Genomic DNA, 56,655 nt, shown 5'->3' with positions numbered 1-56,655 from the left:
CTTAGCCGAACAGAGGAAAGCGATTCAGGTTGGACCGCTTTTCCCATGAAGAAACTACCTGCGCGCACCGAAGGTCTGATGGGTGTGGTCGAACTGGACGGCACGGGCACACCTTGGCTTGCGCCGGTCGATAAACGGGTGCGCAATTCGGCCAAGATTGTGGATTTGGGCGGCGCCGAAGAAGGCCAGTTGGTAATCGCTGAAAAGGCAGGCCGATCGGATCGCGCCGGTGTCAAAGTGGTAGAGGTCGTAGGCGATCCGCTTGCGCCCAAAAGCTTTAGCCTTATCGCTATCGCTAAACACGGTATTCCCCACGTTTTTCCCGATGGCGTTCACGAAAGTGCAGAGCGGGCCGCTACCTTGGCTCTTTCGGATAAAGCCCGTGAAGACTTGCGTCATGTCCCCATCGTCGCAATCGATCCAGCAGACGCACGCGATCACGATGATGCCATTTGGGCAGAGCCCGATGGTATGGGCGGGTATAACGCTCTCATCGCGATTGCGGATGTCAGCTTTTATGTACGCCCTGGCTCTGCGCTCGACAAAGAGGCGCGAAAGCGCGGCAATTCGGTTTACTTTCCTGACCGCGTGGTGCCGATGCTGCCGGAAGTGCTTTCTGCGGACGTATGCTCTTTACGAGAGGGCGAAGACCGCGCCGCGATGGTCTGTCATGTCCATATCGATGCCTCAGGTCAGGTGAAAACTCAGCGGTTCACACGGGCAATTGTGCGCATCCACCACAATATCGCGTACGAAGATGCGCAGACCCAAGTGGATACCGGCACCCCGCCGGAATATCTCGCCAATCTTTGGGACGCTTGGAAGCTCCTAGCTGCGGCCCGTAAAAAGCGTGATCCACTAGAACTTGAGATACCCGAACGCCGCGTCATGTTGAATGATGAAGGGCAAATTGCGGAGATCGCTGTTCGAGAACGGCTGGATGCACACCGGGTGGTCGAAGACTTTATGATCGCTGCCAATGTGGCCGCGGCCAAAGCGCTTGAAGCGAAGAATGCGCCTGTCGTTTATCGCAATCATGAAGTTCCCGCGCGCGAGAAAATGATCGCCCTTCGGGACTATATGGCGACGCTGGATAAGAAGCTCTCGTTAGGCCAAGTTATTACGCCGTCTTTGTTCAATCGCTTGCTTGCTGACATTACGGATGAAAGTGAGAAGGCGCAATTGATGGAAGCGGTGCTGCGCAGCCAGACACAGGCCTATTACGGCCCTGCGAACACCGGACACTTTGGGCTTGCGCTTGGTTCCTATGCGCATTTCACTTCGCCCATTCGTCGGTATTCCGACCTTTTGGTGCACCGGGCCTTGGTCGACGCGTACAAGTTGGAACAACCCAAACCTCCCGGTTCTTTGCCAGATAGCAGCGGCCTTTCTGACAAGGACCGTGCGAATATCAAAGAGATCTGCGACACCATCAGCCAATCGGAACGCCGCGCAATGGCAGCCGAGCGCGATACGGTCGACCGCTACGTCGCAGCATGGCTATCAAGCCGAGTTGGCGAGCAGTTCGATACACGCATCACCGGAGTTCAGAACTTTGGCTTCTTCGCAACTATTGAAGGTCTTGGCGGCGATGGTTTGGTCCCTGTTTCAACCTTAGGCAGCGAGCATTTCCGCTATGAAGAAGCCGGGCAAGCTCTGATCGGCGAAGACAGCGGAACCACTTACAAGTCTGGGGACAGACTGAAACTTCAATTGGCCGAGGCCAACGCGCTCACTGGCGCGCTAAAGTTCGCAACGCTCGACGCCGATGGTAATGTGATCGAGCCGCGAGGGAAAAGGCCAGCGCCGCGTTACAAACGTCCCGGCAATGGCCCTAAGAAGGGCAAATACATCAATGGCAAGCGCGGGAGGCCCGGCAACATCCGGAACCAAGGCCGCCGCAAATAGCGGGCACAGTCGCTTGTTTGAGTTCGATGCCTTAGGCTTCGTGGTCGCTTCGCTTTTCATCATACTGCGCAGGTACAACGTATAGAGGACAGGGCAGGGTCCCTGCATGCGCGGCGAAGTGGGTGACCAATGGTCCCGGTGCGCTGCCTTTAGCTGCGCCAAGGACGAGTGCTGCGACCTCTTTGTGATTGTCCAGAAACTCGGTCACAATCTTTGGGCCATTGCCAATCTTGACCGAAATAGTGGGCATCACCCCGCTTTCCGCGAGCAAATTGCCGGCAACACCGTGCGCCAACATTTCTGCTCTGTCGCGGGCTTCCTGTTCGATTGTCGCCTGAACCCCGCCAAAGGCGCTTACGCTTTGCTGTGCGACAAAGGCGAGTAAATGCACAGCACCGCCCACCTGAACCGCTCTACGCGCTGCATACCGCAATGCTGCGCGTGCTTCGTCGCTTTCATCAATGATGACCAGAAATGTGCGCATCAATGCCCCTTAGGCCCGCCCGATAATGACGTGATATCCAGCCAAACGCCCGGTTTTGCAAGGCATGGCGGATAAGAAACGGTGAAGTCGTATGCAAACACTTGCCCCCGATGGGACCAAGCCGTAACGGAAAGAAAGACGGTCAAACAAAAGATAGGGATCATCAAAGCCGATGGCGATTGAACTGAAAATGCCTGCTCTCTCTCCGACAATGGAAGAGGGGACGCTCGCCCGCTGGCTTGTGAAAGTAGGCGATGAGATCACTTCGGGTGATATCATGGCTGAGATTGAGACCGATAAGGCTACGATGGAATTCGAAGCAGTGGACGAAGGTGTTCTTGCCGCGATTTTGATCGAAGAAGGCGCTGAGAATGTGGCGGTGGGAACGGTTATCGCCATGCTTGCCGAAGAAGGCGAGGATATCGGCGATGTAAGCGTGCCCTCTGCCACGACGCCCGCTCCCACCACATCCACAGCGGCCACTCCAGCGCCAGCGCCAGAAACGGCGTCAGAATCTGCACCAACTTCCAATTCCGGTGGTACGCCAAAATCAAGCCCGCTTGCCCGCCGCATTGCCGAGCATGAAGGTGTGGACCTTAATTCGGTCACAGGTTCGGGTCCGAAAGGGCGGATCATCAAGGCCGATGTCGAGGCCGCAGTAGGCGGCGGCTCTGTGGTTGCTACTGCGGGCGCAGGCGACCGCGTGATCGCTTCACCGCTGGCGAAAAAGCTTGCAGGTCACAAAGGGATTGATCTTGGAACGGTTACAGGAACGGGCCCAGGCGGCCGCATCGTAAAGGCCGATATCGACAATTACGTGCCTGCTGCTGCCGGTGTTGAAGCGCCGAAACAGGAACAGGGCGGGGCGACGAAGGTGGCCTCTGCAAATGATCTTGACGCGCCATATGAAGAGCAAAAGCTCAACAATGTGCGCAAGGTTATCGCGCGCCGTTTGACCGAAGCGAAGCAAACCGTCCCGCATATCTACCTCACCGTGGATATTCGTCTCGACCCGCTTCTCGCCATGCGCAAGCAATTGAACGAAGCGCTTGAAGCGGACGGCGTGAAGCTGTCGGTCAACGATCTTATCATCAAAGCGCTCGCCCGCGCTCTTACCCGCGAACCGCAATGCAACGTGTCTTTCCAAGGCGATGTGATGCACCAATACTCACGCGCCGATATTTCGGTTGCGGTTGCGGCGCCATCGGGCCTTATCACTCCGATCATCCGTGATGCTGGGCGCAAGAGTCTGTCCGAAATCTCTGCGGAGATGAAAGAACTTGCGGGCAAAGCGCGCGAAGGCAAATTGAAACCCCACGAATACCAAGGCGGCACCGCCTCGCTTTCCAACCTTGGTATGTTCGGGACCAAGCAATTCGATGCCGTTATCAACCCGCCGCAAGGTATGATCTTGGCCGTGGGTGCAGGCGAGCAACGCCCACATGTGATTGACGGCGAGTTGACCGTTGCCACCGTGATGAGCGCCACGGGCAGTTTTGATCACCGCGCGATTGACGGCGTGGACGGGGCGAAATTAATGGATCAGCTTCGGACTTTGATTGAGAACCCAATGGGGCTGGTTGTTTGAGCCTAACAGTGCTCATCAAAGCAGCACTAGTTGCAATCTGTGCGGCTTTGATAGCCGGTGTTCCCATGTCAGTCTTACTCACTCTCGATGTGGATTCTGGGTTCAAACTGGAGGCAGCAAGTAAGCTAATCGGCTTTGCTCTTATGGGGAGTGTTCTCGTTGGTCTGCCAATAGCACTTTTAACCTATTTCCTTGCTGCGCAACGGTTAAGTGAGAGCATTTCCATTGTCTTGCTTGCTGCGAATTTGGCGGGAGCAATGATGGTCTTGGCATGTGTGGCCTTGGGTGGAGCCTTCGCTGCCCTGTTTCTTGGACTACCCAGTGTCCTTGCCGCTAACGCCTATGCAGTTCTCGGATGGTTCTGGATTTTAAAGCCGATGGCAGCGGCGAGAGAAAGTGTTGTTTAAAGGCTGTCCTACAGCCGTGAGATCATGCGAGGGCAGGGGCGATGATATTGCTCCAAATCCCCTCAAAAAGAAGTGAGATTGGCACACTTTTTGGGCAAGAGAATTTTCTTCCCTTGGACTGTGTGTCAAGTGTGTCAAAAACAGAAGGTAATTAAGCAATGTCAGACGCTTACGACGTTATCGTATTGGGATCGGGACCGGGCGGTTATGTTGCGGCTATCACAGCTTCGCAACTGGGCCTTAAAACCGCGATTGTTGAGCGTGAATTGCTCGGCGGTATCTGTCTCAACTGGGGCTGTATCCCGACCAAAGCGATGCTGCGTTCAGCGGAAGTCTTTCATCAGATGCAGCACGCGTCGGACTATGGACTTGTGGCCAAAGAGATCGAGGCTGATCTTGCCGCGATTGTGAAACGCAGTCGGGGCGTTGCCAAGCAGCTTAATCAGGGCGTCACGCATCTGATGAAGAAGAACAAAATCACCGTCCATATGGGCGAGGGTACACTGACCGGCCCAACCTCGTTGACGGTGACTGGCGATAAGGGCGAAGAAAGCCTTAGTGCCAAGCACATCATCGTGGCGACTGGGGCAAGGGCGCGTGATTTGCCGTTTGCGCCTGCCGATGGAAAGCGGGTTTGGACATACCGTCACGCAATGACCCCGCCGGAGAAACCGACCAAGCTCTTGGTCATTGGTTCAGGCGCAATTGGGATCGAATTTGCGAGTTTCTACAACGATATCGGCGTCGATGTAACTGTTGTGGAGATGCTCGACAGGGTGGTGCCGGTTGAAGATGCGGATGTGTCAACCTTTCTGGAGAAGAGCCTGAAAAAGCAAGGCATCTCCATCATGACCGGTGCAGGTGTTGAAGATCTCAAAGTCAGCGACAAAGCTGTGACTGCGACGATCAAGGATAAGGCTGGCAAGGTAGAAACCACTGAGTTTAGCCATGTTATCACCGCGATTGGCATCGTGCCGAATACGGAAGGCATCGGGCTCGACGCGCTTGCCGAGATGGACCGCGGGTTCATTCAAATTGACGACTTTGGGCGCACCAAATCTGCCGGGCTTTGGGCCATTGGCGATTGCACGCCGGGGCCGTGGCTCGCCCACAAAGCCAGCCACGAAGGCGTCACCGCAGCCGAAGCGATTGCGAAAGAGCTTGGAAATAAAGAGGTTCACCCTCACACTCTGGATCGCTCCAACATTCCGGGCTGTACCTATTGCCATCCGCAAGTGGCCAGTGTCGGCATGACGGAGGCGGCCGCCAAAGAGGCGGGCTACGAATTGAAGGTCGGCAACTTCCCCTTCATCGGCAACGGGAAAGCCATCGCGCTTGGCGAAGCCGAGGGCTTTATCAAGACCGTATTCGATGCGAAAACTGGCGAGCTTCTCGGTGCGCATATGGTGGGCACCGAAGTCACCGAGCTTATCCAAGGCTATACCGTGGGCAAAACTCTGGAGACAACCGAAGCGGAGCTGATGCAAACCGTCTTTGCACACCCGACCCTATCAGAGATGATGCACGAAAGCGTTCTCGATGCCTATGGGAAGGCGCTTCATATTTAGATGGTGGAGTAAGTGGCGGACAGTCAGGGATTCGAACCCTGGAAGGGCTTGCACCCTTGCTGGTTTTCAAGACCAGTGCATTCGACCACTCTGCCAACTGTCCGCTTGGGGCAGCGAGCTAGCGATGTAGTTTGATTCTGTCACCCCACTTTTTGAAAATTTGGAGATAAATCCCTCACTAACGGCAAACACAGCTCTCAAACAGATCGGCACATCGATCAGATATTGATAAATGAGAGGGTGCCACTTGTGCGGCGCATTGGTGTTGAACAAGATGGAATTGCGGTGAGGACTATGCGTTTATCGTCAAACATGCGATCACCACGGATTACGAAAACACCCAACTTTGACGCGCTCATTCTCAGTTCAACTTGGATTTAAGAAACAGCACAAATGAACTTTAGCAAATCTGCATCGCTCGGCCTCCTTTCAGCCGCAACATTGGCTTTAGTGGCCTTCACACAGGTCGCCCCAACTGAACCCGCGAACGCGCAAGTTGCGGCGCGCGATGGGATCGCATTTGATGCCTATTTGGAGTTGATTAAGGCCCGAGCACGCGCACAAGGTGTTTCCGAAGCCACACTGCAACGCATGACGTCGGGCCTGACGCCCAACCCGCGCGTTATTCGTTTGGATCAAGGTCAACCCGGCCGGCCAACGCGCCGCGGCTATCCTGCCATGGCGCCCTATATCGCGACCCACGTCAATGCGACACGGATCAATAGCGGTCGCCGCGAATTCCAGAACAATCGCAGCATGTTACGCGCAGTGGAGCAGCAATACGGTGTGCCCGGCCAAATTGTCATTGCCATCTTTGGTCATGAGACAAGCTATGGCCGTATTCGCGGGGATTTCGACCTATCACGAAGCCTTGCAACCCTTGCATGGGAAGGCCGCCGCAGGGAGCTTTTCGAAGGCGAATGGATCGCGTTGATGAAAGTTGCTGACAAGGGGTTTTCACGTCAACAACTGGTTGGGAGTTATGCCGGCGCTTTTGGCAATCCGCAGTTCCTGCCGTCGGTATATTTACGTCTTGCCACCGATGGCGATGGCGATGGGCGCGCCAACATTTTCAACAACCGCGCAGATACTTTTGCCTCGATTGCAAACTATTTTCGTGATGCAGGGTGGCGGACAGGACAGCCATGGGGCGTGCGGGCATCTGTGCCCACCGGCTTTGATGTGGATGCGTATAAAAACAAGCTCGTTTCGCCGGTGTGTTCGCGCGTTCACGAACGCCATAGCCAATGGAAAACGGTCGCAGAATGGCGTGCGCTTGGGGTTCAGCCTCAGCGTCCTTTGCCAGACGATACGCTGACTTCCCTGTTCCAGCCCGATGGTCCGGGGAAACCCGCCTATCTTCTAACGGGCAATTACCGTGTGATCCTCGAATACAATTGCTCAAACTATTACGCGATGAGCGTTGGGCTTTTGGCTGATGAAATCGTGAACTAAGGGAGCGGGCACTCTCGCTTCCGGGCTAGACAGGGCGTATGATCAAACGCGTGACAGGTCTTGCGAATCCTCAACGCATCGTTTTGCGACTTCTTGGCGTTTTGACCATGATGGAGCTGGGCCTTGCGCCGTCTAGCAGCGCTTTGGCACAAACCCCTGCAACGATCGCGTCGCCAGAGGATGTGCCCATTGCGCTTCTGGTGGATGTTACGAGCGATCAAGTGCTATTTTCGCGCGAGGCAGACCGCCGTTTCGTCCCTGCATCCATCACCAAAGTCATGACGTTGTTCCATGCATTTGAGCTGATCGAAGAGGGCAATCTGGACCCGCGTCAACGGTTTCAGATGAATGAAGAGACATGGTCCCTGTGGCACCGCAAGGGTTCAACCATGTTTATCGGCGCAGACGACCAAGTGCTGGTGGATGATCTTTTGATGGGGATTGCCAATATCTCTGCCAACGATGGTTCGATGGCGCTTGCGGAAGGTCAAGCCGCGAGCGTTGATGCATGGCTGGACGGCATGAACGAACGGGCAAGAGCCCTTGGAATGACCAATAGCCACTTCGGGACCCCTAACGGTTGGCCTGACGAAGGCAGAACTTTCACCAATGCCTCTGATCTGGTCAAACTGGCCAAAGCCTTGATTAGCCGTCACCCGCAGAAATACGCGCGCTATGTCGGGCAGGAGGGCTTTCGGTACAACAACATTGCGCAAAGCAACCGGGACCCAATGATTGGGCGCGTTGAAGGCGCCGATGGTATCAAAACGGGATACACCAATGAATCTGGCCTCGGTTACCTCGGCTCTGCCAAACGCGGGCGGCAAAGGTTGGTTCTAGTTGTTGCAGGGACAAACCGTCAGGATGTCCGAGCTGCCGCGGCAAGCGGATTGATCGAATGGGGCTTTAGTGCATTCGACCGTGTCCAAGTCGCGCGGAAAGACGAAGTGTTTGGATCAGCGCGCGTGCAAAATGGGGACCGCACCAGTGTCAATTTGGCTACCGTGAGGCCAGTCTTCGTCAACCTTCCCAGCGGAAGCGAAACAGATGTCAAACTTTCTATTGCCTATGATGGCCCGCTCCATGCGCCGATTGTCGCGGGGTCTGAGGTGGCCACATTGGTCGTCCAAGTACCGGGAGCTCAGCCCGCAAATATTCCACTTGTGGCGCAGGACGATGTCGCGGAGGCTGGGTTTGTGATGCGCATCTGGAATGGCATTGCGGGGTGGTTTTCATGAACGGCATTACCGCGACCGGCAAATTCATCGCGCTCGAAGGCGGCGAGGGGACCGGAAAGTCGACACAGGGCCGGATGCTCGCCGAAACTTTGCGTTCAACATACGGCCTAGATGTTACGGTCACGCGCGAACCCGGCGGGACGCCAGGTGCAGAAGCCATTCGCGCACTGCTCCTTGATCCCCCAGGCGAGGGCTGGAATCCTCAGGCTGAGGCGTTGTTGTTTGCCGCTGCCCGGGCCGATCACGTTGACCGCCTGATCCGGCCGCGCGTTGCAGAAGGCGCTTGGGTAATCAGCGACCGCTTCGTCGATTCAAGCCGGGCCTACCAAGGCGGCGCAGGGGGCCTTGGCGATGACGCCATCACCGCGCTCCACAAATTTGGAAGTCACGGCATGCGACCTGATTGCACCATCTTGCTCGAAGTTGATGATGCAGTGCGCCGGGAGCGTTTGGCAGCGCGCGACGGCGACAACAGTGATGCCATCGGGGGGAGAAGTGCCGAATATCATGATGCGGTGGCGCAAAGTTTCCGTGAATTAGCGAAAAGCGACCCTGCAGGTTTCAAGTTCGTAGATGGCACTGGCTCTCCGGACGAAGTTCATCGACAATTGATATTGGCGCTTTCTGTTCTTCTAGAGGAGCTGCCTCGATGACCAATTGGCCCAATCACGATGAGGCATGGCGCGAATGGCGAAGCGCGATGGCCGGTGCGCGGATGCATCATGGTTGGATACTTGCCGGCAAAAAAGGGCTGGGCAAGAACGACTTTGCCTCTGCCGCAGCACGTGAGTTGGTCGTAGAGGAGGGTATCCCGCAACCGAGCGGTGATCATCCCGACATTATGTCCGTGACATATGGTCCCAAGGACAAAAAGGCGCAGTCAGCCCAAGAGGCAGGTAAGCCATTTGAACTCGCGCGCAGCATTCGTATCGGCCAGATCCGCGACATGCAGCGTCGTTTGAATGTACGGCCAACTTTGGGCTCTCGGCGGGTGGTTATCATCAACCCTGCCGACGATATGGAACGAGCCACCTCAAATGCGCTCCTGAAGAGCTTAGAAGAGCCTCCTGTTGGCACATTCTTTGTGTTGGTTACGCACCGCCCTGCGCGCCTTTTGCCCACCATTCGGTCTCGCTGCCGTGTTCTTCGTTTCCCGGTCCTAGACGAAGGGCAGATGCAAAGGATGCTGAATGACGCAGGGGTTCACGGCAACCGGCAGGCTGCCATTGGAGCGGCAGAAGGGTCGTTTGGCGCAGCGCTTGAATTTGCCGAGCAAGAGCTGGAACCGGTTGCTGACCATATATCACGACTCTTAAAGGAACCCGACGCGGATATGACAGGCCGCGGCGAACTTTCGCGGCTTATTGGCCCACGTGCCGATCGAGAGCGTCTGGCGGCAATCTTTGAGCTGGCACAATCAATCGTTGCAAAGCGGGCACGGACCTCTGAGAGTTCGGCTGAACGTGCTGCATTGGTCGAAACCCACGCCCAGTTGGTAACACTCGCAGGGCAAATGCCGAGCTATAATTTTGACACTGGATTGCTAACACTTGAAATCGGTACCTTGCTCTGCCGCGCCCATGTCTCTAGCGAGCAAGCCCATGCCAGAAGCTGACAACACACCTTACTATATCACCACAGCTATCAATTACCCGAACGGGCGTCCGCATATCGGGCACGCTTATGAGGGGATTGCTGCGGATGTCATCGCGCGTTTCCAACGCCTTCAGGGGCGCGATGTGCGGTTTCAAACCGGCACGGATGAACATGGCCTCAAAATGGCTCGTAAAGCCGAGGAACAAGGCCGCACAGCGCGTGAGCTGGCCGATGAAATGTCCGGCTATTTCAGAGAGATGGATGATGCTCTCAACATAAGCTTCGACCGATTTATTCGAACGGTTGAACCCGACCACCACCGCGCAAGTCAAGCCATTTGGAAGCGGATGGAGGAAGCAGGCGACCTTTATCTGGACCGCTATGAGGGTTGGTATTCGGTCCGCGACGAAGCCTATTACGACGAAACCGAGCTTAAAGAAGGCGAGGGCGGTGAAAAGCTCTCCCCGCAAGATACGCCAGTCGAATGGACAGTAGAGGAAAGCTGGTTCTTCCGGCTCTCGAAATATCAAGGACCAATTCTTGAGCTACTGAAAACACCGGGTTTTCTTGAACCTGCAAGCCGCCGCAATGAGATGATCGCCTTCGTCGAAGGCGGGCTTCGCGATCTATCCGTAAGCCGAACCAGTTTTGACTGGGGGGTGAAGGTTCCGGGTTCTGACAACCACGTCATGTATGTCTGGGTCGATGCGCTCACCAACTATTTGACCGGTCTTGGTTTTCCCGAAGAGACCGAGAATATGGCGAAGTTTTGGCCCGCAAGCCTGCACCTAATCGGTAAGGATATTGTCCGCTTTCACACGATTTATTGGCCTGCCTTTTTGATGAGCGCCAAATTGCCTGTGCCAAAGAAGGTGTTTGGGCATGGTTTCTTGCTTGCCCGTGGCGGTGAGAAGATGAGCAAGAGCCTGGGCAATGTCATCGATCCGCTTGAATTGGCTGAGACTTTTGGCGTCGATACCCTGCGTTACTTCCTCATGCGCGAAGTCGCCTTCGGGAAAGATGGCACCTACTCACCCGAGGCAATTGTCGAGCGTTCGAATGGCGAGCTTGGCAATGCATTTGGTAATCTCGCTCAGCGCACGCTTGGCTTTATGGCCAAGAACCTCGGCGGAAATCTCCCGGCTATTCACGGTCATACTGATGCGGATAACGCTCTGTTCCAGACGGTGGACACAGCCATTGCCAAGGATATCCCCCAGGCCTTTGAAGAGCTGGCCCTACAACAGGCAGTCGAGCTTTGGTTGCAGGCTGTCTTTGCGTGCAATGCCTACATCGATGCAGAAGCCCCTTGGGCACTGCGCAAAACCGATCCAGAGCGCATGGAAACTGTCCTTGCAACGCTCTACATCTGCATTGCGCAATTGGCAGTCGCGATCCAACCCGTCATTCCCGAAAGCGCCGGTAAACTTCTGGATATGCTTGGGGTTTCTGATGCTCTCCGCACCTATCAGGGCATCCGCTCGCACTGGTATTCGCCTCTGGCCGAAGGCGGTTTCCAGATAGAAAAGCCGAGCCCTCTATTCCCGCGTCTCGAACTCCCAGAGGAAGACGAGGAGGGCGCTTAATGCTCATCGATAGCCATTGTCACCTTGAGTATAAGGGGCTTGTCGAGGACCAAGCAGAGGTTCTGACCCGTGCACGCGGCGCGGGGGTAGGGGCATTTCTCAATATCTCGACCAAAAAGTCAGAGTGGGCGCAAGTTGTCGCAACGGCGCACCGGGAGCCGGACGTTTTTGCGAGCGTTGGCATTCACCCTCATGCGGCCGATGATCACAAAGATCTCGAGCGTGCAGCGTTGTTGAAAGCGACAACAGATCCGCGGGTGATCGCAATTGGTGAGACCGGGCTCGACTATTTTTACGAGTTTTCTGACCGGAAGGTGCAAGCCGACCTCTTCCGAATGCATATTGATGTTGCACGAGAAACGCAGCTGCCAGTCGTCATTCACACCCGTGATGCCGAGGATGATACGCATGAAATTCTGGCTGAAGAGATGGAGAAGGGCGCATTTCCCGCTTTGATCCACTGCTTCACTGCGTCGGCGGAATTTGGGCGTAAGGTGCTCGATCTTGGGCTGACTATTTCGCTTTCTGGCATTGTGACTTTCAAGAATGCCAAAGACTTACAGGCTGTAGCTCAAAAAGTTCCTGACGATCGGCTTCTCGTCGAAACAGACAGCCCGTTTCTTGCTCCAGTCCCACATCGCGGCAAATCATGCGAGCCTGCGTTTGTGGCAGACACAGCCCGCTTTGTTGCCGAATTGCGCGGTGTTCAGCCGCAAGAACTGGCTGAGCAAACGACGCGCAACTTCACCAAGCTTTTTGCAAAGGCTGGCTTGTGAAAGTCATCATGCTCGGCTCGGGCACATCCACCGGCGTTCCGCGCGTTGGCGGCGAGGATGGTACAGGCGATTGGGGCGCATGTGATCCAAGCGAACCGCGCAATCGGCGATCGAGGGTTTCCATCGCAATCGAAAGCGATAGCGGATCACGGATATTGATCGACACAAGTTCAGACTGCCGTGCGCAGCTTCTTTCAAATAAAATCAACCATTTAGATGCAGTATTTTGGACGCATGATCATGCCGATCATTGCCACGGAATTGATGATCTTCGCGTCCTTCGATACGGGCGCGGTGGACCAATTCCAGGCTATGCGCATACGGAAACTGTCCGGCGACTTCGGCAGCGATTTGGCTATGTTTTTGCAGGCCAAGAAGGTTATCCGACCATGTGCACGATCGACACGTTAGATCGGTTGCGAATGGTTGCAGGGTTTGGCGTCGAATGGTGCCAAATGGAGCATGGGCCGGGCGAAACCACAGGATACCGATTTGATGCAGATGGCAAGTCGATTGCCTATACCACTGATTTTTCGTGTATTTCCGATGATATGGTGGATTTGTGCGGTGATGTAGATGTTCTGGTGAGCGACTGCCTGAGACGCGAACCGCATCCTACTCATGCTCATTTGGCGATGGCAATTGAGTTGGCAGAGCGGTCTTCAGCGAAGAAGCTTGTGCTTAGCCATCTCGACAAGAGCATGGATTATCAGACATTGTGCGACGAAGTGCCGGACTTTGTGACGGTCGGCTATGACGGATTGGAGATGACAGCATGAACGAAGGGATGATTATCTCGATTGTGGCAATGCTCGGTTGGTTGATCCTTGCCGGCAGCGCGCTTGCAAGCTTCAAGCTTGGTTGGAACAAGATGGCCCAGTTGGCGCTTGTATGGCTTGCGATTTTTGCTGGATTGTTTGTGATCGCGGAATTGCTTGGGGCGAGGTTGCCTAGCTAACCCTTAAGGTTACTTTGTTTTGATTTAACATAATATATATTATCAACCTGATATACAAGCCTAGGAGCAGTCCCGCGTGACCCAACCCCTTGAGACTCCTCAGATCGATCGTCTGCTCAAGATTATGGCCCGTTTGCGCGATCCCAAGGATGGCTGCGAATGGGATACCGCGCAAAACTTCAAAACAATCGCACCATATACAATCGAAGAAGCCTATGAAGTGGCAGATGCAATCGAACGCAATGATATGAGCGATCTCAAATCAGAACTCGGCGATTTGCTCCTCCAGGTCGTGTTTCACTCCCAAATGGCAAATGAAGCCAATGAATTCAGTTTTGAAGACGTCGCACGGACCATCAGTGAGAAGATGGAGAGCCGCCATCCTCACATCTTTGGCTCCGAAGGCGACACAATGACGAATGCGCGCTGGGAAGATATAAAAGCAAGTGAACGCGCTTCAGCGGGAAATTCCAGCGCTCTTGACGGTGTAGCGAACACTCTTCCTGCACTAATGCGCTCAGATAAATTGCAAAAACGCGCCGCTCGTGTTGGCTTTGAATGGCATGATATCAAAGGGCCGCTCGCTAAACTTGAGGAAGAACTTGAGGAATTGGAAGCCGCGAATGGTGATGACAAGCTGATGGAGGCAGGCGACGTCCTGTTTGTCGCCGTCAATATTGTTCGTAGATATGGCATCGAGCCGGAGGCCGCATTGAGAGCTTCAAACCATAAGTTTGAAACACGCTTTCATGCTATGGAAAGTTTAGCCAGCGCCGATGGATTGGAATTCGCCGAACTATCGCTCGATCAACAAGAATCCTATTGGCAGAAGGTAAAGGCCAAGGAAAAAAGTGCCTGAATTCAGTGTCAAAGCGTTGTGTATTGACCCATTTCCTTTGGGTTCAAGCGGACGATCATTCGGCGCAACGGGCCCTTCTCCCCCTCCCCAGCATCTTCATCGGCAATCACTTCACCATGAGCGTGAAGCCAGGCAATTCGTCGCCCGTCTGCAACGGGAAGGGTTACGGTGACCTCACTCGCTTTTTCGGTCAGGATTTCCGCAATACGCGATTCAAACTGTTCTAAGCCGCCGCCACTTAGGGCCGAAACAACCACGGCATCTTGTCCTACGGCTGCTTCCAGGAGTTCCGCTGCGCGATCATCATCTAGGAGATCGGCCTTATTCCAAATCTCCAAGATCGGAATGTCGCTATGACCGGTCTCGGCATCGACCACGCCAAGTTCTGCCAATATCTCCACAACCTGTTTCTTTTGCGCCGCGTGCGCCGGATTTGCCATATCGCGTACGTGACAGATAATGTCCGCCCCCGTCACCTCTTCGAGAGTGGCGCGAAAAGCGGCGACGAGCTGGGTTGGAAGATCTGAGATAAAGCCAACGGTGTCGGACAGGATTGCCTTTTCAACTCCGGGCAGGCTGACCGCTCGCATGGTGGGATCAAGCGTTGCGAAAAGCAGGTCTTCTGCCATCACATCTGCGCCGGTCAAATAATTGAAAAGTGTGGATTTTCCTGCATTGGTATAACCTACGAGTGCGATCACTGGCCAAGGTGCCCTTCCCCGCCTTGCGCGGTGAAGTTGGCGGGTCTTGCGCACCTGTTCAAGTTCACGGCGCAACCGGCCCATACGTTGCCGTATCATCCGTCGGTCGGCTTCGATTTGGGTTTCCCCTGGGCCGCCTAGAAATCCGAAACCACCGCGTTGTCTTTCAAGGTGTGTCCATGACCGAACGAGGCGGCTTTGCTGGTAATCAAGGTGTGCAAGTTCAACTTGTAGCCTACCTTCGGCAGTCGCTGCACGCTCCCCAAAGATTTCCAGAATTAGTCCGGTACGGTCAATGACTTTGCGTTTGAGCCTGTCCTCGAGGTTACGCTGTTGAATGGGTGATAGAGCGCCGTCGACAATGACCAATTCACACTCATGCTGTTCGCACAAGGTCGCAATATTGGTCACCTGACCGGAACCAAACAAAGTGTTTGGCTGCATCTGGCGCACAGGCAAGATGGTGCTGTGCGCGATGATTACACCGATCGCCAGCGCTAGCCCTTCAGCCTCAGCCAGACGATCCTTAGCATCAAGATCGTAGGATAAGGTTCTGATATCTGGGTACAAGACAAGGCACCGCGCACCGCGCGTTACCTCATCCATCAAGGTTTCGTCAAAACTCAGTAGTCGTCCTCATAGCCGTCGTCTTCGTCAGCATCGCTCTCCGCATAATCGGGATCATCGGACAGATCGACGGGGCTTGCCGGCTGAATGGTTGAGACAGCATGTTTGTAAGCCAGTTGAACAGCGCCATCACGCTCTAACAACATACAGAACAGGTCAAACGAGGCAATGCGGCCTTGTAGCATGACCCCGTTAACAAGGAACATCGTCACTTCTACGCCAGATTCGCTGACGCGGCTGAGGAACACATCCTGAAGCAGACGCTGTTTTCCAGAACCGCTGCGATTGCTGAATTGCTCTGCATCGACGCTCGCGCCCGGCATAATGGTGGAGATCGCATGCTTATACACAAGCTGCGATTGACCATCACGGCGCAGAAGAATTGAGAAATTGTCAAACCAAGTGACAATGCCCTGAAGTTTGACGCCTTTCACAAGGAACATTGTGACAGGTGTCTTGTTCTTGCGCAGAAGGTTCAGGAACGCGTCCTGCAAATTGCCTTGTTGTTTCCCGCCGCCGCCTGATTGCTTCGCTGGCGCTTCGGCGGTTACTGAACGGGGGCGTGGAGAGAGAGTTCGCCCACTGGACATAATATGCTCCTATTATTGGCAGCCGTCTTTACGGTCCGCATTTTCATCACCCCCTCATTATTTTCAGGAGCAATTCGCCTCTATAATGGGGCTTGCATATCAAAGCCGCAATGGCTGATTTGCTAAACAATTATATGGTGCGGCCTCGTTGATTCAACTGTTCGTGTTTACTTGCGTTCAACATCCCGCCGGTCGGCCATGCCTAAAATCTTGAGTTTGCGGTGTAATGCAGACCGTTCCATTCCTATGAAGGTGGCCGTTTTTGAAATGTTTCCCGAAAACCGCCGGATCTGAATTGTTAAATATTCCCGCTCAAAACTCTCACGTGCTTCGCGCAATGGCACACCCATCATTGCGGTTAAACCCTCGCCCGAGTTCACCATTCTGCCGCCCGTCACTTCAGCGGGTAGCATATCGGTTTCAACACTCGTCAACCGTTCACGCGGTGTCATGATAATCGTGCGTTCCACAACATTGCGCAATTGACGAACATTTCCGGGCCAGTCGTATGCCTGAAGCGCCGCCATTGCTTCTTCGCTGATAACGGGCGGCGGAATTCCTTGATCACTGGAATAGCGAGTAAAGAAGTGATCCGCGAGCGCAGGAATATCGTCGCGCCGCTCAGCAAGAGACGGGATCGCGACGGGAACTACATTGAGCCGGTAAAAAAGGTCTTCACGAAAACGCTTTTCTTCCATTTCGAGCGTCAGATCGCGTGACGTCGAGGATACCACTCGAACGTCAACGCCGATTTGGCGGCTCCCTCCAACGCGCAGGAAGCTTTGTTCCGTCAGAACCCTTAATATCCGCGCTTGAGTAGAAAGCGGCATGTCCGCGACTTCGTCGAGGTATAAAGTGCCACCGTCGGCCAGCTCGAGGAGTCCGGGTTTAACCTGTCTTCCATCAGCCTCCTCGCCGAAAAGCTCTTGTTCAAAACGCTCTGGGGTGATCCGCGCTGAATTCACCAAAACAAACGCCGCATCGGCCCGATTGCTCCATGCATGAAGCATACGGGCGGCGACTTCTTTACCAGCGCCTGCTGGCCCCGTGATCATCACGCGGCTGCCTGTGTTGGCGACCCGTTTCAGGGTGGCGCGAACCGTATTGATAGCGGGGGAATTGCCAGTGAAGTCAGGATCACTCCAATTGGATTCTCGCAGCTGCGTATTTTCGCGCCGCAACCGCTCTGTCTCGGTCGCGCGCTCTACAAGGAGGATAAGACGTTCGGCTTCGAACGGCTTTTCAATAAAGTCCATCGCGCCGCGCTGCACCGCAGAAACCGCAGTGTCTATGTTCCCATGCCCAGAGAAAACGATGACCGGCAAATCTGGCTCTCGCGCCTTAATTGCATCTAGCGTTTCCAGCCCGTCCATCTCGCTGCCATGGAGCCATACATCGAGCAGCACCAAGCTCGGACGTCGTTCATCGACCGCGGCAAGCGCGCTTGTGGACTCAGCGGCAGTGCGACATTCGTAGCCTTCGTCTCCGAGAACGCCGGCGACAAGCTCGCGAATATCGCGTTCATCATCAACAATCAGGATATCAAGCGCCATGCGCATCTCCATAAGAAGAGGTGTAATTTGGAATGAGGTTCAACAACTTATCTGCCAATTGAAAACGTGTTTTCATGATAGTTCGCCCTCCCCGTTGGATTCGGGCGCGCGGGCAAATCGCAAGGTGACACGCGTCCCTCCATTGCTGGCGCTTGCAAAACTCATGTCCCCGCCGTGTTCATCAACGATCTTATTCACGATAGCGAGACCTAACCCGGTCCCCTTTGCACGCGTGGTAACATACGGTTCAAGGATGCGTTCACGGTCGGTGGGAAGGCCAATGCCATTGTCTTCGACCATGATGGAGATACGGTCCCCGTCATCGCCCATAGTAACCGTGATTTGGCCGCGATAGTCAGGTTCCGCTTCATTCGCACGCGCTTCAACAGCTTCGACCGCGTTTTTGACAACATTGGTCATCGCCTGGCCTAATTGGTGTCGGTCGCAAGCAATTTCACGTTCTGAAAGATCGTCGGCTTTAACATCAAACGTAACGTTAGAATGCGCCACTTCTTGAAGGAAGACCGCCTGACGAACCAGATCAAGCGAGTCTTCTCGCCGAAAAACGGGTTTGGGCAGCCGTGCAAACGATGAAAACTCATCGACCATCTTACGAAGGCCTCCAACCTGACGAACGATCGTGCTTGTCAGCTCATCAAACAACTCACCCTCTTCATCTGCCACCTGTTTGCGATAACGTCTTTTGAGGCGTTCGGTTGCAAGTTGAATTGGGGTGAGCGGGTTCTTGATCTCATGCGCGATACGCCGTGCGACATCCGACCAGGCCGCTTGCCGTTGATCGAGCAACTGCCGCGTTATGTCCTCAAAAGTGATCACATAACCGCTGATCCCAGGGGCCATTGTAACAGCCAAGGTAAACAACTCGCCTTTGTTGGCATGACTGATGATTGAGCGTGCTTTGCCTTCGCGGATCATCTGTACGATCTCAGGCGAAAGCTCACCTAATGATTGCCCTTCGGGATTGGCGATTTCATCTTCACAAAAGAGCCGCTGTGCCGTGCCATTCATAAGAAGGACGCGCATATCATCATCAACCGAGATAACCCCCGCAGTGACCGTCTGAAGTACGGCCTCCATAAAGGCTCGGCGTTCGTCGATTTGGTGGTTTGCGCTTACCAAAGCATCGGTTTGCTTTTCGAGCTGTGATGTCATGCGGTTAAATGCGCGGTTAAGGAGGCCTATCTCATCGGCTCCAGTGCGGCCCTCCACACGCAGAGAGAAATTGCCCCGCCCTACCTTGTTAGCAGCGCCGATAAGCTCGGTCAGTGGCTGAACCTGTCTGTCGGCAAACCTCAATGCGAACCAAACGGCAAGTCCCACCAAAAGAAGGCTCATTGCAACAAGTGCGATATTGAAGCGCAGTTGAAGCGTTCTCGCCTCGCTTGTCAGGGTTTCGTATGCTGTCCCGATGGCCTGGGCCCGCTCCCAATCGTTGAACATCCTCTCTTCGGTGGTGCGTGCGTTATAGAGATATATCCCACTTTCGCGATCGATTGGCGCGATAGCAGCAATGCGTTCCTCGCTGCCTTCGACGACAACAAAGTCGCCCTTATCAAGTTGGGGAAGGGCCGCAGTGCTAAACGCTAATGGGCTGTTGTCCTCCATCAGGTTCAAAATGGCTGCTGTGCGCAAGGTTCCATCTTCAAGGCGCTGAAGAATGGCGCTTTCACTGATTTCCCGTCCTTGAGCCTGAAAGGCGTAAAAGTCAGGAAAATCGGGGTCGCTAATGGGCAAGCGCCGCAATATTTCACCCATATCGACAGCCATCGTGATGGTGTGCTCCTGCACATCACGTTGGTTCGCATCGTAATAACTTTGAGCAAGTCCGTTTGCGTTCTCAAGCAGCCCCCGAGATTCATCGGAAAACCAGAAAGCAACACCTGTCTGAAACAAAAACGCTGCGAAGCCCGCGACCAACAATGTCGGAACTGCGGCCACCATTGAGAAGAAGAACACCAATCGCACGTGCAGCCGAGCCGTGCTGCCTGCCGCTCTCTCAAGCGCGACGCGCCGGCCAATAAAGACCAGTATTGCCATTGCAGGCACAAGGATCGACACAAGCAGGATCGAAACTTGCAATGCCGGTAGAGCGCCAGCATCCTCGGGCGTATTCATGTAGGCAAGGTAATTGGCCGCACCGGCCAAAATCAGAGCGGCTAAAGAAAGCCACTCAAACGCACGGAACGCGTTTGTCCGCCTTAAAAATACGTTGAGTTCGCGCCACCAACGCGGCGATTGGCGGGCGCCCCGCATTGCTGGGGCGCTGCCATCACTGCGCGCGCCTTGCAGTCCGATTGCTGTTTCACCGTCCATTGACGCTGTGTTACAACTACACTGTTGCATTTGCGCAAGCTAAAAGTGACATTTTTGCCGCAAACTGCGCTAGAGCGGTCTTGTATAGCGATCAGGTTCTATCAAAAGCTCGGTAATGCGTTTGCGCAATGTGTTGCGATTGATCCCAAGCAATTTGGCTGCTCGCAATTGATTGCCACCCGTCTGGCGAAGCGCATATTCAATAAGCGGTTTCTCAAAGGCCGAAAGTGCACTGCCATAAACTGTCCCATGGGGCGGGTCTTGGCGCAGAAGCCATTTCTCCAACGATGCGGCTATGCCTGCATCTGGGTGGCCGCCGTCATCGTCAGGAGTGAAGATCGTACGCTCTTCACCAAGGTGACTGATCAATATCTCATCATCAATTTCATCTTTGCGGCTCATGACAGCAAGGCGATAAACCGCGTTACGCAGTTCGCGCACATTGCCGCGCCAATGCCGCTGGGCAAGCGTTTGAAATCCCTCTGGAGTGAATGTTCTGGCTGGCAGCCCCTCTTCTGCGGCTTGTGCAAGGAAATGGCGGGCCAATACCTCGATATCTTCGCGTCGCTCGCGCAAGGGCGGCAATTCGATGGGAACGACATTTAAGCGGTAGAACAAATCCTCACGGAAACGACCCGCTTCGATCAGCGGTAAGAGATCGCGGTTTGTTGCAGCGATAATTCGCACATCAACCGCGATTTCCTGTCGTCCCCCTACCCTGCGCACGCGGCCCGATTGAAGAGCGCGAAGCAAGCGCGTTTGCGCCTCAGGCGGCATATCCCCGATTTCATCGAGGAACAAAGTACCGCCATTGGCTTGCTCAAACTTACCAATCGCTTGTGTGATCGCGCCGGTAAAGGCGCCCTTTTCATGACCAAACAGCTCGCTTTCGACGAGGTCTTGTGGGATCGCCGCGGTGTTGACCGCGACAAAAGGCCCCGTTCTGCGGCTCCCCAATTGGTGAATGGCCTCAGCGACAAGTTCTTTACCGGTCCCGCTTTCTCCGGTGACAAGCACGGTGAGATCATTGCGCAAGACACGGGCGATCATCCTGTAAACGCCTTGCATCGCAGGGCTGCGACCAACCAGAGGCATCCCGTCACCATCGCTATCTGGTGCAAGCGCGCTCAGGCTTTCCTTACGGCTGTCGGCCGCTTGTCGGACTGCACGCACAAGTTCATCCAGATCGAACGGTTTTGGGAAGTACTCAAAGGCATCTTTGTCGCTGGCACGCACAGCCGTATCGAGCGTGTTTTGCGCAGATAATACAATGACCGGCATGTCGGGCGCAGCACTACGGACATCGTCTAAGCTTTTCAGGCCATCGCCGTCTTCCAACATGACGTCGGTAAGCATCACCCCAAATTCCCGAGCCTTCAAATGCTCATCGCGCTTTGCAATCGATGAACAATGCGAGATTTCAAAGCCTTCATCTTCAAGCGCAGCAGTGATCACCGTCGCAATCGCGCTGTCATCTTCGACTAGGAGAATTGATCGTGCCATCGTGCCCTTAGCCTTCTGACTTAGCGTGACTTATTGCTGGCCATTGGAAGGTGGACGCGAAACCGCGTCAGCCCCCGTTTGACGTCGCGTTCATGGTTAACTGAACCGTTCATATCGTGCACCAGCTTTCGCACGAGCGAGAGGCCAAGCCCTTGCCCTGATTTCTTGGAGGAAACAAAGGGTTCAAAAATATGGTCGCGCATGGCCCGGTCCACACCGGGGCCGTTGTCACTGATTGTGATCTCAATCGGCAGCCGCACCGCTCTGCCAAAGCGAATGGCGCTAAAAGCAAGGCCGCTGACGAACCTCGTACGCACGGTCACCTGCCCTTGGCCGGTGCTGCTAACCGCGTCGCGTGCATTTGAAATAAGGTTGATGAGGACCTGCTCCAAAGCATCCCGATTGGCGATCACATGAGGCAAAGAGGGATCGAATTCCTCAATAATCTCTACCTTTGCTTTGTTCGCTGCTCTGACGGTCGCAATGGCTGAGCGGATGGCCTCGTGCGGGTTACATGGTTCCCCTGTTTCCGCACTGCGTGCACCCAATTGTTGCATTCGATCAATCAGGCGGACGATGCGGTCAACCTCGTCGGTGATCATATTCGCAAGCTTTATGTCTGCTCCGGAAAGCTTGCGTGCGGCCAATTGCGCTGCCCCTCGGATGGCCGCCAAAGGATTTTTGATCTCATGAGCAAGGATCGAAGGTGCACCCATAGAGGAGGCTATTTCTTCGTCATTGCCTGTTTCATCGTGTCCGACTTCCGAAAGGGTGATGACACGCCATCCAGCGTGACTGACGAGCGGAGACACGGTTAGATTCACGCGTTTCTCTGTCTCTCCGGTGGAGATCAGGACTTCTCGCGCAACAAGCGCGGCATCAGCTGTGCTCAGACGATGTTCAACACGCGGGTCGATCGGTCCGATCACTTCAAGGAAGTTCTGCCCAAGCAGCCGCTTTGCACCTCTACCAAGCATGGTTTCGGCGGCTTGGTTCACTTCGGCAATCTGCAAAGAAGGATCGACCAGCAAGAGAGCAAACAACAGACCAGCAATCTGCTCTGCGCTTGCCGGTCTGGCCGGATCAAAATTGGACAGATCAGAAGGCTGCGCCATGGGCCGGGCTGCTCTTATCAAGCAGCTTTGGCTGTGCGGCCAAGAAACGGCTCATAAAACCGCTCAATTTCGCCCAGAACTTCATCGGGATTATCGATAAAATTGGCTTTGTTTCTAAAGTCGGCGGAACCGTGCATGCCCTTGGTATACCAACCTAAATGCTTGCGGGCGATCTTGGTCCCGACATCGCGGCCATAGTGATCAAGCATCCGGTGATAATGCTCTACCAGAACGGAATATTGTTCATCAAAATTGGGTGTTGGAATGACTTCACCCGTGCGCCACCAACGCATAATTTGACCCAAAAGCCATGGTTTTCCATAGGCCCCCCGCCCGATCATAAGGCCATCCGCCCCGGATTGTTCAAGCGCCTGAGCCGCATCATCAATCGTGCAAATATCGCCGTTCACAATCACCGGAATGGAAACGGCGTCTTTGACCTTTTGGACGAACGACCAATCCGCGTTGCCTTTGTACATTTGGTTTCGTGTGCGGCCATGGACGGTTATCATTTTGACACCCAAATCCTCAGCAATGCGCGCCATTTCCGGTGCGTTGAGGCTTTGATGATCCCATCCCATACGCATCTTCACAGTGACAGGTACATTGACGGCTTTTACCGTTTCTTCCATCAGTTTGGTTGCTGTGGGCACCTCGCGCATCAGCGCAGAGCCAGCGAGTTGGCCTACGACTTTGCGCACGGGGCATCCAAAATTGATGTCGATAATCGCTGCACCATTGCCCTCTTGCAGCTTAGCGGCCTCACCCATGGAAGCCGGGTCACAGCCAACCAGCTGCATCGAGACGGGTTCTTCGGTCTTATCCCATTCCGTTTTCTGCAGCGATTGACGCGTTTCGCGGATCGCGGCTTCACTCGCAACCATCTCCGTTACATTTAGCCCTGATCCATAACGCCGGACCAAGGTTCGAAACGGCATGTCCGTGACGCCTGTCATTGGCGCCAGCAGAACGGGTTCATCAATCGTCACTGGACCGATCTGAATCGGCTTTTGCGGAAGTGGGGCGGGAATGTGTGACATGATTGTAAGGTGCGCTGCCTAATGTAGGGCTCAAAAGAGGTGCTTAAATTTTGTGCAGCGCATAGTGGATTGCTAAAGAGGCGTCCAGACCTTAAGCGCTGTCCCCTATATGGTTCGCACCTCACCCCTACCCCCATTTGGCGCATTGATAGTTGCAGCTGGCCGAGGGGAAAGAGCGGGCGGGACCACTCCCAAACAATATCGTGATTTTCGCGGCATCCCCGTTATCCGTCACTCGGTCCAAACCTTGCTTGAAGCTGGTGCACAACCCTTGATCGTGGTGATTGCTGCGGGGGCAAAGGCCCATGCAATGACCGCATTGTCCGGGCTTGAAGGATACAAACTCGTCGAAGGCGGGGCGAGCAGGCAGGCCTCTGTTCGTGCGGGACTTGAGGCGATGAAAACCATGGATGATGCCCCAGAGCGCGTTTTAATACATGACGCCGCACGGCCTGATTTGCCCCGCTCTGTAATCAATCGGCTGCTCGATGCTCTCGACCGCCATCCTGGCGCAATCCCCACCCTGCCAGTTGTCGATAGTCTGGCAATTGCGAGCAGTAATGACACGATGGCCGGTTCCGCCGCGCGCGAAACTTTGCGCCGCGTCCAGACTCCGCAAGCATTCAGATTTGCCGACATATTTTTGGCGCACACGAACTGGGATGGTGCCAGCGATGCAGGCGATGATGCGCAGGTGCTTTGCACGATGGCAAAAGACAGCAGCGGTTCAGTCGCGCTCGTCCAAGGGGATGAGCGGTTGAAGAAAATTACATTTGCGGAAGATCTAATGAACGCATCGATCATGTCGCCCATGCGAGTAGGCCAAGGTTACGATGTTCATCGCCTTCAAGAAGGAGAGGAACTGTGGCTTGGTGGGATCAAGATTGAGCACACTCACGGCCTCGCCGGGCATTCTGATGCTGATGTTGCGCTTCACGCAATTACAGATGCGGTCCTAGGCGGTATTAGTGGGGGCGATATCGGCACGCACTTCCCCCCAAGCGACCTGCAATGGAAGGGTGCACGATCCGGCCAATTCTTAGAGCATGCCGTGAAGCTAGCGCGGCAAAAGGGGTATGCGCTTGGCAATATCGATCTCACAATTATTTGCGAGGCTCCGAAGATTGGGCCGCACCGGGCGGCGATGCGCGCGCAAGTTGGGCGCCTAACAGGACTTGACCAAAACGAAGTTAGTATCAAAGCCACCACGACCGAAAAGCTCGGGTTTACTGGTCGCGGCGAAGGGATTGCTGCGCAGGCTATCGTGTCACTATTCCTACAGGAGACCTTGCTATGAAGACAAAGATCGCCAGCGTTGCCTTAGCCCTGACCGCGCTTACCTCCGGACAGACGGTCTCGGCGCAGCAAGCCTGCGTCGAAGCGGCCGACTTGGGCGACGCCATCACCTATGCAATGCCTATGCTATATGAAACGATTCAGGGTCCGTGCTCGTCGATCTTTGCCGAAAGCGCGTTCATGACCAATGAAGCGGACGCGTTTCTCGATCAATTTCGTGAGCAGCAAGATGCATCATGGCCAGGTACCCTGCGCCTGCTGAAGGTGTTTATGGCAGCCCAAGACAGTGAAAGCACTGGCGAAGACGCCTTTGTCGCCGCAATTGCGCAGATGCCCGAAGAATCGCTTCGCCCCCTTGTTGATGTGATTATCGGGCAAATGTTGAACGAACGTATAGCAAGCAGGATCAAGGTCAGCACATGCTCCGACATTGCCGAAGCGATGCAACTGGTCGCGCCTTTGCCGCGCGAGAACATCACCGGCCTTGCGACGTTCATTGCCAAGCGGGCGGACCTTAAGAATCCTACGATTTGCGGCGTAGCGAATAATGGGAATGAAGCGTTGCAGACCTCCTCCCCGCTCCCACCAGTTGTAAAATGAGCAACCCATGAGCAATTACCTGCTTGAAGACGAAATTGGCGAACTTGCCGCACGCGTGGTGCAAGAAAATACCAAGGCGGCTCGCACGGTCGCCACCGCAGAAAGCTGCACTGGCGGCCTTGTGGCTGGTGCAATCACCGAAATAGCAGGCTCATCAGCGGTGCTCGACCGGGGGTTTGTGACCTATTCCAACGAAGCCAAAATGGAAATGTTGGGTGTTGCGCAAGACATCATAGAAACGTTCGGCGCAGTCTCAATCGCCTGTGTTTGGTCCATGGCCCAAGGCGCGTTGGAGCGTTCCAATGCGGACGTTGCAGTGGCGATAAGCGGTGTTGCAGGGCCAGGAGGCGGAACCCAGCTTAAACCTGTTGGTACCGTCGTATTCGCACGGGCATACCGCAACCAAGATGGTGAACCCGAAGGTGAACTGAAGGTTTTTGAAGGCGGCGAGGGACCAGATGGACGAGCCGCTGTTAGGCGTCAGGCGACGTTATGTGCGCTGGAATTGTTACTGCCGTAAAGTTCGCCCGCCCGGGTTTCGAATGCCGCGACCATTTTTCGGAATGCTCGATCAAAGTATTGCCCAGCAAGCGCTTGAAACACGCGGTTCTTAAACTCAAAATCGACCGCAAAGTCGATCTCGCAATTGGTTTCGTCAATGGCGCGAAAAGTCCACACATTGTCGAGGTCCGATAAGGGACCGTCCACATAATGCACCGCAATTTCCAAAGGCCGGCGCTTTAATACTCGCGAGGTAAACGTCTCGCGTATTGACTTAAAACCAACCACCATATCCGCCAGCATCTCTTTCTCGTTATCAGAGCGAACGCGAGTCGCGATGACCCAAGGCAGAAACTCGCGGTAGCGCGCAACGTCCGCGACAAGGTCGAACATCTGTTCTGCGCTGTACGGCAGCTTTCGGGTTTCTCGAATCCCAACCATTAAAGTGTGATACGGTCTGGCTTGCGAGATTTCTGTAATTTCTCTTCGCGGGCCTTTTTCATCACTGCAAAGTCTTCGCCTGCGTGATAGCTGGAGCGGGTGAGCGGGCTGGATGCAACCTGCAAAAAGCCTTTGGCTCGGCCGATTGTTCCGTAGGCCTTGAATGCTTTGGGCGTCACAAACTCTTCAACCTTGGCGTGCTTTGGCGTTGGTTGAAGATATTGCCCCATAGTCATGAAATCGACTTCGGCAGAACGCATATCATCCATCACTTGGTGCACTTCCAAGCGCTCCTCGCCAAGGCCCAGCATAATGCCCGATTTGGTGAAGATCAGAGGGTTATGCGCCTTAACTTCTTCAAGTAGGCGCAGAGACGCATAATACCGCGCGCCGGGCCGGATCGTTGGGTAAAGGCGCGGCACGGTTTCCAGATTGTGATTGTATACGTCTGGACCCGCTTCGCAGATCGCCTCAACAGCTGCGCGCATTTTGCCGCGGAAATCGGGGGTGAGTATCTCAATCGTTGTGGAGGGCGTATTGCGGCGCAGCGCCTCGATCACTTTTACAAACTGCCCTGCCCCGCCATCTGGCAAATCATCGCGATCAACGCTGGTGATGACAATGTGTTCAAGACCCATTTTCGCAGCAGCAACGGCCGTGTTCTCCGGTTCCATCGGATCAACCGCACGCGGCATGCCCGTTTTCACATTACAAAATGCGCATGCCCTTGTGCAAACATCACCCAAGATCATGACTGTTGCATGCTTTTTGGACCAGCACTCACCAATATTAGGGCACGCTGCCTCTTCACAAACTGTGTTGAGGTTAAGTTCACGCATCAACTTGCGTGTCTCGTGATAGCCCTTGCTCACTGGTGCGCGTACGCGAATCCAATCAGGTTTGCGTTGACGCAGGGGCCGTTCGCCTTCTGGAGCGTTTGAAAGGTCGTTCATGGTCGCCCATTTAGGCGCCTAACCCAAACCCTGCAAGCCGCCTCGACCATAGGCCGCGTAACCTAGACGATATTTTTGAAGCACTAAGTCATGACAAGCATTCGTATAGCCGCACCAATCGGGTATCGAGGCCGTTAATGTGATCGAATCAGCAATCCAGACTTTCACCTCTCCGGTGGTCTTTTTCTTCATGCTAGGGCTGTTTGCCGCTCTCGTGCGATCTGACCTTGCGATCTCCGAACGCATTGCAAAGGCAGGGTCACAGTATGGACGACCCCTCCCGTTAGCAGCGCAAAGGACGCGAAGGCGTGTGGCGCGATGAGAGCGTGTTGCGGACTGATAAGGTTTTGTCCGCACAATCGCTGCGAAAGAAACGGCACAGGCCCTTGCCCAAGAGCTTGCATCTATGCTTACAAATTTTGGCTTTCTCCTGAACATGTGGGATGTTCAGCTTGTCCGCGGTGAGAGGTTCGATTAAACTTCGCCACCTGCATATCGAAGGAATGGGACGTGCCGGAATATACCAAGCTGCTTGATGGCTATCGCCGGTTTCGCGAGGATACATATCCTCGGCAAAAAGCGCGGTTTGATAAAACCGTGGCCGAAGGTCAGCGTCCAAAGCTGATGATTATTGGGTGCTCAGACAGCCGAGTGGACCCTGCACAGATATTTGACGTTGACCCTGGTGACATCTTTGTTGTGCGTAATGTTGCTGCACTTGTCCCACCATTTGAGATGTCTCCAGGCCAACACGGTGTGTCTGCCGCCGTCGAATTTGCGGTCCAAATGCTAGAAGTGCGCCAGGTATTGGTATTGGGCCACGGCAAATGCGGCGGATGCCACGCAGCTCTAACGCAGTCGCTAAACAAAGCAGATCCTGGCGAGGGTGCGTTTGTCGCCAATTGGGTCGACCTTCTTAGCGAAGCGCGCGAACCCGTGGCTCGCAAATACGGGACAACCGGCCGCAAAGCAGAGTTGGCGATGGAATTTGCGGCGATCCGGGCCAGTCTCAAGAACCTTCGGACATTTCCGTGGGTGGCTGAAAAGGAGGCCTCTGGCCTGCTCAAGCTACGCGGCGCGCACTTTTCCATAGCCGAAGGTATGCTCTATTCCCTGGATGAAGAAACCGGAGAGTTTCTGCCCGAGGATTAACATACGGCCAAACTTGACCACTCACGAAAAAGGGGGCGCTTGGAATGAAAACCAAGCGCCTCCTCTTACTATATAGGTCTGGGTTGCGACTATTCAGTCGTACCTGCGGTTGCAGGAGCCGGGGCCGGCACGGCTGTCGCAGTGGTCGGTGTTTGCGCAATCAGTTGATCCGTGTAAGCGCTCCAAAGCATCGCAATCGGACTACGGGTTCCCGTGACACGGCCAAATGTTGCGCGCGCAGCGGTGTAGTCGCCCATCCCGACTTGGGAGATCGCAAGGCGGGTGAGCACTGTATTGGTCTCGACTCCCGGTGTATTCAGAGCACGCTCATAGAAACGGGCAGCTTTCCCATATTGGTCGTAGCTTAGGAAAGCATCGCCAGCGGCAACAACAGTGCGAAGTCCAGCGCTCGTCGCCATCGCGTCGCGCTCAAGAGCGGGCAGATCCGACCGATCTGCAGCGATACGGCGATCGGCAATCTCTAAGGATTCCGAGATGAAAAGATTGCTCTCTCTGATAACACCGGATGCCTTACCCTCGCCAATCACCGCCTTTACTTCATTTGGCAAACGCCGTGCGTCTGCAACGTCGACGTAATAGTCGTAGTCAGCTTCATCGATAAGCGCACCTGCGCGCCGCGAAAGGCGGAACAAGTCCAAGATTTCTGCAGGCTGGAAATCACTCAAGTTACGCGCAATATTCGCCGCGTCGCGCCAGTTTGTAGCGCTTGGATAATCATTCAGCCACATTCCCGCGAGTTGATACACTGCTGGCGAAATTTCGTTTTCATAAGCCACCGTGAGCCCGCGACGATACCAACTTTCATCCACGGCGAGGCCTTGACCCTTTTGGGTCGCGACGGCCTGGCGCAAGTATTCAAAGCCAGCATCATACTCACCGGCGCTAAAGAAGCTCTCCATCATCGTAACACGAAGTCCCGACGCAGTGATTCCTTCAGTCGTAAAGTTCTTTTCGATCGCGATTTGTAGATAAGTGCGCGCCTTTGGCAATTGGCCCAATTGGTCCGCGAGTTGATAGGCAATAAAGTTATATCTGCCCTGGTTTTCAGCCGGAAGCTGCCCGCTCGAAATCATAAACTCCATGCCGCTCAGCTGAAGCGCTTTATCTTGCAGCGTTGTGCCGGTATTATAGATCATTTGCCCGCCAGCGAGCTTCTCATCACTTGTGTTCAGCACGCCAGAAAGGCCCTCAAGCCTAGCTTCTACACCCGTAAGATCTGGGTTTTCGCTCTTCAAAAGTTCCTCAAGAGGCAAATATATCTCGCGGAATTCGGTAGAATAGCCGCCACCGTCATTTTCATCTTTTTCCTTATCCCGATCGCGGCGCTGTGCGCCTGCTTCGGCAGGGAAGACTGCTGTCGCAACAACTGCGCCGCCGGTTGCCAATGCAATGGCAAGAGCAAGCGAAGAGGTGCGTTTGCGTGAGAGAAGTGTGATCATTCTTATTGCACTCCAACAAAGTGATTGGTCCGCCCGCAAAATTGCAATGAGTTGCGAACTGGAAATGTCTCAGCGTGTAAATCGCTCTGCACTGGCCAATGGACGAGCGCGAGCATTATTGCAATTTTGAACTAGCAAAAATGGGCTGAATGGCATTTGAATAGAGGCACCTTGAGCCCTTCACTACAGGCAAATTTTACCCATTGTTACACCTCTTGGGGCGCCATTCCAAAAATTGATGACCATGCTCCACGAACCAATTGACAAACCAAGTGTGGAAAAAGCCAGAATGTCACGGCAATGGATGGTTTCGTGTGTGGCGGAAGAGCCAATGAACGCCTAGGTTGGCAGCCTCAAGAATTTCCGAATTTTAGCAACAAAAGGCTCACATGTTTTGAGCGACGACAACGATACTCTCGAACCCCAAGCTCCCGTCCCGGCGAACGAATATGAACGCATCGATATCGTCGATGAGATGAAGACGAGCTATCTCGATTACGCGATGAGCGTGATCGTTAGCCGCGCCCTTCCCGACGTTCGCGATGGTTTGAAGCCTGTTCACCGCCGGATATTATACGCCTCCAAAGTCGGGAACTTTGTCGCTGGGCGTCCATATGTGAAGTCGGCGAAGATCGTTGGCGATGTGATGGGTGATTTTCACCCACACGGCGATAGCGCAATTTATGATGCCCTCGCCCGTTTGACACAGCCATGGTCGATGCGCGTTCCCTTGATCGATGGTCAAGGTAACTTTGGTTCGATGGACCCTGATCCGCCCGCATCGATGCGGTACACAGAAGCGCGGCTTGCTCGGGTAACGGATACGCTGCTTGATGACCTCGATAAGGACACAATCGATTTCGTCGACAATTATGATGGCCGTAAGAAAGAGCCATCGGTCCTTCCTGCCCGTTTCCCGAACCTGCTCGTCAATGGCGCAGGCGGTATTGCGGTGGGTATGGCGACCAATGTGCCGCCGCATAACCTTGGTGAGGTTATCGACGGTTGTTTTGCCTTTATGGACAATCCGGCGATCACTTCGGAAGAGTTGATCGAATATATCCCGGGCCCAGATTTCCCTACTGCTCCTTTGATCCTTGGGACCAGCGGCGCGAAAGCAGCCTACACCACCGGCCGCGGTTCGATCCTGATGCGTTGCCGTCACGAGATCGAGACGCGCAAGGGCGACCGGGAAAGCATCGTCTTCACCTCGATCCCCTATCAGGTTGGTAAAGCGGGTCTGGTTGAGAAGATCGCCGACGCTGCGAAAGAAAAGCGGATCGAAGGCATTTCCGACATTCGCGACGAAAGTTCGCGAAACGGTGTGCGCGTTGTCATCGACCTTAAGCGGGATGCGACGGCTGAGGTGGTGTTGAACCAAATTTGGCGTCACACCCCTGCACAATCCAGCTTCCCTGCGAACATGCTGGCAATCCGCGGTGGGCGTCCTGAAACGCTTATGCTGCGCGACTTCATCCAAGCCTTTATTGCTTTTCGTGAAGAAGTCATCACCCGCCGCACCAAGTTTGAGCTAAACCGTGCCCGCGAACGCGCGCATATCTTGCTCGGCCTTGTGGTTGCGGTTTCGAACCTTGATGAGATCGTGGCGATTATTCGCGGTGCGCCTAATCCGGCGACTGCGCGTGAGCGCTTGCTCGTTAAAGAATGGCCGATTGGCGATATTGCGCAATATATCCGCCTAGTTGAAGCGATTGAACCGAGCGCCGACCAAGAAGGCGGAACCTATCGCCTATCGGTACGTCAGGTAAAAGCGATCCTTGATCTGCGCCTCCACCGCCTCACTGCATTGGGCCGTGATGAAATAGGTGATGAGCTTAAAGAGCTTGCCGATAGGATCGAAGAATATCTCGCTATCCTTGCAGACCGTGTGAAGCTTTATGAGGTGATGCGCGAGGAGCTCGAGGAAATTCGCGCGACCTATGCAACGCCGCGCGTCTCGGAGATTGCGCCTGCATGGGATGGTCTTGATGATGAAGACCTGATTGAGCGCGACGATATGGTCGTGACGGTCACACTTGATGGCTATATCAAACGCACGCCTCTCTCGACTTTCCGCGCGCAAAATCGCGGCGGTAAAGGGCGCGCTGGCATGTCCACCAAGGACGAGGATGCCATCGCCGAAATGTTCGTGACTTCCACGCACAATCCGGTGTTGTTCTTCTCAACCGCAGGCAAAGTGTACCGGATCAAAGTGTGGAAGCTGCCCGAAGGCGGCCCGACCACCCGCGGCCGCCCGATTATCAACCTGCTTCCCGCATTGGATGATGGTGAGACAATCCAAACCGTGCTTCCCCTTCCCGAAGATGAGGAAACATGGGGCGCGCTTTCCGTGGTCTTTGCCACGGCCAAGGGGAACGTGCGCCGCAACTCCATGGATGCGTTCAGCAATATTCCATCGAACGGTAAGTTTGCCATGCGGTTCGACCCCAATAGTGACGGGAGCGAAAGCGATGATCACCTGATCGGTGTCCGCCTTGTCGAAACGGGCGATGATGTCATGCTTGCCTCCAAAACCGGCAAGGCCATTCGCTTTGCCGCTGAAGATGTGCGCGAGTTCACCTCTCGCACCTCGACCGGTGTGCGCGGGATGAAGCTTGCTGAGGGCAATCAAGTCGTCTCGCTCTCCACCTTGGGTGCCACGGGCACCACTGCGGAAGAGCGTGAGCAATACCTCAAATTCGCGCCATATAAGGGCGATAAAGAGGGCGCACCTGAGATGACGCCAGAGCGTTTCGCCGAGCTTGAAGAGATGGAGCAATTCATCCTCACCGTGTGCGCCAATGGCTATGGTAAGGTTTCAAGCTCCTACGAATATCGCAAGACGGGCCGCGGCGGTCAGGGTGTTGTCAACATCGACAATATCGAACGTAACGGACCAGTGGTGGCGAGTTTTGTTGTGGGCAAAGGCGATCAGCTGATGCTTGTCACCGATCAGGCAAAGCTTATCCGCATGGGTCTCGACAGCTTGCGCATTCTTGGCCGCAACACAGCGGGCGTTTGCCTGTTCAATGTTGGCAAGAATGAGCATGTCGTCTCTGCCGTGAAGATTGATGAGACTGAGGAACCGGAAAACGAGGGTGAAGAAGCCGTCGTTGAGGAGATGGTTGAACGTCGCGGCGGCGGGGACGAAACCTCTCCTGAAGGCCCCGCCGAAGCAGAGTGACCTTGCGCTAAATGCACCCTCCCCCTAGCCTCTGATGCCAAGGGAGAGGACACATGATCATCGAACCATCGGGTCAAGCCTGCGGGGCGACGGTGCGCGGCGCCGATTTGGCGGGTGAGCTTTCGCCCTCATTCATGGCCGACATTCAATCGGCATGGCTTGAGCACAAAGTGCTAGCCTTTGCGGATCAGCGGATGGATGATGATGCGCTCGAACGGTTCAGCCTTGCCATGGGCGAGTTCGGCGATGACCCCTTCTTCGATCCGATAGAGGGCCGCAAAAACATCGCCGCGATTCAGCGAGAGGCGGGCGAGAAATCGCCGCTGTTTGCCGAACAATGGCACTCGGACTGGAGCTTTATGGAAAAGCCTCCCAAAGCCACATGCCTGATGGCCGTGGAAATTCCGCCCATCGGCGGCGACACGATGTTCTGCGATCAGGCGGCGGCCTTTGCGGCAATGCCCGAGGCGCGCAAAGAGGAACTAAGGCAAATCAAAGCGGTGCATTCCGCACGCCGCGGCTATGCGCCCGATGGTCTATATGGCGAGGGTGACAAAGACCGCAGCATGGCGATCCGCCCCGGCGAAGCAGCCATGGCCACCTACACCCACCCCCTCATCAAACCGCACCCTGAAACCGGAGAGGACGTGCTGTTCTGCTCGATCAGCTACACCATCGGTTTTGAAGGCATGGATGAGGCGGCGGCAACGGTGCTGTTGTTAGAGCTTCACCAATGGTGTGAGCAGGAGCAATTCCATTACCGCCACAAATGGGAGCCGGGTATGTTGGTGATGTGGGACAATCGGTCCCTCAATCACAAGGCGACGGGCGGGTATGAAGGCCACCGGCGCGAACTGCACCGGACCACGATTGCCGCTTAACCGACAGGCTTTTCACCGCGCAAGGTTTGAACAACGCCGGTTGCAATCATCAATTGCCCGGCAAAGTAGAGCGGCCAGATGAGTAAATCGGGCACCACTCCTAGGTCATATGGCCCCATTCGGCTGAAGATCAGCCAATCACTGGCCACAAACAGAACGGCGCCAATTCCCACACGGTAACGCGGGAAACGGCTTGTCCAAGCAGCCCCCGCCATCGCGCCAAGAGTGATCGCGTAAACGCCAATAAGCGAATCACCGCTCAGCACATAAGAGAATGCCGGCGCCGCAACGACCAATGTGAACCCCAGCAGGTTCTGGCTCAGCGTTGGATGTTCACGCCGGTTTCGCAGATAAAGCGCAACTGCCACCAAATGGGAAACCGCGAACAGCCCCCCGCCCACTTCGAACCAGAGTTCCAAGGCCATATCGGCAAGCGCAGAGAATGCGAGAGCGACCGCAAGGATCACCCCGTCCACGCCTGGCGCACGGCGAAGGGCATAGATGGCAAGAAAGCCGACCCCTGCGCCTTTTAGCAAGATCAACCAAACGCCCCCAATTGGGTTGTCTTGTAAAAAGTAATAGGCAAACGCGGCAATCACCCCGACTAAAAGCCAAGGTCGATGCTCTAAAAGCGCGCGTTTAGTCATTGGTGCCATCCCCTATCATCGAACATGCTTGAAGGCGGGGTAGCACGCGTCTAGGTCGCCCACCATGACCACGCATACAAACACTCACGATGTCCACATTATTGGCGGCGGGCTTGCCGGATCAGAGGCCGCATGGCAGCTGGCCAATCGCGGCGTAAAGGTCCGCCTTTCTGAGATGCGCGGGTCGGGTGAGATGACGCCCGCCCACGAGACGGATGGCTTGGCAGAGCTGGTATGCTCCAATTCGTTTCGCTCTGACGATGATACGAAGAACGCGGTGGGCCTGCTCCATCATGAAATGCGCGAGCTGAACTCTATCGTCATGCGCGCAGGCGAAGTGGCCCGCGTGCCAGCAGGAAGCGCAATGGCGGTGGACCGCGATGTGTTCTCAGCCGAAGTCGAGAAGGCTCTGAACGAGCATCCCAATGTGGAGATCATGCGTGAGCGGGTTGATCAATTGCCAGACGCTGGTCTGACGATTGTCGCAACTGGGCCTCTCACTGCGCAAAAACTAGCTGAGAGCATTATCGGCACCACCGGCCAAGAACGCCTTGCTTTCTTTGATGCGATTGCCCCTATTGTGCACCGTGACAGCATTGATATGTCCAAATGCTGGATCCAATCGCGCTGGAACAAGGCGACGGCCGCCTCCAATGAAGAGGGTGATTACATCAATTGCCCGATGACAAAGGAGCAATACATCGCCTTTCACCAAGGATTGATGGACGGCGAAAAGGGTGAGTTTCAAGAGTGGGAAAAGGACACGCCCTATTTCGATGGCTGTATGCCAATCGAAGTTATGGCCGAACGCGGGGTTGAGACGCTGCGTTATGGCCCGATGAAGGGTGTGGGGCTCGACAACCCTTTCGACACAAATGAGGAATTTCCCCAAGGACGCTGGCCTTATGCCGTTGTTCAGCTGCGCCAGGACAACAAGCTTGGCACGCTTTGGAACATGGTCGGTTTTCAGACCAAGATGAAATATGACGCGCAGGTCGAACTGTTCCGCACCATTCCGGGCCTTGAGAATGCCGAGTTTGCGCGGCTCGGCGGGCTCCACCGCAATACCTTCCTCAATTCACCCGAAGTGCTCGACCGGCAGCTGCGTTTGAAAGCGGCGCCGCATATCCGCTTTGCCGGACAAGTGACAGGCTGCGAAGGCTATGTCGAAAGCTCTGCGATCGGCCTTGTTTCTGGAATGATGACGGCTTGCGAATTGGCAGGTGAAGAGTGGTCTCCCCTTCCCGCAACCACCGCATTGGGCGCGCTGCTTAGCCACATAACGGGCGATGCAGATGCAACGACGTTCCAGCCAATGAATGTGAACTTTGGCCTCTTCCCGCCTCTTCATGAGGTGAAGAAGAAGCAGCGCAAAGAAGCCTACACCTCGCGAGCCAAAGCCGACCTACAAGCATGGATTAGCGCGACGCACGAAGCCGTGCCTGCTTAACAACGGCAAGCTGGCTGCCGCCTTGGTTTGGGTGCAGAAGTCGCAAATTCCGCAGCGGTCAGCTCAAGATCACCATCGCCGTCCATCTCCGCAAAGCGGTCGGAGGTGCGCACGGCCCACTCTTCAAAAGTCAGCAGATTGTTGCCGTCTTTATCAAGCTTGCGGAACGCATCTGCACGCGTGGAAAGCATCTCATTGCGGGTAATCTTGCGGTCGCGGTTGCGGTCATAGCGGAAAAACCGGCGCTCTTCGCGGGTCAACTCAGATGCTTCGGGAGGAGCGGGACCAACCATTTCACCCGGATCGGTTTCGGGCAGAGCATTGGGATCAATTTCAACAATCTCTTCGGGTTCGGGCGGCGGCGGGGCATTGGCTTCAACCTGCGCGCGGCCTTGCCACCAGAATACGCCTACTCCGGCAAAGACAAGCCCTAATAACACCCCAAGTACAGTCTGACGCATTGCGATCCCTTTCATGCCTCACAATTTACAGCGTACATAGTATTACCGTCTGAAGATAGCCGCTCTTATTGCTGTGACAGAAGCGCCGCGGCCTTCCATTAAGGGGCGCCCGCCATTTTTGAGAGCTCGGTGCGCGATGGCACCAAGGACAGCAAGGCCGCGATCAGGTTTGGGCAAGCGATCAATGATTGGCTCATGCCGAAGCCCTAGCTCTACAAACATCGCCCGTTCTGTATCGTCAGTTATATTTGCTGCAACATCTGCACAGGTCCACCACCATGCAGGTTGAGCGTAGGTGCCGTGTTTGGCTTCGGGGCCGGCGTATTTATCAAAAGCCGCCATGAGAGTATCGCGCCGTCCCTCAAGGAAGAACAGCGCGTCATCCTCTCTCAACGGCGGCTCGGCGAGAAGTCTCTCCCAACCTTCTACAAGTTTGATCAGATATCCCTCGCGCCCAGCCCAACATTGGCCAATCGCCTCCAACACTGCGTCACCATTGGGACGTTCATCAATCGGCTTTGCCAAGGTTTCGCGCCACCATGTCAGGCGCATTTGACCCAACATCGGTTCATTGGTGCCCGCCACAATGCGCGCCAATCGCAAATCGAGGTCAAAGAAAATCCTTAACGCATCACGGTAGTCAGAACTCGCATAAGCCAAAGCAAGCTGAATTTCGGGCGGCAATATGTCTGTTGAGGGCGGGGTCATCGCAGTCACGCATAGGGGGCGAGACTGCCGATTTGTCAAGCCGGTGCCCTCAAAGGTGTAAGGTGACGACAAAGGTTAAGGCCGACCCCAACTTTCAATATCTTGTTAACCACCTTACTTCGCAAACTGCTTACCAGCGGTGGTCTAAAGCCTGTTCCAATAGATAAATTTTGCGCTTCTGCGCCCGTAAATCGATCACGAAGGACACCGGCAAATGAGCCAGCAAGATCTAAAAAGCATGTCGTTCTTTCGCAGACTAGCGAAAGATGCGACCGCCAATACGCTCGCGATTTCTGCTGCATCTCTAGTGCCTGTGATGGCAATGATTGGGGGCGGAGTTGATGCGAGCCGCTACTACATGGCTGAATCGCGCCTTCAAGCGGCGTGTGATGCGGGCGCATTGGCTGCGCGGCGCGCGATGGCTGGAAATAACTTCAGTCAATCGGCCCATGGTACTATTGGCGACAACTTCTTCGTCAACAATTTCGCCACCGGTCAGTTTGGTACAACCAACCTGACACAAAGCTATTCCGGCACAAACGACGGCGAAGTGTTAGGGTCGGCCGACGCCAAGTTGCCAACAACAATCATGGGAGCCTTTGGCTTCGAAGAGTTCGATCTCAACGTCACTTGTCAGGCCGATATCAATATCTCCGACACCGATGTAATGATGGTGCTCGATATCACCGGTTCGATGCGCAACAGGGCTGACGGCTCATCATGCGGTTCGTCATGCTCGGATTCTCGTATCGACAACCTGCGTTCGGCGGTGGAATCGTTCTACACGATCGTCGATCAGACCACTTCTGATGGTGCTCAGGTTAGATATGGCTTTGTACCATATGCCGCAGAGGTCAATTTACGTGACGTTATGCAACCGCAATGGATGGCCGATACCTTTACTTACTCGACACGGCGAGGGTTGGGCAATATCGGCACGGTGCTTTCGCAAACTAATACCAGCACTAGCATTGAGCGGACCGGCGGGGCGATTTCGGGAAGCTTTACGCGGTTAAGTGGTCTTGAGAACGTTGAGGCTTTCGTTCCGTCCATTGATGATTGTCGTGACATCTTCTTCGATCCACCGGACGGCCCGCCAACGAACAACAACAGATATGTAAGGCACGATCTAGACGATCTGACTCTCGTATCGGATACGATCAATAACGGTGTCCGTGTCAGGGAATACACTGGCCCAGTGACGTTTTTGGCTCTCTCAGCGAGTAACGGAACATACAATAGCGGCTCAGATCGTTGTAATATGTTCTTCTTCCGAGATGAGTATCTTGCAGAGGCAACGGTCACAATCACCGATGAAGAGGAACGGGCGTTCGTATGGGAATATGGCCGCCTCCCCGTTGATGTGGCGGGTGCCTATGGTGGTCCGGTGACGACGAATACAGGCCACGAATTTGCCAACGAAACACACAATTGGAATGGTTGTATTCTTCACAATACAATCGACAATAACATTGATCCGGGTGATTTCGACCCCATCCCCGCAGGTGCGCATGACATCAACATCGATCTCGTGCCGAGTAGCGATGATGAGAAATGGGGGCCTTCTCTCCCAAGCCTCGTTCGTATGCGGTATCCCGATGGGCTCAGCAGTTCTCATGCGAACTGGCAGCTCGCCAATCTAGAATCGGAAGAGGACAAGCCGACAATCGGATCGTTCTCGGAATGCCCAACAGTCCGCGCACAAAAACTCAGGGAGGTTAGCTCTCTCAGCGAGATCACAACCTATTTGTCTGAGGCAAACGGGTTCAAACCTGGCGGCACCACCATCCACAATGTTGGATTGTTGTGGGGTGGCCGCATGATTTCACCAGATGGCATATTTGCCTCTGAAAATGCGGCTGCACCAGGTGGAAACGCAATTTCACGTCATCTGATCTTTATGACCGACGGTGAGATGACCGCGCAAGTCTTCGCTGATTCGGCTTATGGCCCGCACCAACTGGACCAAAAGATCAGGCCCGATTCTGACAGGTCGTTTGGCACAGTGAACGGAAACGGCAATGTGAGTACAACCGCCGTTGCGCGCCATAATGCGCGTCTCCAAGCGATTTGCACTGCGATTAGGAACAAGAACATCACGCTGTGGGTTGTTGCTTTTGGTGAAACTTTCACGGACTCATCAGGCGATCCCATTGTGCCGCCTAACCTGTTGCAATGTGCGACCCCCGGCCGTGCCTTCGCGGCAGCCAACAGCAGCCAACTCGAAGACCGTTTCGAGGAAATCGCCAAGACCATCGCCGCTCTGAGGTTGACCAAATGATCAAACGACCATTCTTCCACGCGCTCTTGCGCGATCAGACGGGCGCAACACTCACCGAGTTTGCGATTATTGCTCCGGTTCTAATGATCCTGGTTATGGGGGTCTTTGATGCCGGTCATACCCAATACAGTAACGCGCTACTTAATGGCGTAATGCAAAAAGCAGGCCGCGACCTGACTTTGCAAACTGCGTTTCAAAACGAAGCCGCTATCGACGCTGCAGTGCGCAATCAGATCGGCAATGTTCTTCCAGGTGACGCAACCGTTCAATTGAACAAACTCTCACACTTTGAGTTTGAAGATATCGGTGAAGAAGAAGAGTACGATGACATCAACGCGGACGGACTCTGTAACAACGGAGAACCCTTTGTGGACTATAACAACAATGGGCAGTGGGATGCCAACCGCGGCTTTGATGGGATCGGCGGTGCACGTGATGCGGTGTTGTTCACCGCGATAGTTAGATATGACCGTCTCTTCCCAGTAGCCAACCTAATCGGCCTGTCTGACCAAGTTGAAATCCGAGCATCGACTGTGCTGCGGAACCAACCATTTGACGAACAGGCCGTTTTAGAAGCGCCGGAAGGAAATTGCGTGTGACGTATTCTGCTTCAAAACCTGCCAAATGGCTCGGATCAGCAGCGCGTTCAATGCGCAAGCTTCGCAAGGATAACTCTGCTGTTGCATTTGTAGAGTTTGCCCTATCCGCTCCGCTTGTGCTTAGCTTGGGCCTGCTTGGTGTTGAGACCGCCAATTACGCAATTACCCATATGCAAATCAGCCAGATTGCGATGCAAGTAGCCGATAACGCAGCACGCGTGGGTGAAACGCAATTAGCAGCAAAAGTTGTCTTCGAAGACGATATAACTGGCACGCTAGTAGGGGCCGAGCGATTAGGCGAACGGTTTGATATCTTTGAACGTGGGCGGATTGTTATCTCAAGCCTGCAACAGAATTCCGATGGTGGGCAATGGATTGCATGGCAGCGTTGCCGCGGTGCGAAGCAGTTTGATTCGCAGTATGGCACCGAAGGAACCGGGGCAAGCGGGACGAGCTTTCCTGGCATGGGGCGGCCCGGGCAAGTGGTGACGGCTAGTTCTGGGACAGCCGTCATGTATGTAGAGGTCGCATATACCTATGAATCAATAACGCCCTTTGAAATCTTCGCTAGCGAAGAAATGGGATATTCTGCCGCATTCAACATTCGCGACACACGCGATCTTACAGGACTAAGGCAACGACCTGTTGCTGTGCCCGTTGCCGACTGCGACCTGTACTCCGCAGACCGCGCGGTCTAGTAAGAAGGGCAGCCATCGCACTGCCCTTCACCAATCACTTAAACGTAGCAAACCTTTTTGACCGCCTCGACAATGCGAGGTGCGTCAATCAGCGCCAGTTTTTCAAGGTTGTCCGCATAGGGCAGCGGAACGTCTTCGTTGCAGACACGGGTGACGGGTGCATCCAAGTCGTCAAAGCCTTCTTCCATACAGATTGTCGTGATCTCAGAAGCGATGGAACACGTCGGCCACCCTTCCTCAGCGATCACAAGTCGGTTCGTCTTGGCAAGGCTCTTAAGAACGGTTTCTTTGTCGAGCGGACGCAAGGTACGAAGGTCGATCACTTCTGCATCAATGCCTTCTGCCGCTAGCGTTTCCGCAGCCTCAAGCGCAAGACTTACGCCGATGGAATAGGTGACAATAGTTGCATCCTTACCTTCGCGCATGATCCGCGCCTTACCGATAGGTAGCACGTGATCATCAAGGTCGGGTACGTCAAAGCTCCGGCCATAAACGAGTTCGTTTTCAAGGAACACAACAGGGTCCTCTGAACGGATAGCAGCTTTCATCAAGCCTTTCGCATCAGAGGCATCATAAGGCGCAATCACGATCAGGCCCGGCACGCTGGCATACCACGGACCATAATTCTGTGAGTGCTGAGCGCCAACGCGGCTAGCGGCGCCATTGGGCCCGCGAAACACGATTGGACAGCGCATCTGGCCGCCGGACATGTAATTGGTCTTGGCAGCAGAGTTGATGATGTGATCAATCGCCTGCATCGCGAAATTGAAGGTCATAAACTCAACAATAGGACGAAGCCCGCCCATCGCGGCGCCTGAACCGATCCCAGCAAAGCCGTATTCAGTGATGGGTGTGTCAATTACGCGCTTGGGCCCAAATTCATCGAGTAGCCCTTGCGTAACTTTGTAAGCGCCTTGGTATTCGGCAACTTCTTCGCCCATCACAAACACGCGTCGATCCGCGCGCATTTCTTCGGCCATCCCGTCACGCAAAGCTTCGCGCACAGTGGTCGGTGTGAATGTTGTACCAGCAGGGATTGCCGGGTCGTTTGCACGAACCATTGGTGCTGGAGCCGAAGCGGCCGGTGCAGCTGCCGGCGCCGGTGTTGGCGCAGGAGCGGCTGCGGGGGCCGGCGTTGGAGCAGCCTCTGCGCCCTCGCCTTCCATATGGGCGATCACCGTGCCGACGGCGACATTCTCAGTGCCTTCAGGCACGAGGATTTTGGAAAGAACCCCGTCGTCGATGGCTTCGAATTCCATGGTTGCTTTGTCGGTTTCGATCTCCGCGATAATATCGCCGGGTTCAATCGTATCGCCTTCAGCTTTGAGCCAGCGGGCAAGCGTGCCTTCTTCCATCGTAGGGGAGAGCGCGGGCATTTTGAGTTCAATAGCCATCGATCAATACTCCTCCACCAAGACATCAGTGTAGAGTTCGCCCGGAACTGGCTCTGGCGAGCTTTCTGAGAAGTCTGCTGCTTCCGTCACGGTTCTGCGGATATCCTTGTCTATCGCCTTGAGCGACGCCTCATCATGCCCGCCTTCGATCAGGCTCTTCTTAAGCCGCTCAATCGGGTCATGGTTCTCGCGCTGCTCCTGAACCTCGTCGCGTGTGCGATATTTGGCTGGGTCTGACATCGAGTGCCCGCGATAACGGTACGTGTTGCACTCCATAAGGACGGGGCCTTTCCCATCACGAACGTGCTTGAATGCAACCTCAGCTGCGGCTCTCACTTCGAGAACGTCCATACCGTTCACTTCCATGCCGGGAATGCGGAAAGCTGTACCGCGCCGATGGAACCGGGTTTCCGCCGAAGAACGAGAGCTGGCCGTGCCCATGGCGTATTGGTTGTCTTCGACCACGAATACGATGGGAAGTTTCCAAAGAGCGGCCATGTTGAAAGTTTCGTACACCTGACCTTGGTTGGCCGCGCCATCACCGAAATACGCAAGGCAAAGTCCGCCATCTTCGTTATATTGGTGAGCAAGCGCGAGGCCACCGCCGAGCGCGACCTGAGCACCAACAATGCCGTGCCCGCCGTAGAATTTGTGCTCGGTCGAGAACATGTGCATCGACCCGCCCTTGCCCTTCGAAATCCCCGCTTCGCGTCCGGTAAGCTCCGCCATGATCACCTTAGGATCAATCCCGTAGGCAAGCATGTGGCCGTGGTCGCGGTAACCGGTAATCACACTGTCTTTATCATTATCGAGCGCCGATTGGAGCCCAATCGCAACCGCTTCTTGGCCGATGTAAAGGTGGCAAAAGCCGCCGATCAGACCAAGACCGTAAAGCTGGCCCGCCTTTTCTTCGAAACGGCGGATAAGCAGCATCTGCTTATAGAATTCCAGCATCTGCTCATCATTGGCCGCAAAGCTCTTTGCTTTTTCAAATTCGTCTTGCAGCGAATGAAGGATGAAATCTGTATCGTCAGAAGGCGCAGCAGGCGCAGCAGGCGCATTCTTGGCGACGGCTTTCTTCGAGGTTGGTTTCTTGGCCAAGTGGAGATCCCTTTTCTCTTAATCGACCACTCTTGGATTTCACCCCAGTGATCGTCTCGAGAATGCTATAGTCACCACCAGTAAGGTTACGCAACGGCAAGGGGCTCGAATAGGTGCTAAATTACCAGAATGGTTATTTTTCGGATTACGCAAAACCAATGAGGCATCAAAACTGCTTATTCGTCTTCGAGTGTGACGACAATCTCATCTGGGTGAAGCACGCCAAGGTCCTTGCGAACAAGCTCGCCAACCAAATCTGGATCAGCCCCATTGGGGTCAAGCAGGTTCACTCGGTTCTTAAGCGCGCTGCGTTTTTCTGTAAGCATTGCGATGCGTGCTTCGCGTTCCGACAAGACTTCAGAATTTTCAGCCCATGCCAAAAGACCCGTTGGTCCGGCAATCGCGCCAACTGTAAGCACAACAAGCAAAACAAGCGCGAAGCTTTGTTTTACGTGTTCTTTTGGCTGTTTGCGCATTTGGCCCGTTCCCCTAGTCCACATGCACAGAATCATAGTTAACCAAGGCTTGCAAGCGAAATGCGCTCAAGAAGAGCAATTTGCGGTAAATAGTCCAAATTTTGTCAATATGAGCGCGGCAAACCTAGCACGTGCTCTGCGAGGTAGGACAAAATCAAATTGGTTGAAATGGGTGCGACCGTATAGAGCCGTGCTTCCCGGAACTTGCGCTCAACATCGTATTCTTCGGCAAACCCAAAGCCGCCAAAGGTTTGGACGCACATATCCGCAGCAGCCCAGCTTGCTTCTGATGCGAGGAGTTTTGCCATATTGGCTTCTGCACCCGGATTGCCGCCCTCATCATACACTTTGGCTGCATGTTGAACCATAAGCTCCGCTGCGCAGGTTTGCGCATAGGAGCGGGCAATAGGAAACTGAACGCCTTGGTTCTGGCCGATGGGCCGCGCAAACACATTACGGTCACTGGCATAGGATTTGGCCTGCTCGATGAACCATTTGGCATCGCCGATGCATTCTGCCCCGATTAGGATGCGTTCCGCATTCATCCCGGATAGAATGTAGCGAAAGCCCTTGCCCTCTTCGCCGACAAGGCTGCCTGCTGGAATACGCAGATCGTCAAAGAACACCTCGCACGAGGAATGGTTCATCATTGTGCGGATCGGCTTAATGCTCATCCCATTTTTGAGCGCTTCTTGCATGTCCACAAGGAAGATTGAGAGGCCTTCGGTTTTCTTGGCGACTTCTTCGCGTGGTGTGGTGCGGGCAAGAAGAAGCATAAGGTCAGAATGTTCCGCGCGGCTTGTCCATATCTTCTGACCAGAGATGACGTATTCCTCGCCCTCTCGCACTGCCTTGGTTTTAAGGCTTAGCGTGTCTGTACCGCTAGTGGGTTCTGACACGCCGAATGCCTGCAGGCGCAAATCCCCAGAGGCGATGCGGGGCAGGTATTGCGCCTTCTGCTCATCAGAGCCGTACCGCAGCAGCGTATTCATGATGTACATTTGGGCATGGGCTGAACTGCCGTTGCAACCGGTGGCCTGAATCTCTTCCATGATAACGCAAGCCTGATTGAGGCTAAGCCCGCTTCCACCGAATTCTGTCGGGATAAGAGCGGCCAGAAACCCGGCCTTGGTCAAAGCATCAACAAATTCGCCCGGATATTCACGCGCTGCATCTTTGGCCCGCCAATACTCACCGGGGAAATCTTCACACAATGCGCGCACTGAACGACGAATTTCGGCTAAGTCTTCACTCTCTTCTTGCATTTAGCGCATCCCAAAATCGTCGATCAATCAATTCATGAAAGCCATAAGACGGCGGCCATGCAAAATTCAAACACAATCGGTTTTTCTGTGCTACTTACCTCCAACAAAGTTTGAGGAGATCAACTGAATGCAAGTCTTATCCGCCGACCTCTCGCGATTTGCTGACATCCCTGATTATCCTTTCTCAGAAAACTGGGTAACGGTGGATTTGGGTGATGGGCACTCGGGAAGGATGCATTATGTGGATGAGGGCCCCAAAGATGCGCCTACCATCCTGCTTTTCCATGGTGAGCCAAGTTGGAGCTTCCTTTATCGCAAGATGATTCCGTTGCTTGTCGATGCAGGTTTCAGGTGCCTTGCGCCTGATCTAATTGGGTTTGGTAAAAGCGATAAGCCCGATGACATCGGCTTCTACAGCTATGACCGTCATATCAGTTGGCTTGGCCAATGGCGCGATGCAGTTGCCCCGCAGGATGCCGGGCTATTTTGTCAGGATTGGGGCGGCCTTTTGGGACTGCGCCTTGTCGGCGAAGCGCCAGAACGTTTCCAATATGTGGTTGCCTCGAACACATTCCTTCCGACCGGCGGCACCCCCTCCCCCGCATTTCTTGCATGGCGTACATTCGCCAAAACTTCTCCGGACTTTCAGATTGGCGAACTTTTGCAGCGCGCCACAGCGACTGAGCGTTCAACCGAAGAGGTCGCCGCTTATGATGCGCCCTTCCCCGATGAACCCAGCAAGGCAGGCGCGCGTGCATTTCCTGCTTTAGTTCCTGTCGAAGATGGTATGGACGGCATCGAACAAAACAAAGCGGCGTGGAAAGGGCTTGCCGGATTTAGCAAGCCATTCCTCACCCTTTTCGGGGAGGATGACCCGGTAACAGGCGGATTGGCTGAGCCGCTGATCGACAACATTGCCGGGGCGGACGGTCAACCCCATGGCATGCTCTCAACCTGCGGGCACTTCTGTCAGGAAGACCGTCCGATTGAACTTGCGCAAGGTGTCATCGATATGGCCAAAAAAGCGGGTGTGATCTGATCGAAAGCACCAACGAACCAAGCCAAGTCGATCAACCCAGTCTAGCACGAGCATATCTTACCCGCCGTCAGGAATTTGCGCTTGCGGTGACGATTTCGGTCGTATGCGCGAATGCATATTACATCCACCCGATCATCAGCGAAGTCGCCGATGCCTTTGGCGTGGGCAAAGCCGAAGTCGGTATTGTGCCAGCGTTAAACCAACTGGCCCTGGCACTTGGAATATTCCTGCTTTTGCCGCTTGGTGACCGTTATTCAAACAGGCGCCTTACGATTGTTTTCGTCTGTGCGCAGTGCGTGTGCCTACTTGGAATGGCATTGTCTGATAGTTTTGCACTGTTCACCCTCGCCTCAACATTGCTCGGCTTTGTCACAATTGCGCCTTATCTGATCCCGGCTTTCGCCTCCAAAAGGGTCGCGCCAGAACGTCTTGGACAAGTGACGGCCCTTCTCACTGCGGGTCTGGTATTCGGCGTTTTGTTTTCACGAGTTGGGGCTGGGATCGTCGCAGAGCAATTCGGCTGGCGCACCGTTTATTGGGTTGCGGTCGGATTGATGGCGGTTGTGAGTGTCATTCTCCCCTTCATCATGCGGCTTGAAAGCCCAAAGATTTCCGCTGACCCCCAAGAACCACACGAAAGCTATGGCGCCCTTCTCGCCTCAGTATTTACCGTGGCCAGATCGCACCGCGACATGCTTTTGTCTGGTACGATCCAAGGCTTCAACTTTGGCAGCTTCATCGCGCTCTGGCTGGGCCTTGCTCTTCACCTCACCAGTGATGAAATGGGTTACGGCGTTGATACGGTCGGCTTTCTGGCCGGAATTGCCGTTGTCAGCGTCTTTATGACCCCGCGCCTTGGGAAATGGGCCGATCGAATTGGCGCAAAGCGAGCCCGGCTCACTGTAAGTTATGTTCAGCTTGGCGGGATCGCGATGCTTTATCCCTTGGGATGGGATGTTTGGACGATTCTGATCCCGCTTATCATCATCAATGCAGTTGGCCCCACCGTCGATGTAACGGGGCGCATGACATTCCTGTCTCTGGACCCGGAAATCCGCACCCGCCTTAGCACAAGCTATGTCGTTTTGATGTTCATTGGCGGTGCGATGGGCAGCATTTTGGGCACGAGTGTATATGATTGGTGGGGATGGATCGGAACTTGCGTATTGGTCCTCATGATGGCGATCGGCAGTTTGGCGATGTCATTTTATGCGTGTGTCCGTGAAAAGGAAAAATCCTAAGTAGCAGTCCCTAGGTATTTGGTAGTGCGCTGTAGTGTGGTCCCGGCTAGAGAGGTGAAGAGCTCGCTACGGGACGAACCGAAAGCAGAAGTACCTAACCCTTCTTCTCTCCGGCCAAAACCGAACGTTCTCAAAGCCACCCCGGTCTGCTCGTGAGAGCGACCGATATATGAAAAGGCGCTACGGCATCTATTTCCGAACGGTCCGATCTTTAGCATCTGGCCGCTAACCACGGAAATTGCCGAGCGCCTTTTTGTTTGGTGAAAGCCGCGCGCATCACATGTTGCTCGTCTGGTTTCCTTGACCGCTCGTCAGAAATTCCTTGCGCTCTAGGCTAAGAATAGTTCGTTCTCCTTTTTGGTAAGTGCGCTCACAAGGCTCGCTTTGTTGTCCCTTTCTTTCTGGTTGATAGAGGGGCGTCCAAAGCTTAGCCCATGTGTGCGAGGGGGGCTTCGAGTCTCCCGCCAAATGTCGATTACACTGTCGTGGGGGGACTGAGCCCTGCGAATGGGGGGCTGAATGTCGCTACAAAAACTCTTCCTTACAATTCTCGCTGCGCTGGGCTTGGCTGTTTCCGGTTTCGGGACTGTCGCCTTTGCACAAGACGACGAAGATCAACCCGCGCTTTCCAGCGGCACGTTCGACGCGTTTAAGCTGCGCGGCATTGGTCCAGCATTCATGTCAGGGCGAATTGCCGATATTGCGATCGTCCAAGACGATCCGGCGACTTGGTATATCGCGGTCGGTTCCGGCGGTGTTTGGAAGACCGAGAATGCAGGAACCACTTGGAAAAGCCTATTCGACGGACAAACCTCCTATTCCATTGGTTCTCTTGGCCTTGACCCAAGTGACCCGAGCAGGATTTGGGTCGGTACGGGTGAGAACCACGGCGGGCGCCACCTCGCCTATGGTGACGGTATTTATCTGTCCGAAGACGGGGGTCAAACGTGGGCCAAAAAAGGTCTCGAAGCCTCCGAGCGTATCGGCAAGATCATTGTTCACCCGGAAGATTCCAACACCGTGTGGGTCGCAGCCCAAGGCCCCATTTGGAGCGCTGGCGGCGAACGCGGGGTTTATAAGACTACCGATGGCGGTGAGACTTGGGAGCAAGTGCTTTCTTCGGACAACGGTCACACCGGCGCTGGTGATTTGATGATCGACCCCAGCAACCCCGACCGGCTCTATGCCACCACATGGCAACGTCACCGTACGGTTGCAGCCTATGTTGGCGGCGGTCCGGAAAGCGGTATCTGGCGCAGTGAAGACGGCGGCGAGACTTGGACTGAACTGAAAACCGGGCTTCCAAATGGCAATATGGGCAAGATCGGTATCACGGTTTCTCCAATGCAGCCTGACATTGTCTATGCAGCGATTGAGCTTGACCGGCGCGAAGGCGGCATCTGGCGTTCAGATGACCGGGGTTCGAGCTGGACCAAGATGTCTGATACTGTGGCTGGCGGTACCGGCCCTCACTATTATCAAGAACTTTATGCGAGCCCGCATTTCTTCGACCGCATCTATTTGATGTCGAACACGTCGCAGATTTCAAACGACGGCGGCAAGACTTTCGCACCGCTCAATAATGAACTGAAACACGTGGATGATCACGCGCTCGCCTTCCGTGCCGATGATCCGGACTATCTGCTGTTTGGCTCTGATGGTGGGCTTTATGAAAGTTATGACCACACACAGACATGGCGTTTCATCAACAATCTGCCTGTGACCCAGTTCTACAAAGTCGCGGTCGATGATGCTGAGCCGTTCTACTATGTGTACGGCGGCACACAGGACAACAACTCACAAGGCGGTCCATCACGAACGGACAACCGTCACGGTATCCGCAACGATGATTGGTTCATCACACTGTTCGCTGATGGCCACCAATCCGCGACAGAGCCCGGCAACCCCAACATCATGTATGCCCAGTGGCAACAAGGTAACTTGGCGCGTGTTGATCGCATCACAGGCGAAGTTGTCCATATCCAACCGCAAGCGGCTCCCGGTGAGCCTCTCATGCGGTGGAACTGGGATGCCCCCATTCTGGTAAGCCAGCATGAACCAACGCGCGTATATCACGCGTCGCAGCGCCTGTGGCGTTCGGATGATCGTGGCGACACATGGCGTGCAATTTCACCGGACCTTACCCGCGATGAAAACCGTCTGCGTCTACCTGTGCAAGGCCGTCAACATAGCTGGGATGCCGGTTGGGATCTTCTTGCCATGTCGCAATACAATACGATTGCGAACGTGGGAGAAAGCCCCCTGGATGAGAACCTTCTCTATGTCGGCACGGATGATGGCTTGGTTCAAGTCACCGAAGATGGCGGTGCAACATGGCGCCGGATCGAGGTGGGGTCCATGCCCGGCGTTCCAGAAACGGCCTATGTGAACGACATTCGCGCAGATCTGCACGATGCGAACACAGTCTATGTGGCGCTCGACAACCACAAATATGGCGATTTCAAACCGTATTTGCTTAAGAGCACCAACCGCGGCCGAACGTGGACTTCGATCAAGAGCAATATTCCAGACCGTCATCTTGTCTGGCGCATTGTCCAAGATCACGTGAACCCGAACCTGCTCTTCACAGCCACCGAATTTGCCCTGTTCTTCAGCCTGGATGGAGGGCAGAAGTGGGTCAAGATGACCGGCGATGCACCGACGATCGCCTTCCGCGATCTGACAATACAACGCCGCGAAGATGACCTTGTCGCGGCAAGTTTCGGGCGCGGTTTCTTTATCGTTGACGATATCTCGCCTTTGCGCGGCCTTAGCGAGGCAAGCCTTGAAACTGAGGCTATGCTTTTCCCCGGCCGCAAAGCGTGGTGGTATATTGAACAGCACCCGCTCGCCTTTTCACCCGGTGGTTCGCAAGGTCACGGTTATTACCGTGCACCCAATCCGGAATTTGGTGCGAATTTCACCTATTATCTGGCTGATGACATCCAATCACTCAAAGACATCCGCCAAGAACGTGAGAAACCCATTGCTGAGAGTGGCGGGGATAACCCCTTCCCTAGTTTCAACTCGCTCACACAGGAAATTCTGGAAGAGAAACCAACGATCCAACTGACTGTGCGTGACAGCGCAGGAAATGTGGTTCGCCGCATCGAGGGCCCAACCAAAAAGGGTTTCCACCGTGTCAATTGGAACCTTCGTTTCCCAAGCCAGTCTGCGATCACCCGGGCACCGGGCGAGAATGACGATGGCAGCGGTTTCCTTGTAAGTCCGGGGCAATACACCGTCTCACTGTCAAAACGTGTCCGAGGAGTGACAACCCAATTGGTTGCTCCTCAGTCCTTCAACGTCGAACGTCTTCGTGAGGGCGCATTGCCAGCTCAAGCCGATGCCAGCGATTTCTGGGCTGAAATTTCGGCAATGGATCGTTCTGTAACCGCTGCTGCGGCAACGCTTGCACAATCGCGTGAACGCCTTGATCTGATGACTGTCGCAGTTTCCCGTGCTGCGGGTGATGTGACTGCACTCGACAACCGTCTAACCGCGCTTCGTAATGAGGCCAACACATTGGATGCGTTGATGAATGGCAATCAGGCACGCAATGCTATCGCAGAGCGCACTCAACCCACGGTTCGCAGCCGTCTGGGCACTGTTATGTTTGGTGTCAGCGCCTCAACCTATGGCCCGACACAAACGCACCGTGACCAGTTTGCCTACACTCAGGCGGAATTCACGGACATTCGCAACCGTCTGCGCGACCTTGTCGAACGCGACATTCCTGCCTTCGAAGCTGAACTCGCATCTTCAGGTGCACCGTGGGTGGCCGGAAGCGCGCTTCCATAAACCTTAACGACCAACATTGAATAACAAGCGGGGGCTTGCCCAAAGGCGGCCCCCGCTGCACATGAGAGACCATGAACGCAAAACGCTTGTTTCGTCAGGTTCACTACTGGCTTTCCGTTGCAGTCTTCATTCCCGCTGCGATCATGTTTGTCGCTGGCGGAATGCTCATGCTCAAGAAAGAGATTGAATGGATCCAACCCGGCACCGAACGCGGTGCGGTTGAAAGCACCATTCCCACCATTTCGTACGAGCAAATGGTCGAGGCTGCGAGCACTCACCCTGTGGCAGGCGTTCAAGAATGGACCGATATCGACCGTATCGACCTGCGCGTTGACCGCGGTATTGCCAAACTGCGCGCCAATTCTGGATGGGAAGTCCAAGTCGATACGAGCACAGCGGAAGTGCTCAAAGTCGCTTACAGACGCTCAGACACAATCGAGGCTATCCATGATGGGTCTTGGTTTGCCGATTGGATCAAGCTTTACGTCTTCTTGCCTGTGGGGATCATCCTCATCATAATGTGGGGAACCGGAGGCTATCTGTTTGCGCTGCCCTATCTCGCTAAGTCCAAAAAGAAGCGAGCCAAAAAGGCCGCCGCCACCCCTGTTCCAAACTCGAGGGAAATCTCATGAGAATTCTTGCCGCTGCCGTTTCGCTATTCGCTCTTGCTGCAACACCTATCGCTGCGGAGACGAACAAGCCGGTTGAAGAACAAATTGGTGCAGGCGGGCGTCCTGTAGGTGCCAATTGGTCACGAAGCCCTGTTTATGCTGAGAATGGGATGGCAGCGACGGCTCACCCGCTTGCAACCCAAATCGCGCTTCAAGTTCTTCGTGAAGGCGGCAACGCCGTTGACGCAGCGATTGCAGCGAACGCGGCGCTTGGCCTGATGGAACCCACGGGCAATGGCATTGGCGGCGATCTGTTTGCGATCGTTTATGATCCCAAAACAGATCAACTTTACGGCCTCAATGGGTCTGGCGCATCGCCAAGCGGGCAATCGCTTGATGATTTGCTGGAAAAGCTGGACGGTGCGGACGCTCTGCCTCCCGTCGGGCCCCTCCCCGTTACCATTCCGGGCACCGTCGATGGCTGGTTCGCCATGCACAAACGATTTGGCAAAATGCCGATGAGCGACGTGCTTGCGCCCACGGTTGAATATGCGCGTAAAGGGCACCCCGTGGCACCTGTCATCGCGATGTATCTCGACCGGTCACTGCGTTCCTACACGCGGCGGCTTGAGACGACCCCGTTTGAATTCGACAATGCGCGCGCAACCTATTTCGCCGATGGCGCGCCCGAAGCAGGCGATATATTTAAGAACCCCGATCTTGCCAACACCCTAGAAACCATAGGCCGCGAGGGCCGCGATGCGTTTTACGAAGGCGATCTCGCCCAGACCATTGTGAGCTATCTCCAACGCCAAGGCTCGGCCTTCACGATGGAAGATTTTGCAAGCCACAAGAGCGAATGGGTCGATGTCGGCTGCGCGCGTTACCGTGACGGGTTTGAGCTGTGCGAGCTTCCGCCAAATTCACAAGGCTTTGCAGCGCTTCAGATGGTCAATATCTTGCGCAATGTGGACCTCCGCCAATGGGAACGCGGCAGCCCAGAGGTTATCCATTATATCACCGAAGCAAAGCGTCTCGCCTATGCTGATGTCGCCCGTTTCTATGCTGACCCGAATTTTTCCGCTCTTCCTGAAGAATTGCTAACGGAGGAATATGGCAAAGAACGGTTTGCTCTTATCGATCCAACGAAAGCCACGGCCGAATTTGCTCCGGGTGAACCGGCGCCAGAGCCCAAGTTAGAGGGTGAAGGCGACACGACCTATCTCACCGTAACCGACAAAGACGGCATGATGGTGAGCCTCATCCAATCAAACTATCGCGGCATGGGCGGCGGTCTCGTGCCAGACGGACTTGGCTTTATGCTCCAAGATCGCGGTGAACTCTTCAGCCTCGATCCCGCGCACCCCAACGCTTATGAACCGGGTAAACGGCCTTTCCACACGATCATCCCTGCTTTCGTCAAAAAGGACGGCAAGCCGTTTATGACGCTTGGCCTGATGGGCGGCGGCATGCAGCCACAGGGCCATGTCCAAGTCCTCATCAATATGGTCGACTATGGCATGAACATTCAGGAAGCGGGCGATGCGGCGCGCATCAACCATGATGGTGGGCGTCAACCAACCGAAGCGCTTGCAGGCCCTTCGGCTGATCCGCTGGGCACGTTGAACGTTGAACCAGGTATTCCTGCCGACACACTCGAAGCCCTTCGCGCCATGGGTCACAATGTCCAGGTTGTCTCAAACGGCATTATGTTCGGCGGCTATCAAGCAATCATGGTTGACCCAGAAACCGGCGTTTACGCAGGCGGCACAGAAATGCGCAAAGATGGGCAAGCCAGCGGGTATTAAATTTGAAGGTGGTCACTTTGCCGGAACCGAAGGTCCGCAAGGGCGACCGCCCGCCCGCAGCGGTTTCGAAGCGTAGCGAAGGAAGTCTAGCGAGGATGCGCGCCCGAATGGGCGCGCGCAAAACAAAAATGCTGGTGATCCCGACAGGATTCGAACCTGTGGCCTTTGGATTAGGAATCCAACGCTCTATCCACCTGAGCTACGGGACCAGCCAACTGTTCCCATAGCAGGGTGAGCTAAGCGATCAATTGAGCTTTTCGGGTGGAGCCACAGGAAATGGAAGAGGCGCGACCTGCACACCTTCGTTCACCAACTCCTTGGCTTCTTCAAGGCTCGCCTGTCCGTGGATTACCTCCGCATCGCGCTCACCATAGTGCATTTCGCGCGATTGTTTGGCGAAGTCCTTGCCCACATAAGTGCTGTTTTCAAGTGCCTTAGCCTGCGCCTTTGCGAGAGCTTCCATCGCCTTTTTCACCTCAGCAGGGGGCGGTGCGTTAGAAACCGATTGCCCCTCTTTGCCCGCCAAAACGGGAACGGCCTGAGGCTGAACATCCGTTTGAGGGGCGCGCTCAGGCCCGGAATTTGGCCCGGAATCTGGCAAGGTGTTGCTCTTTGCCGGGACAGCCGGTGCCATAGGCGCTTTACTGACCGTGGTGGTTCCGCATTCGGCACAAGACACCAGCCCGCGCGCCTTCTGATCCTCAAAAGCAGAGGATGACTTGAACCAGCCTTCAAAACGGTGGCCGTGTTCACAATTGAGGTCAAATACGATCATTGTTCGCTGTAATTGGTGATTTCGCGCCTGTTGGCAAGGCTTGGAATTTGGGCGCGGACTTCGGCGATGCGGCCAAGGTCAATGTCACAAAAACCAAGACCCGGCTCATCCCCGCCCATATCGAGCAACACTTCGCCCCACGGGTCCACAACGAGGGAGTGACCATAGGTTTCGCGCCCGTCTTCGTGTTTACCAACCTGTGCGGCCGCAATCACAAAGGCCTGCGCTTCGATTGCCCTTGCGCGCAGCAATACATGCCAATGCGCTTCGCCAGTAGGCTTTGTGAAAGCGGCGGGAACCGCGATGGCATCGCATTGACGTTGCCCTAAAGCCTCAAACAAAGCGGGGAAACGCATGTCATAGCAGATGGAAAAACCCAGACGCCCTACCGGCGTTTCGTCCAGCGTCACGACCCACTCACCAGCCTCGTAAGCGCTGCTTTCACGCCATGTCTCGCCAGTGGCAAGCTCCACATCGAACATATGCATCTTGTCGTAAGTTACGGGACCGCCGCCGCCCTCAGTCCAGTAGCATGATCGGTTTGCAAATTTTCCATTGGAAGCACCCACAGGCATCGAGCCGATCGCAATATCGATACCATTGCTGTCAGCGATATCGGCAAACTTGTCTCCCAACGAATGGGGTGCAGCAGACGCGATCCAAGGCCCAGCGCGCTTGCGATCACGATCAAGCAGTGGAGCCATTTCAGGCGTGAAGAGAACCTTCGCACCCTTTGCAGCTGCTTCTTCAGCCGCATTGGCAATAACCGCAAAATTCGCCTCGGGATCGATCCCTGAGGTCATCTGCAAGACGGCAATTTTGGGCATTGCCAGAACGCCTTAAGCGGCCAGTAAAGCGTCGAGTTCGCCCTTAGCCTCTAGCGCTGCCAGATCGTCCGAACCGCCGACATATGTGTCGCCGATAAATATCTGAGGTACGGTGCGTGCTTGGGGCGCTCTTGAAAGCAACTCATCGCGCTTGGCGCCGCCCATGGTGATGTCATATTCGTTATAAGCAGCGCCCTTTTTATCGAACAAATATTTTGCTCGAACGCAAAAGGGGCAACCAAATTTGGTATAGATATCAATTACTGGAGCGGTCATCGTCAAATCCCATTTGAGGCAATCAAGACCTCTTGAAAGCCTGTTTGTGCCCCCTAACTAGTGTGTGTTGCCGCATTTCGCCAGCCTTGGGAGGTGCAATGGCAACATATGCACGCAGGTGCTGCATCGAACGCAGGCCTGCACTTGAAACAAATTGCTCAAAAAAGAGGATTTGCACATTATGTCACGTTTAGATTTTACACCCTATCGCCGCAGCACCGTTGGCTTTGACCGTCTGTTCGACATGTTAGAGAGCCAAGCGCGCTTGAACTCGGGCGACAATTATCCCCCTTTCAACATCGCTCGCAATGGCGAAGACAGCTACCGCATCACTCTTGCTGTCGCTGGCTTTCGCCCGCAGGATATCGATATCACTGCGCAGGCGAATTTACTGACCGTCCAAGGTCGCAAGCGCGAAGACGTCGATGAAGGCGCTGAAATGCTGCATATTGGCATTGCAAACCGTGGATTTGAACGCCGGTTTGAACTAGCCGATTATGTCCGTGTTGAAAACGCCGCGCTTGCAGATGGCCTTCTGGTCGTCGACCTGCTCCGCGAAATTCCTGATGCGATGAAACCGAAGAAAATCGCTGTGAACGGCGGCGCGACTTTAAGTGCAGTTCCAGACGAAGATTCCACGTCGGGCGACGACGAGGCCAACGCTGCCTAGAGCCGCAAGCGCTGCCTAGAGCTGCAAGCGCTGTCGAAAAACTCGACCTAAAATAAATGGGGGCGGCTCCGATGGAACCGCCCCCGCGACTTACGTCGCCTCGGCCAAGCCTGACCATCCGGGTCGCATTAGATGGTCAAACCTTAGCCAGAGCTCGTTGCAGCAGGCTAACC

Annotated in this window: 51 protein-coding genes and 2 tRNA genes (1 of these 53 only partly in view); 29 read left to right on the top strand and 24 right to left on the bottom strand. The window is 54.7% G+C overall.

What is annotated here, in order from left to right; translation table 11 throughout:
* Positions 1 to 1,908 carry the 3' portion of a ribonuclease R gene (rnr, locus tag ABJ205_RS01325; protein WP_348157100.1) on the top strand. 402 nt of this gene lie to the left of the window's left edge, so the window shows 1,908 of its 2,310 coding nt (coding positions 403-2,310); its start codon lies beyond the left edge, outside the window; its stop codon occupies positions 1,906 to 1,908.
* 31 nt (positions 1,909 to 1,939) lie between these two features.
* On the opposite strand, the gene ABJ205_RS01320 is transcribed toward rnr, so the two are convergent.
* The gene (locus tag ABJ205_RS01320) at positions 1,940 to 2,392 is read right to left on the bottom strand and encodes a universal stress protein (protein WP_348157097.1); all 453 of its coding nucleotides are present in this window, start codon (positions 2,390 to 2,392) and stop codon (positions 1,940 to 1,942) included.
* Between the two features lie 172 nt (positions 2,393 to 2,564).
* Between ABJ205_RS01320 and ABJ205_RS01315 the strand changes: the two genes are divergently transcribed.
* The 3 genes from ABJ205_RS01315 (at position 2,565) to lpdA (ending at position 5,955) form a co-directional block, all read left to right on the top strand.
* Positions 2,565 to 3,980 (top strand): 2-oxo acid dehydrogenase subunit E2, encoded by a 1,416-nt coding sequence (locus ABJ205_RS01315; protein ID WP_348157094.1) that lies wholly within the window; start codon positions 2,565 to 2,567, stop codon positions 3,978 to 3,980.
* Between the two features lie 65 nt (positions 3,981 to 4,045).
* Positions 4,046 to 4,387, top strand: coding sequence for a hypothetical protein (locus ABJ205_RS01310; RefSeq protein WP_348157091.1), 342 nt, complete (start codon positions 4,046 to 4,048; stop codon positions 4,385 to 4,387).
* Positions 4,388 to 4,545: 158 nt separating this feature from the next.
* Complete coding sequence (gene lpdA, locus ABJ205_RS01305; protein ID WP_348157088.1) at positions 4,546 to 5,955, top strand: dihydrolipoyl dehydrogenase; 1,410 nt, start codon at positions 4,546 to 4,548, stop codon at positions 5,953 to 5,955.
* Positions 5,956 to 5,968: 13 nt separating this feature from the next.
* Here lpdA and ABJ205_RS01300 read toward each other — a convergent pair.
* A tRNA-Ser gene (locus ABJ205_RS01300) sits at positions 5,969 to 6,058 on the bottom strand.
* 290 nt (positions 6,059 to 6,348) lie between these two features.
* On the opposite strand from ABJ205_RS01300, the gene ABJ205_RS01295 reads away from it, so the two are divergent.
* The 9 genes from ABJ205_RS01295 (at position 6,349) to mazG (ending at position 14,423) form a co-directional block, all read left to right on the top strand.
* Complete coding sequence (locus tag ABJ205_RS01295; RefSeq protein ID WP_348157085.1) at positions 6,349 to 7,410, top strand: lytic murein transglycosylase; 1,062 nt, start codon at positions 6,349 to 6,351, stop codon at positions 7,408 to 7,410.
* Between the two features lie 38 nt (positions 7,411 to 7,448).
* Positions 7,449 to 8,648, top strand: coding sequence for a D-alanyl-D-alanine carboxypeptidase family protein (locus ABJ205_RS01290; protein WP_348157082.1), 1,200 nt, complete (start codon positions 7,449 to 7,451; stop codon positions 8,646 to 8,648).
* Positions 8,645 to 9,301, top strand: coding sequence for a dTMP kinase (gene tmk / locus ABJ205_RS01285; RefSeq protein ID WP_348157080.1), 657 nt, complete (start codon positions 8,645 to 8,647; stop codon positions 9,299 to 9,301). The genes ABJ205_RS01290 and tmk overlap by 4 nt, the downstream gene beginning before the upstream one ends.
* The gene (locus tag ABJ205_RS01280; protein WP_348157077.1) at positions 9,298 to 10,263 is read left to right on the top strand and encodes a DNA polymerase III subunit delta'; all 966 of its coding nucleotides are present in this window, start codon (positions 9,298 to 9,300) and stop codon (positions 10,261 to 10,263) included. Before tmk ends, ABJ205_RS01280 begins: the two co-directional genes overlap by 4 nt.
* A complete protein-coding gene (gene metG, locus ABJ205_RS01275) occupies positions 10,250 to 11,830 on the top strand; it encodes a methionine--tRNA ligase (RefSeq protein ID WP_348157074.1) in 1,581 nt (526 codons plus the stop codon). Before ABJ205_RS01280 ends, metG begins: the two co-directional genes overlap by 14 nt.
* Complete coding sequence (locus ABJ205_RS01270) at positions 11,830 to 12,606, top strand: TatD family hydrolase (protein WP_348157072.1); 777 nt, start codon at positions 11,830 to 11,832, stop codon at positions 12,604 to 12,606. Before metG ends, ABJ205_RS01270 begins: the two co-directional genes overlap by 1 nt.
* Positions 12,603 to 13,385 carry an MBL fold metallo-hydrolase gene (locus tag ABJ205_RS01265; RefSeq protein ID WP_348157071.1) on the top strand — a complete coding sequence of 261 codons (783 nt, stop codon included), beginning with the start codon at positions 12,603 to 12,605 and terminating at the stop codon, positions 13,383 to 13,385. The genes ABJ205_RS01270 and ABJ205_RS01265 overlap by 4 nt, the downstream gene beginning before the upstream one ends.
* Positions 13,382 to 13,564: a hypothetical protein gene (locus ABJ205_RS01260; RefSeq protein ID WP_348157068.1), complete on the top strand. Its 183-nt coding sequence runs from the start codon at positions 13,382 to 13,384 to the stop codon at positions 13,562 to 13,564. Before ABJ205_RS01265 ends, ABJ205_RS01260 begins: the two co-directional genes overlap by 4 nt.
* A 76-nt stretch (positions 13,565 to 13,640) precedes the next feature.
* On the top strand, positions 13,641 to 14,423 hold the full coding sequence (mazG, locus tag ABJ205_RS01255; protein ID WP_348157065.1) for a nucleoside triphosphate pyrophosphohydrolase: 783 nt from the start codon (positions 13,641 to 13,643) through the stop codon (positions 14,421 to 14,423).
* 8 nt (positions 14,424 to 14,431) lie between these two features.
* Here mazG and hflX read toward each other — a convergent pair whose 3' ends face one another.
* The 7 genes from hflX to dusB all read right to left on the bottom strand — a co-directional run bounded on the left by hflX (position 14,432) and on the right by dusB (position 23,886).
* The gene (gene hflX / locus ABJ205_RS01250; protein WP_348157063.1) at positions 14,432 to 15,730 is read right to left on the bottom strand and encodes a GTPase HflX; all 1,299 of its coding nucleotides are present in this window, start codon (positions 15,728 to 15,730) and stop codon (positions 14,432 to 14,434) included.
* 17 nt (positions 15,731 to 15,747) lie between these two features.
* Positions 15,748 to 16,341 carry an RNA chaperone Hfq gene (gene hfq / locus ABJ205_RS01245; protein ID WP_348157060.1) on the bottom strand — a complete coding sequence of 198 codons (594 nt, stop codon included), beginning with the start codon at positions 16,339 to 16,341 and terminating at the stop codon, positions 15,748 to 15,750.
* A gap of 167 nt (positions 16,342 to 16,508) precedes the next feature.
* Positions 16,509 to 17,894, bottom strand: a complete 1,386-nt coding sequence (locus tag ABJ205_RS01240; RefSeq protein ID WP_348157058.1) for a sigma-54 dependent transcriptional regulator — start codon at positions 17,892 to 17,894, stop codon at positions 16,509 to 16,511.
* A gap of 72 nt (positions 17,895 to 17,966) precedes the next feature.
* The gene (locus ABJ205_RS01235; RefSeq protein WP_348157115.1) at positions 17,967 to 20,168 is read right to left on the bottom strand and encodes an ATP-binding protein; all 2,202 of its coding nucleotides are present in this window, start codon (positions 20,166 to 20,168) and stop codon (positions 17,967 to 17,969) included.
* A gap of 129 nt (positions 20,169 to 20,297) precedes the next feature.
* Positions 20,298 to 21,731, bottom strand: a complete 1,434-nt coding sequence (ntrC, locus tag ABJ205_RS01230; protein ID WP_348157057.1) for a nitrogen regulation protein NR(I) — start codon at positions 21,729 to 21,731, stop codon at positions 20,298 to 20,300.
* Positions 21,732 to 21,751: 20 nt separating this feature from the next.
* Positions 21,752 to 22,846 (bottom strand): ATP-binding protein, encoded by a 1,095-nt coding sequence (locus tag ABJ205_RS01225; RefSeq protein ID WP_348157054.1) that lies wholly within the window; start codon positions 22,844 to 22,846, stop codon positions 21,752 to 21,754.
* 17 nt (positions 22,847 to 22,863) lie between these two features.
* Positions 22,864 to 23,886, bottom strand: coding sequence for a tRNA dihydrouridine synthase DusB (dusB, locus tag ABJ205_RS01220; RefSeq protein ID WP_348157051.1), 1,023 nt, complete (start codon positions 23,884 to 23,886; stop codon positions 22,864 to 22,866).
* 109 nt (positions 23,887 to 23,995) lie between these two features.
* On the opposite strand from dusB, the gene ABJ205_RS01215 reads away from it, so the two are divergent.
* Genes ABJ205_RS01215 through ABJ205_RS01205 form a run of 3 tightly spaced genes read left to right on the top strand, consistent with a single transcriptional unit; the run spans position 23,996 to position 26,302 of the window.
* A complete protein-coding gene (locus ABJ205_RS01215; RefSeq protein WP_348157049.1) occupies positions 23,996 to 25,183 on the top strand; it encodes a bifunctional 2-C-methyl-D-erythritol 4-phosphate cytidylyltransferase/2-C-methyl-D-erythritol 2,4-cyclodiphosphate synthase in 1,188 nt (395 codons plus the stop codon).
* Entirely contained in the window at positions 25,180 to 25,782 is a 603-nt protein-coding gene (locus ABJ205_RS01210; RefSeq protein ID WP_348157046.1) for a hypothetical protein, read from the top strand. Before ABJ205_RS01215 ends, ABJ205_RS01210 begins: the two co-directional genes overlap by 4 nt.
* Positions 25,783 to 25,789: 7 nt before the next feature.
* Positions 25,790 to 26,302 (top strand): CinA family protein, encoded by a 513-nt coding sequence (locus ABJ205_RS01205; protein WP_348157043.1) that lies wholly within the window; start codon positions 25,790 to 25,792, stop codon positions 26,300 to 26,302.
* Here the strand turns inward: ABJ205_RS01205 and ABJ205_RS01200 are convergent.
* Genes ABJ205_RS01200 through ABJ205_RS01190 form a run of 3 tightly spaced genes read right to left on the bottom strand, consistent with a single transcriptional unit; the run spans position 26,263 to position 27,869 of the window.
* Positions 26,263 to 26,724: a type II toxin-antitoxin system RatA family toxin gene (locus ABJ205_RS01200; protein ID WP_348157041.1), complete on the bottom strand. Its 462-nt coding sequence runs from the start codon at positions 26,722 to 26,724 to the stop codon at positions 26,263 to 26,265. The genes ABJ205_RS01205 and ABJ205_RS01200 overlap by 40 nt on opposite strands.
* On the bottom strand, positions 26,724 to 27,677 hold the full coding sequence (gene lipA / locus ABJ205_RS01195) for a lipoyl synthase (RefSeq protein WP_348157039.1): 954 nt from the start codon (positions 27,675 to 27,677) through the stop codon (positions 26,724 to 26,726). Before lipA ends, ABJ205_RS01200 begins: the two co-directional genes overlap by 1 nt.
* Before the next feature lie 18 nt (positions 27,678 to 27,695).
* Positions 27,696 to 27,869, bottom strand: a complete 174-nt coding sequence (locus tag ABJ205_RS01190) for a hypothetical protein (RefSeq protein WP_348157036.1) — start codon at positions 27,867 to 27,869, stop codon at positions 27,696 to 27,698.
* 318 nt (positions 27,870 to 28,187) lie between these two features.
* Here ABJ205_RS01190 and ABJ205_RS01185 point away from each other — a divergent pair, with 318 nt between their 5' ends.
* A complete protein-coding gene (locus tag ABJ205_RS01185; RefSeq protein WP_348157034.1) occupies positions 28,188 to 28,829 on the top strand; it encodes a carbonic anhydrase in 642 nt (213 codons plus the stop codon).
* A gap of 89 nt (positions 28,830 to 28,918) precedes the next feature.
* Here the strand turns inward: ABJ205_RS01185 and ABJ205_RS01180 are convergent, their stop codons facing one another.
* A complete protein-coding gene (locus ABJ205_RS01180; protein WP_348157032.1) occupies positions 28,919 to 30,289 on the bottom strand; it encodes a hypothetical protein in 1,371 nt (456 codons plus the stop codon).
* Positions 30,290 to 30,683: 394 nt separating this feature from the next.
* Here ABJ205_RS01180 and gyrA point away from each other — a divergent pair, with 394 nt between their 5' ends.
* Together gyrA and ABJ205_RS01170 are read left to right on the top strand one after the other, a co-directional pair.
* Complete coding sequence (gene gyrA / locus ABJ205_RS01175; protein ID WP_348157029.1) at positions 30,684 to 33,473, top strand: DNA gyrase subunit A; 2,790 nt, start codon at positions 30,684 to 30,686, stop codon at positions 33,471 to 33,473.
* Positions 33,474 to 33,526: 53 nt separating this feature from the next.
* On the top strand, positions 33,527 to 34,354 hold the full coding sequence (locus ABJ205_RS01170) for a TauD/TfdA family dioxygenase (protein ID WP_348157026.1): 828 nt from the start codon (positions 33,527 to 33,529) through the stop codon (positions 34,352 to 34,354).
* Here ABJ205_RS01170 and ABJ205_RS01165 read toward each other — a convergent pair.
* The gene (locus ABJ205_RS01165) at positions 34,351 to 35,001 is read right to left on the bottom strand and encodes a lysoplasmalogenase (RefSeq protein WP_348157024.1); all 651 of its coding nucleotides are present in this window, start codon (positions 34,999 to 35,001) and stop codon (positions 34,351 to 34,353) included. The two genes, ABJ205_RS01170 and ABJ205_RS01165, sit on opposite strands and share 4 nt — an antisense overlap.
* Before the next feature lie 64 nt (positions 35,002 to 35,065).
* Here ABJ205_RS01165 and trmFO point away from each other — a divergent pair, with 64 nt between their 5' ends.
* Complete coding sequence (gene trmFO, locus ABJ205_RS01160) at positions 35,066 to 36,451, top strand: methylenetetrahydrofolate--tRNA-(uracil(54)-C(5))-methyltransferase (FADH(2)-oxidizing) TrmFO (protein WP_348157021.1); 1,386 nt, start codon at positions 35,066 to 35,068, stop codon at positions 36,449 to 36,451.
* Here trmFO and ABJ205_RS01155 read toward each other — a convergent pair.
* Both ABJ205_RS01155 and ABJ205_RS01150 read right to left on the bottom strand, forming a co-directional pair.
* The gene (locus tag ABJ205_RS01155) at positions 36,448 to 36,912 is read right to left on the bottom strand and encodes an EF-hand domain-containing protein (protein ID WP_348157018.1); all 465 of its coding nucleotides are present in this window, start codon (positions 36,910 to 36,912) and stop codon (positions 36,448 to 36,450) included. The genes trmFO and ABJ205_RS01155 overlap by 4 nt on opposite strands.
* A gap of 42 nt (positions 36,913 to 36,954) precedes the next feature.
* Positions 36,955 to 37,620 (bottom strand): hypothetical protein, encoded by a 666-nt coding sequence (locus ABJ205_RS01150; protein ID WP_348157017.1) that lies wholly within the window; start codon positions 37,618 to 37,620, stop codon positions 36,955 to 36,957.
* Positions 37,621 to 37,834: 214 nt separating this feature from the next.
* Here ABJ205_RS01150 and ABJ205_RS01145 point away from each other — a divergent pair, with 214 nt between their 5' ends.
* From ABJ205_RS01145 to ABJ205_RS01135, 3 genes are read left to right on the top strand one after another with little or no spacing between them, the layout of a single operon-like run.
* Positions 37,835 to 39,901, top strand: a complete 2,067-nt coding sequence (locus ABJ205_RS01145; protein WP_348157014.1) for a pilus assembly protein TadG-related protein — start codon at positions 37,835 to 37,837, stop codon at positions 39,899 to 39,901.
* The gene (locus ABJ205_RS01140; RefSeq protein WP_348157012.1) at positions 39,898 to 40,500 is read left to right on the top strand and encodes a TadE/TadG family type IV pilus assembly protein; all 603 of its coding nucleotides are present in this window, start codon (positions 39,898 to 39,900) and stop codon (positions 40,498 to 40,500) included. The genes ABJ205_RS01145 and ABJ205_RS01140 overlap by 4 nt, the downstream gene beginning before the upstream one ends.
* Positions 40,497 to 41,198, top strand: coding sequence for a hypothetical protein (locus ABJ205_RS01135; protein ID WP_348157009.1), 702 nt, complete (start codon positions 40,497 to 40,499; stop codon positions 41,196 to 41,198). Before ABJ205_RS01140 ends, ABJ205_RS01135 begins: the two co-directional genes overlap by 4 nt.
* Before the next feature lie 38 nt (positions 41,199 to 41,236).
* Here the strand turns inward: ABJ205_RS01135 and ABJ205_RS01130 are convergent, their stop codons facing one another.
* From ABJ205_RS01130 to ABJ205_RS01115, 4 genes are all read right to left on the bottom strand, one after another.
* Positions 41,237 to 42,592: a pyruvate dehydrogenase complex E1 component subunit beta gene (locus tag ABJ205_RS01130; RefSeq protein WP_348157006.1), complete on the bottom strand. Its 1,356-nt coding sequence runs from the start codon at positions 42,590 to 42,592 to the stop codon at positions 41,237 to 41,239.
* A gap of 3 nt (positions 42,593 to 42,595) precedes the next feature.
* Positions 42,596 to 43,693: a pyruvate dehydrogenase (acetyl-transferring) E1 component subunit alpha gene (pdhA, locus tag ABJ205_RS01125; RefSeq protein ID WP_348157004.1), complete on the bottom strand. Its 1,098-nt coding sequence runs from the start codon at positions 43,691 to 43,693 to the stop codon at positions 42,596 to 42,598.
* A 176-nt stretch (positions 43,694 to 43,869) separates the two neighbouring features.
* Positions 43,870 to 44,169 carry a septum formation initiator family protein gene (locus tag ABJ205_RS01120; RefSeq protein WP_348157001.1) on the bottom strand — a complete coding sequence of 100 codons (300 nt, stop codon included), beginning with the start codon at positions 44,167 to 44,169 and terminating at the stop codon, positions 43,870 to 43,872.
* Between the two features lie 104 nt (positions 44,170 to 44,273).
* The gene (locus ABJ205_RS01115) at positions 44,274 to 45,434 is read right to left on the bottom strand and encodes an acyl-CoA dehydrogenase family protein (RefSeq protein ID WP_348156998.1); all 1,161 of its coding nucleotides are present in this window, start codon (positions 45,432 to 45,434) and stop codon (positions 44,274 to 44,276) included.
* A 127-nt stretch (positions 45,435 to 45,561) separates the two neighbouring features.
* Here ABJ205_RS01115 and ABJ205_RS01110 point away from each other — a divergent pair, with 127 nt between their 5' ends.
* The 5 genes from ABJ205_RS01110 to ggt all read left to right on the top strand — a co-directional run bounded on the left by ABJ205_RS01110 (position 45,562) and on the right by ggt (position 53,934).
* Complete coding sequence (locus ABJ205_RS01110; protein ID WP_348156996.1) at positions 45,562 to 46,473, top strand: haloalkane dehalogenase; 912 nt, start codon at positions 45,562 to 45,564, stop codon at positions 46,471 to 46,473.
* Positions 46,474 to 46,559: 86 nt separating this feature from the next.
* On the top strand, positions 46,560 to 47,714 hold the full coding sequence (locus ABJ205_RS01105) for an MFS transporter (protein ID WP_348156993.1): 1,155 nt from the start codon (positions 46,560 to 46,562) through the stop codon (positions 47,712 to 47,714).
* Positions 47,715 to 48,233: 519 nt separating this feature from the next.
* Positions 48,234 to 51,515, top strand: coding sequence for a glycosyl hydrolase (locus tag ABJ205_RS01100; RefSeq protein ID WP_348156990.1), 3,282 nt, complete (start codon positions 48,234 to 48,236; stop codon positions 51,513 to 51,515).
* A 71-nt stretch (positions 51,516 to 51,586) separates the two neighbouring features.
* The gene (locus ABJ205_RS01095; protein WP_348156987.1) at positions 51,587 to 52,147 is read left to right on the top strand and encodes a PepSY-associated TM helix domain-containing protein; all 561 of its coding nucleotides are present in this window, start codon (positions 51,587 to 51,589) and stop codon (positions 52,145 to 52,147) included.
* The gene (ggt, locus tag ABJ205_RS01090) at positions 52,144 to 53,934 is read left to right on the top strand and encodes a gamma-glutamyltransferase (protein ID WP_348156984.1); all 1,791 of its coding nucleotides are present in this window, start codon (positions 52,144 to 52,146) and stop codon (positions 53,932 to 53,934) included. The genes ABJ205_RS01095 and ggt overlap by 4 nt, the downstream gene beginning before the upstream one ends.
* 132 nt (positions 53,935 to 54,066) lie before the next feature.
* Here the strand turns inward: ggt and ABJ205_RS01085 are convergent.
* The 4 genes from ABJ205_RS01085 to grxC all read right to left on the bottom strand — a co-directional run bounded on the left by ABJ205_RS01085 (position 54,067) and on the right by grxC (position 55,812).
* A tRNA-Arg gene (locus tag ABJ205_RS01085) sits at positions 54,067 to 54,143 on the bottom strand.
* A 35-nt stretch (positions 54,144 to 54,178) separates the two neighbouring features.
* Positions 54,179 to 54,709, bottom strand: a complete 531-nt coding sequence (locus ABJ205_RS01080; protein WP_348156981.1) for a DUF1178 family protein — start codon at positions 54,707 to 54,709, stop codon at positions 54,179 to 54,181.
* Complete coding sequence (locus ABJ205_RS01075) at positions 54,706 to 55,536, bottom strand: carbon-nitrogen hydrolase family protein (RefSeq protein WP_348156978.1); 831 nt, start codon at positions 55,534 to 55,536, stop codon at positions 54,706 to 54,708. Before ABJ205_RS01075 ends, ABJ205_RS01080 begins: the two co-directional genes overlap by 4 nt.
* A gap of 12 nt (positions 55,537 to 55,548) precedes the next feature.
* Positions 55,549 to 55,812, bottom strand: coding sequence for a glutaredoxin 3 (gene grxC / locus ABJ205_RS01070; RefSeq protein ID WP_348156975.1), 264 nt, complete (start codon positions 55,810 to 55,812; stop codon positions 55,549 to 55,551).
* Positions 55,813 to 55,993: 181 nt separating this feature from the next.
* Between grxC and ABJ205_RS01065 the strand changes: the two genes are divergently transcribed.
* Positions 55,994 to 56,482: an Hsp20 family protein gene (locus ABJ205_RS01065; RefSeq protein WP_348156974.1), complete on the top strand. Its 489-nt coding sequence runs from the start codon at positions 55,994 to 55,996 to the stop codon at positions 56,480 to 56,482.
* The last annotated feature ends 173 nt before the right edge of the window (positions 56,483 to 56,655 follow it).

The sequence above is a fragment of the Erythrobacter sp. genome, assembly GCF_039988855.1.
Lineage (GTDB): Bacteria > Pseudomonadota > Alphaproteobacteria > Sphingomonadales > Sphingomonadaceae > Erythrobacter.
This window is presented reverse-complemented; position numbering and strand designations above follow the sequence as displayed.

What these genes read in the sequence shown, in the direction of transcription:
- ABJ205_RS01280 (WP_348157077.1), top strand. Translation starts at nt 9,298, where the DNA reads ATGACCAATTGGCCCAATCACGATGAGGCATGGCGCGAATGGCGAAGC.
- ABJ205_RS01225 (WP_348157054.1), bottom strand. Translation starts at nt 22,846, where the DNA reads ATGGCGCAGCCTTCTGATCTGTCCAATTTTGATCCGGCCAGACCGGCA.
- hfq (WP_348157060.1), bottom strand. Translation starts at nt 16,341, where the DNA reads ATGTCCAGTGGGCGAACTCTCTCTCCACGCCCCCGTTCAGTAACCGCC.
- ABJ205_RS01205 (WP_348157043.1), top strand. Translation starts at nt 25,790, where the DNA reads ATGAGCAATTACCTGCTTGAAGACGAAATTGGCGAACTTGCCGCACGC.
- ABJ205_RS01120 (WP_348157001.1), bottom strand. Translation starts at nt 44,169, where the DNA reads ATGCGCAAACAGCCAAAAGAACACGTAAAACAAAGCTTCGCGCTTGTT.
- ABJ205_RS01170 (WP_348157026.1), top strand. Translation starts at nt 33,527, where the DNA reads ATGATCATCGAACCATCGGGTCAAGCCTGCGGGGCGACGGTGCGCGGC.
- lipA (WP_348157039.1), bottom strand. Translation starts at nt 27,677, where the DNA reads ATGAACGACCTTTCAAACGCTCCAGAAGGCGAACGGCCCCTGCGTCAA.
- ABJ205_RS01320 (WP_348157097.1), bottom strand. Translation starts at nt 2,392, where the DNA reads ATGCGCACATTTCTGGTCATCATTGATGAAAGCGACGAAGCACGCGCA.
- ABJ205_RS01130 (WP_348157006.1), bottom strand. Translation starts at nt 42,592, where the DNA reads ATGGCTATTGAACTCAAAATGCCCGCGCTCTCCCCTACGATGGAAGAA.
- hflX (WP_348157063.1), bottom strand. Translation starts at nt 15,730, where the DNA reads ATGGATGAGGTAACGCGCGGTGCGCGGTGCCTTGTCTTGTACCCAGAT.
- ABJ205_RS01110 (WP_348156996.1), top strand. Translation starts at nt 45,562, where the DNA reads ATGCAAGTCTTATCCGCCGACCTCTCGCGATTTGCTGACATCCCTGAT.
- ABJ205_RS01200 (WP_348157041.1), bottom strand. Translation starts at nt 26,724, where the DNA reads ATGGTTGGGATTCGAGAAACCCGAAAGCTGCCGTACAGCGCAGAACAG.
- dusB (WP_348157051.1), bottom strand. Translation starts at nt 23,886, where the DNA reads ATGTCACACATTCCCGCCCCACTTCCGCAAAAGCCGATTCAGATCGGT.
- trmFO (WP_348157021.1), top strand. Translation starts at nt 35,066, where the DNA reads ATGACCACGCATACAAACACTCACGATGTCCACATTATTGGCGGCGGG.
- lpdA (WP_348157088.1), top strand. Translation starts at nt 4,546, where the DNA reads ATGTCAGACGCTTACGACGTTATCGTATTGGGATCGGGACCGGGCGGT.
- ntrC (WP_348157057.1), bottom strand. Translation starts at nt 21,731, where the DNA reads ATGGCACGATCAATTCTCCTAGTCGAAGATGACAGCGCGATTGCGACG.
- ABJ205_RS01075 (WP_348156978.1), bottom strand. Translation starts at nt 55,536, where the DNA reads ATGCCCAAAATTGCCGTCTTGCAGATGACCTCAGGGATCGATCCCGAG.
- ABJ205_RS01080 (WP_348156981.1), bottom strand. Translation starts at nt 54,709, where the DNA reads ATGATCGTATTTGACCTCAATTGTGAACACGGCCACCGTTTTGAAGGC.
- ABJ205_RS01115 (WP_348156998.1), bottom strand. Translation starts at nt 45,434, where the DNA reads ATGCAAGAAGAGAGTGAAGACTTAGCCGAAATTCGTCGTTCAGTGCGC.
- ABJ205_RS01065 (WP_348156974.1), top strand. Translation starts at nt 55,994, where the DNA reads ATGTCACGTTTAGATTTTACACCCTATCGCCGCAGCACCGTTGGCTTT.
- ABJ205_RS01180 (WP_348157032.1), bottom strand. Translation starts at nt 30,289, where the DNA reads ATGATCACACTTCTCTCACGCAAACGCACCTCTTCGCTTGCTCTTGCC.
- ABJ205_RS01270 (WP_348157072.1), top strand. Translation starts at nt 11,830, where the DNA reads ATGCTCATCGATAGCCATTGTCACCTTGAGTATAAGGGGCTTGTCGAG.
- ABJ205_RS01295 (WP_348157085.1), top strand. Translation starts at nt 6,349, where the DNA reads ATGAACTTTAGCAAATCTGCATCGCTCGGCCTCCTTTCAGCCGCAACA.
- ABJ205_RS01100 (WP_348156990.1), top strand. Translation starts at nt 48,234, where the DNA reads ATGTCGCTACAAAAACTCTTCCTTACAATTCTCGCTGCGCTGGGCTTG.
- ABJ205_RS01315 (WP_348157094.1), top strand. Translation starts at nt 2,565, where the DNA reads ATGGCGATTGAACTGAAAATGCCTGCTCTCTCTCCGACAATGGAAGAG.
- grxC (WP_348156975.1), bottom strand. Translation starts at nt 55,812, where the DNA reads ATGACCGCTCCAGTAATTGATATCTATACCAAATTTGGTTGCCCCTTT.
- ABJ205_RS01310 (WP_348157091.1), top strand. Translation starts at nt 4,046, where the DNA reads ATGTCAGTCTTACTCACTCTCGATGTGGATTCTGGGTTCAAACTGGAG.
- ABJ205_RS01095 (WP_348156987.1), top strand. Translation starts at nt 51,587, where the DNA reads ATGAACGCAAAACGCTTGTTTCGTCAGGTTCACTACTGGCTTTCCGTT.
- ABJ205_RS01155 (WP_348157018.1), bottom strand. Translation starts at nt 36,912, where the DNA reads ATGCGTCAGACTGTACTTGGGGTGTTATTAGGGCTTGTCTTTGCCGGA.
- ABJ205_RS01145 (WP_348157014.1), top strand. Translation starts at nt 37,835, where the DNA reads ATGAGCCAGCAAGATCTAAAAAGCATGTCGTTCTTTCGCAGACTAGCG.
- metG (WP_348157074.1), top strand. Translation starts at nt 10,250, where the DNA reads ATGCCAGAAGCTGACAACACACCTTACTATATCACCACAGCTATCAAT.
- ABJ205_RS01150 (WP_348157017.1), bottom strand. Translation starts at nt 37,620, where the DNA reads ATGACCCCGCCCTCAACAGACATATTGCCGCCCGAAATTCAGCTTGCT.
- ABJ205_RS01140 (WP_348157012.1), top strand. Translation starts at nt 39,898, where the DNA reads ATGATCAAACGACCATTCTTCCACGCGCTCTTGCGCGATCAGACGGGC.
- ABJ205_RS01290 (WP_348157082.1), top strand. Translation starts at nt 7,449, where the DNA reads ATGATCAAACGCGTGACAGGTCTTGCGAATCCTCAACGCATCGTTTTG.
- ABJ205_RS01210 (WP_348157046.1), top strand. Translation starts at nt 25,180, where the DNA reads ATGAAGACAAAGATCGCCAGCGTTGCCTTAGCCCTGACCGCGCTTACC.
- ABJ205_RS01235 (WP_348157115.1), bottom strand. Translation starts at nt 20,168, where the DNA reads ATGCGGGGCGCCCGCCAATCGCCGCGTTGGTGGCGCGAACTCAACGTA.
- ABJ205_RS01190 (WP_348157036.1), bottom strand. Translation starts at nt 27,869, where the DNA reads ATGAAGAAAAAGACCACCGGAGAGGTGAAAGTCTGGATTGCTGATTCG.
- ABJ205_RS01240 (WP_348157058.1), bottom strand. Translation starts at nt 17,894, where the DNA reads ATGGCGCTTGATATCCTGATTGTTGATGATGAACGCGATATTCGCGAG.
- ABJ205_RS01165 (WP_348157024.1), bottom strand. Translation starts at nt 35,001, where the DNA reads ATGACTAAACGCGCGCTTTTAGAGCATCGACCTTGGCTTTTAGTCGGG.
- ABJ205_RS01215 (WP_348157049.1), top strand. Translation starts at nt 23,996, where the DNA reads ATGGTTCGCACCTCACCCCTACCCCCATTTGGCGCATTGATAGTTGCA.
- ABJ205_RS01260 (WP_348157068.1), top strand. Translation starts at nt 13,382, where the DNA reads ATGAACGAAGGGATGATTATCTCGATTGTGGCAATGCTCGGTTGGTTG.
- tmk (WP_348157080.1), top strand. Translation starts at nt 8,645, where the DNA reads ATGAACGGCATTACCGCGACCGGCAAATTCATCGCGCTCGAAGGCGGC.
- ggt (WP_348156984.1), top strand. Translation starts at nt 52,144, where the DNA reads ATGAGAATTCTTGCCGCTGCCGTTTCGCTATTCGCTCTTGCTGCAACA.